We start from the raw sequence: 57,281 nt of genomic DNA, 5'->3' as shown, positions 1-57,281 counted from the left end.
AGGCGGCCGACCTGTGGCAGGCGGTTGGCGCCGATGCCTATCATGCCGCCCCACTGATAATCGATGCGCACATCGGCCAGCTGCGGGAACACCTTGAGCATCTTCGGCCGCATGTAGGCCGCGATGTCTTTAGGGTCGCGGCCGGAATAGTGGCAGGCACCTCCGAACAGCAGGCGGCGGTCTGCCGACAGGCGATAGTAGTCCAGCGCTACGCGTTGGTCGCACACCGCCATGTTCTGCGGCAGCAACTGATGCGCGCGTTCTTCGCTGAGCGGCTCGGTGGCAATGATGTAGCTGCCGGCTGGCAGCACCTTGCCGCCCAGTTCGCGGTTGAGGTCGTTGTGGTAGGCATTGCAACACAGCACCAGAGTCTTGGCGCGCACCCGGCCCTGAGCGGTGTGCACCTGAACTTCGGGGCCGTAGTCGATGCGCGTGACCTCGGACTGCTCGAACAGCTTCACGCCCAGGCGACTGGCGACAGCCGCTTCACCCAAGGCCAGGTTGAGCGGGTGCAAGTGGCCCGAGCCCATGTCGATCAGGCCGCCGACATAGCGATCGGAGCCCACCACGCTGTGCATCTCATCCTTGCCGACCAGGCGCAACGCGTGGCGGTAGCCCAGGCTGCGCAGTTCATCGGCACTCTCGGCAAAACCCTTCAGCTCTTCGGCTTTGTTGGCCAGGTCGCAGTAACCCCAGGTCAGGTCGCAGGCAATGGCGTGACGTTCGACCCGTTCGCGGACGATCTCCACGGCTTCCAGGCCCATCAGCTTCATGCTGCGTACGCCTTCCTCGCCGATCACTGGAAGAAACTGCTCCAGGCCGTGGCCGACGCCGCGGATCAGCTGGCCGCCATTGCGCCCGCTGGCTCCCCAGCCGAGCTTGCGGGCTTCCAGCAGGACCACCGAGAAGCCGCGCTCGGCCAGTTCGATAGCCGTGTTCAGCCCCGAATAGCCGCCACCGACGATACACACATCTGCGCTGTGCTCACCTTGCAGGAAGGAATGGTCCGGGTGGGGCGCGCTGCTGGCGGCGTAATAGGAAGCGGCGTGCTGCGCGCTGTGGATCATGGGCGAAGTCCTGTTGCTGTTCTGAAAGTGGCAGAATAAGCCGAGGCCTGACAGTTGGCCTTATAATTCAGCCTGATTTAAATTTCATGTGTTTCTCCGGCCATGTCCTGCAACCGTCACAAAATCCATTTCCTGCGCGAACTGATCCCTTCATTCGAGTGTGAGCCCGGCTGCCATGACTGCTGCGGCCCGGTCACCACCTCGTCTGAAGAGATGGCTCGCCTGCCGCGCAAGACCCAGGCCGAGCAGGATACCGCGCTGGAGCACCTGAACTGCGTGCACCTGGGCCCCAACGGCTGCACCGTCTATGAAGAACGGCCGATGATCTGCCGCCTGTTCGGCACCACGCCGCGCCTGGCCTGCCCACGCGGCCGTGGCCCGGACCCGATGATCGAGCCCGAAGCCGAGCAGCTGGTTCATCAGTTCATCGCCAGCACGCGTCAGGTGCTGGTCTAGGCTCAGTCCGGGATTGGCAGGCAGAGGCTCTCCTTCACCTCTTCCATGACGATGTAGCTCTTCGATTCGCGCACGTGCGGCAGTTTCAGCAGGATGTCGCCGAGCAGCTTGCGGTACGAGGCCATTTCCGAAATGCGTGCTTTCACCAGGTAGTCGAAGTCCCCCGAGACCAGGTGGCATTCCAGCACATGGGGCAGTTTGAGCACCGCCCGGCGAAACTCCTCGAAGGTATCGCCGGACTTGTAGTCCAGGCTGATTTCCACGAACACCAGCAGGCTGCCCTTGAGGTGCTGCGGATTCAGCCGGGCGTTGTAGCCCATGATGATGCCCTCGCGCTCCAGGCGACGTACGCGCTCGGTGCAAGGGGTGGTGGAAAGCCCAACTTTCTCGCCCAGTTCGGTGAAGGAAATACGCCCGTCATTCTGCAGGATGCGCAGAATGTTACGGTCGATCTTGTCCAGTTCACGCTTGCTCTGGTGCTGGGTTCTCATAGGGGATGCCCCTCCGTGAAAGGCGATTTTGCCGAGAATTCTCGCCAATAATAGGCTTTTATATAGTGAAATGCACTGGGCTTAGATTCTTATACTGCGCGCATCCATGCCATATCAACAAAATAGCGGTGCGCCGCGTGCGAGGGATGAACAATGCGAGTATTGGTACTTGGTAGCGGTGTGATCGGTACCGCCAGTGCCTATTATCTGGCCCGGCAAGGCTTCGAGGTGACCGTGGTCGACCGCCAACCGGCAGTGGCCCTGGAAACCAGCTTCGCCAACGCCGGCCAGATCTCGCCCGGCTATGCCTCGCCTTGGGCCGCCCCAGGCGTACCGCTGAAAGCCATCAAGTGGCTGCTGGAGCGCCATGCGCCCCTGGCCATCAAGCTGACCGGTGATGTCGACCAGTACCTGTGGATGGCGCAGATGCTGCGCAACTGCACCGCCAGCCGCTACGCGGTGAACAAGGAGCGCATGGTGCGCCTGTCCGAGTACAGCCGTGACTGCCTCGACGAGCTGCGTGCCGAAACCGGTATTGCCTACGAGAACCGCAGCCTGGGTACTACCCAGCTGTTCCGCACGCAGGCCCAGGTAGACGCTGCGGCCAAGGACATCGCCGTGCTCGAACAGTCCGGGGTGCCATACGAGTTGCTCGACCGCGACGGCATCGCCCGTGTCGAACCGGCCCTGGCCGGGGTGAAGGACATCCTTGCCGGCGCCCTGCGCCTGCCCAACGATCAGACCGGCGACTGCCAGCTGTTCACCACCAAGCTCGCCGAAATGGCTGTGAAGCTGGGCGTGGAATTCCGCTTCGGTCAGGACATCCAGCGCCTGGACTTCGCCGGTGACCGCATCAACGGCGTATGGATCGACGGCAAACTGGAAACCGCTGACCGCTACGTGCTGGCCCTTGGCAGCTACTCGCCGCAGATGCTCAAGCCACTGGGCATCAAGGCCCCGGTTTATCCGCTCAAGGGGTACTCGCTGACCGTGCCGATCACCGATGCCGACATGGCGCCGACCTCGACCATTCTTGACGAGACCTACAAGGTTGCGATTACCCGTTTCGACAACCGTATCCGCGTGGGCGGCATGGCTGAGATCGCCGGCTTTGACCTGTCGCTGAATCCGCGTCGACGCGAAACGCTGGAGATGATCGTCAACGACCTTTATCCTCGCGGCGGCGACCTCAGCCAGGCCAGTTTCTGGACCGGCCTGCGCCCGGCGACCCCGGATGGTACGCCGATCGTGGGTGCCACTGCGTTCCGCAACCTGTTCCTCAACACCGGCCACGGTACGTTGGGCTGGACCATGGCGTGCGGTTCCGGCCGCCTGCTGGCTGACCTGATTGCGCGCAAGAAACCGCAGATCAGTGCTGAAGGCCTGGACATTTCCCGGTATGGCAACAGCCCGGAAGTCGCCAAGCACGGTCAGACCGCGCCTGCCCACCAGCAGTAAGGTCGCCTGTACCGACCTCTTTGCGGCTAAAGCCGCTCCCACAGCTACCGCATGATCCTGAGTGTCATGCGGCCCCCGTGGGAGCGGCTTCAGCCGCGAAGAACCCAACACCGTTTTCAACCTGTGAATCACCATAAGGCAGCCGCCATGCGTCCCGCCCGCGCTCTGATCGACTTGCAAGCCCTGCGCCACAACTACCGCCTGGCCCGTGAACTGTCCGGTGCCAAGGCCCTTGCCGTGGTCAAGGCCGACGCCTACGGCCACGGCGCCGTGCGTTGCGCCCTGGCCCTGGAGCCAGAGGCCGACGGCTTTGCTGTGGCCTGCATCGAAGAAGCGCTGGAGTTGCGCGCTGCCGGCATCAAGGCGCCGGTGCTGCTGCTCGAAGGCTTTTTCGAAGCCAGCGAACTGGCGCTGATCGCCGAGCACGGCCTGTGGTGTGTGGTGCATTCGCTGTGGCAGCTCGAAGCCATCGAGCAGACCCAGATGCACAAGCCACTGACGATCTGGCTCAAGCTCGATAGCGGCATGCACCGCGTCGGCCTCCACCCCAAGGATTACCACGACGCCTACCAGCGCCTGCTGGCCAGTGGCAAGGTTTCGCGCATCGTGTTGATGAGCCACTTCGCTCGTGCCGACGAGCCGGAGGCCGATGCCACCGAGCAGCAGATCGCCGTGTTCAACGCCGCCCGCGAAGGCCTGGCTGCCGAATGCAGCCTGCGCAATTCGCCCGGTGTGCTGGCCTGGCCGCAAGCCCCGAGCGACTGGGTACGCCCAGGCATCATGCTGTATGGCGCCAGCCCCTTCGAAGCCGACCAGCCCCAGGCCGCACGCCTGCAGCCGGTGATGACCCTGCAATCGCGCGTCATCAGCGTGCGCGAGCTGCCTGCCGGGGAACCAGTGGGTTACGGCGCCAGGTTCGTCAGCCCGCGGCCAACCCGCGTTGGCGTGGTTGCCATGGGCTACGCCGACGGCTACCCGCGCCACGCACCCACCGGCACGCCGGTGGTGGTCGCCGGCAAGCGCAGCCAACTGATTGGCCGCGTGTCGATGGACATGCTCTGCATCGACCTGACCGACGTGCCCGAAGCCACCGTCGGCAGCCCGGTCGAGCTGTGGGGCAAGCAGGTGCTGGCCAGTGATGTGGCCATGCAGGCTGGTACCATTCCCTACCAGATCTTCTGCAACCTGAGGCGTGTGCCGCTGGACTATCACGGCGAATAAGGCGCCGAAGCGGACAGCTTGAGGGGCGGTGTGTTGTAAATACTGAACGGCATTGCCATGATATCGTTCACATTCACCCCGCCATCTCACCGTTTCAGGAGGCGCAAGCTTTGGACGTCGGCGAACGACTGCAAGCCATCCGCAAGCTCAAGGGCCTTTCCCAGCGGGAACTCGCCAAGCGCGCAGGGGTGACCAACAGCACCATCTCGATGATCGAGAAGAACAGCGTGAGCCCCTCGATCAGCTCGCTGCGCAAGGTGCTCAGCGGCATTCCCATGTCGATGGTCGAATTCTTTTCGGTCGAACTCGAGGCCGAGAGCCCCGCGCAGATCGTCTACAAGGCCCACGAGCTGATCGACATCTCCGACGGCGCGGTGACCATGAAGCTGGTGGGCAAGTCGCATCCCAACCGTGCCATCGCCTTCCTCACCGAGGTCTACCCGCCGGGTGCCGACACCGGTGCCGAAATGCTCACCCACGATGGCGAAGAAACCGGCATCCTGCTCGAAGGCAAGCTCGAACTGGTGGTGGGCAACGAGATCTTCATCCTCGAAGCGGGCGACAGCTATTACTTCGAAAGTACCCGCCCGCACCGTTTTCGCAACCCGTTCGACGCGCCTGCGCGGCTGATCAGCGCGGCTACCCCTTCGAACTTTTGATCCAGCGCAGTGCATTGCTTCGGCAATACCCCTTTCCAGAGTAGGGTCGTTCCACGGTATCCGGGTTCCCGCTATACTTTTCAACGCTCGCATTACCGTGGCCGCGGGCGTGATTAGCCACCATGAGGGTGTTCGCGTGAACCAAATCAAGAAGATGCTGGCCATACCAGCAGCCGTATTCGCCCTTTGGGCAATGAGCGCTACCGCAGCGACCAACGACGAGCTTGCCAAACGCCTTGAGCCGGTCGGCCAGGTGTGTGTGCAGGGCCAGGAATGCAAGGGTATGGAAGTGGCAGCCGCAGCAGGCGGTGGTGGTGGCGCCAAGACCCCGGATGAGGTGATTGCCAAGCACTGCAACGCCTGCCACGGGTCAGGCTTGCTGGGGGCACCGAAGATTGGCGATACCGCCGCATGGAAAGAGCGCGCGGACCATCAGGGCGGCCTGGACGGGATTCTGGCCAAGGCCATTACAGGCATCAACGCCATGCCGCCCAAAGGCACCTGCGCGGACTGCTCGGATGATGACCTGAAAGGGGCCATCAAGAAGATGTCCGGGCTGTAAGCCACAGATGAATTCACAAGGCCCGCCATTTCTGGCGGGCTTTGTATTTGTGCTGCCTGTGCCGGCCTCTTCGCGGCTAAAGCCGCTCCCACTGGTACTGTGCAGGGGCCAAGGGCTGTGCGATCCCTGTGGGAGCGGCTTTAGCCGCGAAAGGGCCGGCACAGGCAACCAACCCGTTTGAGCCCATGTCCAACCCCTGACCCCATGGATGATTCAGGAGGCCACGATGCACCTTTGCTCCATCGACCAGGCCGTCGAGCAAGTCCTTTCCCAATTGCCAGCCCACATCCACATGGGTCTGCCGCTGGGCCTGGGCAAGCCCAACGCCTTCGTCAATGCCTTGTACACCCGGGTCCGCGACCTGCCTGAGCGCCAGCTGACCATCTACACTGCGCTGTCGCTGGGGCGCCCAGCTCTTGGTGATGGCTTGCAAAAGCGCTTCCTCGAGCCGTTCGTCGAGCGGGTGTTCGCCGACTACGAAGAACTCACCTACCTCGCCGACCTGCGCAACGACAGCCTGCCGCCGAACATCCGCGTCGAGCAGTTCTTCATGCAACCCGGCAGCCTGCTGCACAGCGAAACCGCCCAGCAGGACTACATCAGCAGCAACTACAGCCACGCCGCGCGTGACATCAACGCCAAAGGCCTGAACCTGATCGCCCAACTGGTCGCTGCCACGCCCGAGAAGCCCGTCCACCTGAGCCTGGCCTGCAACCCCGACATCACCCTCGACCTGCAGCCGATGATCGCCAAGCGGCGTGCGGCAGGGGAAACCATCCTCATGCTCGGCCAGGTTCACAGCGAGCTACCGTACATGCCGGGCGATGCCGAACTGCCGATCGATGCGTTCGACCTGCTGATCGACGAGGCGGAGCAGCGCCGACTGTTTTCTACCCCCAACATGCCAGTCACCACGCAGGATCATTGCATTGGTTTGCACGCAAGCTCACTGGTGCGTGACGGTGGCACGCTGCAAATCGGCATCGGCGCCATGGGCGATGCACTGGCGGCGGCATTGCTGGCGCGCCAGGGCGACAACGCGGGCTACCGCGCCTTGCTCGACGAACTGGATATCGGCCCCTGGCAGACGTTGATCGAGCGCGAAGGGGGCCTGGAGGCCTTCACCCAAGGTCTTTACGGTTGCAGCGAGATGTTCGTCAACGGTCTGCTGGCGCTGGTCGAGGCGGGCGTGGTGCGCCGCCCGGCGGATGAGCAGGGTGCGCTGGTGCATGGCGGTTTCTTCCTCGGCCCGCAGGCGTTCTACCAGCGCTTGCGCGAGATGACGCTGGAGCAGCGTGCCCGGTTCAGCATGACCCGCATCAGTTTCATCAACGAATTGTACGGGCAGGAAGACCTCAAGCGCCGCCAGCGCCGCGATGCGCGCTTCGTCAACACGGTGTTCGGCATGACCCTGCTCGGCGCCGGCGTGGCCGACCAGCTGGAGGACGGGCGGGTGCTGAGCGGGGTGGGCGGGCAGTACAACTTCGTCGCCCAGGGCCATGCACTGGAGGGCGGGCGTTCGGTCCTGCTGCTGCGCAGCTGGCGCGAGTCGGGGGGGGAGGTGAGCTCCAACCTGTTCTGGAGCTATGGCCACTGCACCATTCCCCGGCACCTGCGCGATATCGTGGTGACCGAATACGGCATCGCCGACCTGCGCGGGCACACCGATAGCGAGGTGATTGCGCGGTTGCTGGCGGTGAGCGATTCGCGGTTCCAGGGGGCGTTGATGGAACAGGCCAAGCGCGCCGGCAAGCTGGCGAGCGATTTTCAGCTGGATGCGCGGTTTAGCGACAATACGCCTGAGCGTCTGGAAGCAATCAAGGCGCGTCATGGCCGGTTGTTCCCGGAGTATCCGCTCGGTACGGATTTCACGGCCGAGGAGCGGGATTTGTTGCGCGCGCTGAACTGGTTGAAAAGCAAATTCAAACTGAGTGAGGTGCTGGAGCTGGGCAAGGCGGCACTGGAAGCGCCAGGGCCAGAGGGGTTTGAGGCGCACCTGGCGCGGATGCAGCTGGATCGGCCGCAGGGGTTGAAGGAAGAGCTGTATCAGCGGTTGCTGCTGGCGGGGTTGGCGGCGACCAGATAGAAAGGGTTGCTGCCATTCGCGGGCAAGCCCGCTCCCACAGGTACCGCACAGCTTTTAAAACCTGTGCATACCTGTGGGAGCGGGCTTGCCCGCGAAGCAGGCGACGCGGTTACTCGATGAACGAAACCACACCACCTTCCAGCGACTTCACCCGGGCCAGCGATTCGACGCGGTAGCCCTGGCTGTCCAGCTCGGCACGGCCGCCCTGGAACGACTTCTCGATGACGATGCCCAGGCCGGCAACGGTGGCTCCGGCCTGCTTGATGATCGAGATCAGCGCTTGCGATGCCTTGCCGTTGGCCAGGAAGTCGTCGATCACCAGCACGCGGTCGCTGCTGTTGAGGTGGCGCGGCGAGATGGCCACGGTGTTCTCGGTCTGCTTGGTGAAGGAATACACCGAGGCGGTCAGCAGGTTCTCGGTCAGGGTCAGCGACTGGTGCTTGCGCGCGAAGATCACCGGTACGCCCAGCTTCAGGCCGGTCATCACCGCCGGGGCAATGCCCGAGGCTTCGATGGTGACGATCTTGGTCACGCCGGCATCGGCGAACAGGCGGGCGAACTCGTCACCGATCAGCTGCATCAGCGCCGGGTCGATCTGGTGGTTGAGAAACGCGTCGACTTTGAGAACCTGATCGGAAAGCACGATGCCTTCTTCGCGAATCTTCTGATGCAGTGCTTCCACTGTGTATTCCTCGATGTAACAAAGGTGGCCGCTGGAAGCGGCAGATTTAAAGGATAAGGGTTGATCAGCGTTTGAGCATTGCCCGGATGTCGGCAAGGGCATTGTTGCCGCGTGCGGCCTTGACCTCGACCGGTGCATCGTCCAGGCCTTCCCAGGCCAGGTCGTCGGGCGGTAGTTCGTCGAGGAACCGGCTGGGTGTGCAGTCGATGATTTCGCCGTACTGCTTGCGCTTTGCGGCGAAGGTGAAGGCCAGGGTCTGGCGCGCGCGGGTGATGCCCACGTAGGCCAGGCGGCGTTCCTCTTCGATGGTGTCGGCCTCGATGCTGGAGCGGTGGGGAAGGATCTCTTCCTCCATGCCCATGATGAACACGTAAGGGAACTCCAGACCCTTGGAAGCATGCAGGGTCATCATCTGTACACCTTCGGCGTTTTCTTCCTCTTCCTGCTGGCGCTCGAGCATGTCGCGCAGCACCAGCTTGCCGATGGCGTCCTCGATGGTCATGTCACCCTCTTCGTCCTTCTCGAGGGTGTTCTTCAGCGCTTCGACCAGGAACCAGACATTGCTGATGCGGAACTCCGCTGCCTTGTCGCTGGCGGTCTGCTGGCGAATCCAGTTCTCGTAGTCGATGTCGCGGATCATCTCGTGCAGCGCGGCGATCGGGTCTTCCAGGGCGACCTTGTGGCGCACCCCGTCGAGCCAGTGCTTGAAGCGTTGCAGGCGCTCGGTGTAGCGCGCATCCAGGTGCTCACCCAGGCCCAGCTCCTCGCTGGCAGCGTACATCGAAATGCCGCGCTCGGTGGCGTAGTTGCCGAGCTTTTCCAGGGTGGTCGAGCCGATTTCCCGGCGCGGTACGTTGATCACCCGCAGGTAGGCGTTGTCGTCATCCGGGTTCACCAGCAGGCGCAGGTAGGCCATGAGGTCCTTGACCTCCTGGCGGCCGAAGAAGCTGTTGCCGCCCGACAGGCGATACGGCACCTGGTGGTGCTGCAACTTCAGTTCGATCAGTTTGGCCTGGTAGTTACCGCGGTAGAGGATCGCGAAGTCGCTGTACGGGCGGTTGGTGCGCAGGTGCAGGGTGAGGATCTCCATGGCCACGCGCTCGGCCTCGGCTTCCTCATTCTTGCAGCGGATCACACGGATCTCGTCGCCTACGCCCATCTCGCTCCACAGCTGCTTTTCGAAAGCATGCGGGTTGTTGGCGATCAGCACGTTGGCACAGCGCAGGATGCGGCTGGTGGAGCGGTAGTTCTGTTCGAGCATGACGATCTTCAAGGAGGGGTAGTCCTCCTTGAGCAGCATCAGATTTTCTGGGCGGGCGCCACGCCAGGCATAGATCGACTGGTCATCATCGCCCACCACGGTGAACTGGTTGCGCATGCCGATCAGCATCTTCACCAGCAGGTACTGGCTGGCGTTGGTGTCCTGGTATTCGTCCACCAGCAGGTAGCGCACGCGGTTCTGCCAGCGTTCGAGCACGTCGGGGTGCTCCTGGAACAGCTTGACCGGCAGCAGGATCAGGTCGTCGAAGTCCACCGCGTTGAACGCCTTGAGCGTGCGCTGGTAGTGGGTGTAGACGATGGCGGCGGTCTGCTCGCGCGGGTTGCGCGCCTTCTCAAGGGCTTCGGCGGGCAGGATCAGGTCGTTTTTCCAGGCACCGATCATGTTCTTGATCTCGTCGATGCCGTCGTCGCCGGAGTATTCCTTCTGCATGATGTCCGACAGCAGCGCCTTGATGTCGGATTCATCGAAGATCGAGAAGCCCGGCTTGTAGCCCAGGCGCTCGTGCTCCTTGCGGATGATGTTCAGGCCCAGGTTGTGGAAGGTACACACCGTCAGGCCCCGGCCTTCCCCCGGACGCAGCAGGGTGGCGACCCGCTCCTTCATCTCGCGGGCGGCCTTGTTGGTGAAGGTCATCGCCACGATGTACTGGGCACGGATGCCGCAGTTCTGGATGAGATGGGCAATCTTGCGCGTGATCACGCTGGTCTTGCCCGAGCCAGCACCGGCGAGCACCAATAGAGGGCCGCCGACGTAGTCACGGGCTTCCTGTTGCCGGGGATTGAGTCGGGACATGCTAGAAACCGGGGGTCGCCAGAAAATAGCCGCGCATTCTAACAGGCATGGGCCACTTGTGGCGCGACCGTCTGACGTTTGAGTCAGACTTTTGTTCGGGGATAAGCATTAGTGAAACTAATGCTATTCACCGGAAAAATCGTAATTGCCGGTTTGCCGACTTTCGCGCAGGATGCACGTCAAAATGCGACGGGAGGCACTGTGGGCAAAGGATATGTCTAAAAGTGAAAATCATTTTCATTTATGCAGTAGCATGTCCGATATCCAACGCTACACCTTTCGAGTCTTAAGGAGCCCGCTTGTCCACGCCTGTCGAACCTTTGCGTTTGCTGCTGTTGGCTGATGAGCCGGAATGGGCCGCCTTGTTACGCGAATGCCTGCTGCCGCTGGACGGAAGCGCAGTACTGCTGACTGCGCCGAACTGGGCGGCAGTCGATACCCTTTTCAGCGCAGACCGCCAGGCCGTGGTGCTGGCCACGCCGGCGTTGCAGCCTGCACCCGGGCGTTGCGAACTGCCGACCATCCTGTTGCTCGACCACGAACCAGACACATCGCCAACGGGTGTCAGCGACTGGCTGGTACGTGACCAGCTGAACGTCGATGCCCTGCGCCGCTCGCTGCGCCATGTGCGCGAGCGCGGTGTGCTGGTGGCGACGTTGCAGCGCCTGGCCGAGCAGGACCCGCTGACCGGCATCGCCAACCGCCAGGGTTTCCAGGCCCTGCTGACCACGCGCCTGGCGGAGAACGAAGGCCGCGGCGTGGCCCTCGGCCACCTGGACCTGGACAACTTCCGCCATGTCAACGACGCCCTTGGCCATCAGTGCGGCGACCGTCTGATACTGCAGGTGGTCGCGCGCCTCAAGCAGCAACTGGAGGCCGGCGACCAGCTGGCGCGCCTGGGCAGCGATGAATTTGCCCTGCTGATCGACACGCGCCGCGATGCCAACCGCGCCGAATGGATCGCCGAGCGTATCGTCGAGGCGCTGGCCGAACCCTACTGGATCGACGGCGAAAGCCTGCTGCTTGGCTGCAGCCTGGGCCTGGCCCACGCCCGCGCCCAGGGCGGCCCTGACCCGCTGATGTGGCATGCGCACATCGCCATGCGCCAGGCCAAAAGTAGCCAGGGCTGCACCTTCCACGTATTCAATGAACGCATCAACCGCAATGCGCGCAGCCTGGCCGACCTGGAAAGCGAGCTGCGCCGGGCGCTGCGTCGCGACGAACTGGAGCTGCACTACCAGCCGCGGCTGAACCTGGCCGATGGCCGCATCGTCGGCCTGGAGGCCCTGGTGCGCTGGCGCCATGCCGAGCGCGGCCTGCTGCCGCCGAGCGAGTTCGTGCCGCTGGCCGAGCAGAGCGGGTTGATCGTGCCGTTGGGCTACTGGGTGATTTCCCGTGCCCTGCGCGATATGCAGGCGCTGCGCGAACAGGGGCTTGCGCCGCTGCACATGGCGGTGAACCTGAGCTTCCGCCAGTTCCAGGACAGCCAGTTGCTGGCCACCCTGAGCCGGTTGATCATCGAGCACAGTGTGGATGCGCGCTGGCTGGAGTTCGAACTGACCGAAACGGCAGTGATGCGCCGCAACGAGCTGGTGCGCCAGACCATGGATGCCCTGGGTCGCCTGGGTGTGCGCTTCTCGCTGGATGACTTTGGTACCGGCTTCTCGTCCTTCGTGCACCTGAACAGCCTGCCGATCACCTTGCTCAAGGTCGACCGCAGCTTCGTTGCCGAGATGGAGATGCGCGAAGAGAACCGCAAGCTGGTGCATGCCATGATCAACCTGGCGCACAACCTCAACCTGGAGGTGGTAGCCGAAGGCGTGGAAAGCCCGGAACAGATGGCCTTGCTGCGCGGGTTTGGCTGTGACCAGGTGCAAGGGTTCCTGGTCAGCAAGCCGCTGCCGGTAGGCGAGTTGATCGATTATCTGCAGGAAAGTGCTCGGCCGCAGTTGGTGTGCCTATAAGACCGCAGGGGAGGGCTTTGCCCTCCTTTCGCGACACAAGGCCGCTCCTACAGGGAATCGCGTTCTTCTGTAGGAGCGGCCTCGTGTCGCGAAAGGGCTGCAAAGCAGCCCCGGCAGTCACGCAGATACTGCAGCTTTTTCAGGATGAGCTTTTTTCCCCAGCAACCGCTTCATCCGCCACTCAAAGCCAATGGTCAGCGCCACCGCCGCGCAGGCCAGCCCCAACGCCAGCCCCCACCATACCCCTACGGCCCCGCCGCCCAGGGTGAAGGTGAGCAGCCAGGCGCTCGGCGCCCCCACCAGCCAGTAGCAGCACAGCCCGATCAGGAAGGTGGTCTTGGCGTCCTTCAAGCCACGTATCGAGCCCATGGCTATGGTCTGCATACCATCGAACAGCTCAAACCATGCCGCCACCATCAGCAACTGCACCGCCAGCTGATAGATCGCGGCGAAGCCGGGGTCGCTGCGGTCGATGAACAGCCCCACCAATGCCTCCGGCATCAGCAGGAACAACGCTGCAAAGGCAAACATGATGGTTGCGCCGAAGCCGATCCCCACCCGCCCGGCGCTGCGTGCGGCCAACAGATTGCCGGCGCCGTAGTACAGGCCCACGCGCATGGTTACCGCATAGGACAGCCCGGTCGGCACCATGAACGCCGTGGAGACGATCTGCAGGGCAATCTGGTGTGCCGCCAGTTGCGTGCTGCCTAGCACGCCCATGCACAGTGCGGCGAAGGCGAACAGCCCGACTTCCACCATGTAGGTGCCGCCAATCGGCAGGCCCAGCCGCCACAGCTCGCGCAGGGCCGGCAGCGAAGGGCGCGACAGCCCTTTGCGCAGCGGATAGGCGGCATAGGCTGGGTGCCAGCGGATGTACAGCGCCAGCGCGATGGCCATGCCCATCGACACCACGGCCGTGACCAGGCCGATACCCATCAGGCCCAGCTTCGGCAGGCCGAACATGCCTTCGATCAGGGCGATGTTGAACAGGTAGTTGAGCACCGTGCCGACCAGGCTGATGACCATTACCGGGGTCGAGCGCCCAAGCGCGCTGGTGAAGCCGCGCAGGGCCATGAAGGTCAGGTAGCCGGGCAGGGCCAGTGGCAGCAGGGTGAGGAACTCGGCTGCCGAATTTACGTTCTCCGGCTGCTGGCCGAACAGCAGCAATACCGGTTTCAGGTTCCACAACACCAGCGCTGCCACCAGTGCCAGGCCCCAGGCGAGCCATAGGCCGTTCTGCGCCAGGCGCGTGGCGCCCTCGATGTCGTTGGCACCCTTGCGAATCGCCACCAGGGTGCCGACTGCGGCGATCACGCCCAGGCAGAAGATCGACACGAACGAATAGCTCGCCGCGCCCAGCCCGCCACCGGCCAGGGCCTGCGGGCTGATGCGAGCCATCATCAAGGTGTCGGTGAGCACCATCAGCATGTGCGCCAACTGCGAGGCGATCAGCGGCCCGGCCAGGCGCAGCAAAGCCTTGAGTTCTGTGGTGGGCGCGACGTACATGGGTGAGGTCCTTGTGCCTGATGCTGTGGGCGAGGGACGATTCTGAGGCTTCGGTCAACTTTGCACAAAAGGATAAATGCGATGGTTGGCATGAGTTGAACTCATGCATATATGATTCAGTGCATTCCATTCCCGCCCCCGTATGACAGGTGCCCCATGTCCCGCCAGCTACCTCCCCTGTATGCACTGCGCGCATTCGAAGCGGCTGCGCGGCTGAGCTCGTTCACCCGTGCCGGTGAAGAGCTTTCGATTACCCAGAGCGCGGTGAGCCGGCATATTCGCACCCTCGAAGAGCATTTCGCCTGTCGGCTGTTCGTGCGCAATGGTCGCAGCCTGCAACTGACCGAGGCGGCCCGGGTGCTGCTGCCCGGCGTGCGTGAAGGCTTTGCTGCGCTGGAGCGGGCCTGCGATACCTTGCGTGGGGAAGACGACATCCTGCGCATGAAGGCGCCGTCGACCCTGACCATGCGCTGGCTGCTGGCGCGGCTGAGCCGCTTCCGGCACCTGCAACCTGGCAACGAGGTGCAACTGACCAGCGCCTGGATGGATGTCGACCATGTCGACTTCAACCAGGAACCGTTCGATTGCGCGGTGCTGCTCAGCGACGGCATGTTCCCGGCGGATTGGGAGGTGCGTCGGTTGTTCTCCGAACTGTTGATCCCGGTGGGTGCGCCGGACCTGTTGAAGGAGGGGCGGTGGGACGAGCGGCGCTTGGCGAGCATTGAGTTGCTGCACCCGACGCCCGACAAGCGTGACTGGCGCGAATGGCTGGAGCGCATGGGCCTCAGCGACAAGGTGTCGCTCAAGGGCGGGCAAGTGTTCGACACCCTGGAGCTGGGCATGATCGCGGCGGCGCGGGGTTACGGTATTTCGATGGGCGACTTGCTGATGGTCGCCGAGGATGTGGCTCAGGGGCGCCTGAGCTTGCCTTGGCCGACGGCGGTGCCCAGTGGCATGGACTACTACCTCGTGTGGCCGCGGACCCGGCCGGGTGGGGAGCGGTTGCGGCGGTTGAGCGTGTTTTTGCAGGAAGAGGCGGCGGCGGTCGACCTGCCTGCGGTAGAAATCCTGCCAGCTATTTGACTGCCTGTCCGGCCTCTTCGCGGGCACGCCCGCTCCCACAGGATCCCCACTGATCTCGAACCCGGTGGAATACCTGTGGGAGCGGGCGTGCCCGCGAAGAGGCCGGTACAGGCAAAAGGTAAACGTTTGCGAATACCCCGGTCCGACACTCAAGTATTCAGGTGCGACGCCGATTCAATGGCACCAGCGTCCCGGAAGAGGGCGCGATTTCCCGACTAAAACAAGCGGGTGGTCAGCGTGATCAGGATGATCCCGGCCTCTTGTCAGGAGCTTCATCATGTCTCAACCGCGTGCCCGAATTGCTTCGCAGCTCGGTGTCGCCCTCGCCATCGTGCTGGCGTTGGTGATTTCCGGCAGTACCCTGTTCGCCCTGCGTGCGCTGGATGACGCCAACCTCGCCACCCGCCAGGCCCACCTGGCCAGCGAGGCGCGACTGCTGGCCGACCAGCTCGATACCTTCCACGGGTCGCTCAAGGACAACACCCAGCGCCTGAGTGGCCTGTTCGAGCGCCGTTTCGCCTCGGGCCTGTCGCTGCACCCTGGCGAAACGGTACAAGTCGCCGGTCAAAGCACGCCCGCCCTGTACCTGGGCGACCAGCTGCTGAACAACGACTTCCAGGTGGTCGACGAATTCCAGCAGATGACTGCCGGCATCGCGACCCTGTTCGTGCGCAGCGGTGATGACTTCGTGCGCATCAGCACCAACCTGAAGAAACAGGACGGCACCCGCGCCATCGGTACCCAGCTCGACCGACAGCACCCCGCCTACAGCAAGCTGCTGGCCGGGCAGATGTACGTCGGCCGCGCCGTGCTGTTCGAGCGCAACTACATGACCCGCTACGTACCCGTCAGCGACAGCAGCGGCCGGGTGATTGCGGTGCTGTTCGTCGGCTTCGACTACACCGACGCACAGAACGCCCAGTTCGCCAACCTCAAGCGCTTCCGCATCGGGACAACCGGTTCGTTGGCCATTCGCGATGACCAGGGCCAATGGCTGGTGCCGCCGGCCAACGCCGACCAGGACCTGTTCAGTGCCAGCGCGCCGTTCGCCGAGGGCCCCTGGACCGTGGTGGCGAGCATGCCCAAGGCGGAAATCCGCGAGGTGACCTGGAGCGTTGGCCTGCGTCTTGCCATCGGCAGCCTGCTGGCGATGCTGCTGGCCGTGGCCGCCACCCTTTGGCTGCTGCGCCGCAAGCTGCGCCCGCTGGATGACCTGGTGCGTCAGGCCGAGGCACTGGGTGCCGGCGACCTGAATGCGCGCCTGAGTGTGACCAGCCATGACGAGATCGGCCAGCTGGCCCGCAGCTTCAACCAGATGGGCGAGGCGCTGGCGACCATGGTCGAGCACATTCGCAGTGCTTCCGAGCAGGTCAGCAGCCGTGCGCGTTCGCTGTCCGGGTTGTCTACCGGTGCCTGTGAAGGCATGGACCAGCAGTCCGGCGAGATCACCAGCATGGCCGGTGCGGTGGAGGAATTCAGCGCGACGTCGATGAACATCGCCGACAACATGGCGGGTACCGAGCGTATGGCCCGTGACAACGCCCAGCAGACCCGCATCGGCCGCAGTGCCATGGACGAAGCGTCGAGTTCGCTGCGCCAGATTGCCGAAGCGCTGGGTGGCACCGCCACTGTCATGAACAGCCTGGGCGCTCGTTCGCAGGAGATCGGCGGTATCATAAGCGTGATCACCGCGATTGCCGAACAGACCAATCTGCTGGCTTTGAACGCCGCCATCGAGGCTGCCCGTGCCGGTGAACAGGGCCGTGGATTTGCCGTGGTCGCGGATGAGGTGCGTGGGCTGGCCGCGCGCACGCGTCAGGCAACCGATGAGATTTCCGGGATGATCACCAGCATCCAGCAGCAGACCGGGCACGCCATCCATACCCTGGAGCAGGGTAACCTGCTGATGCAGGAAGGGCTGGCGCGCAACGACAAGGTCGCCGAAGCGCTGGCGCGGATCGATGAGCAGAGCCGTACCGCGGGTGAGCAGTTTGCCGTGATCAGCACGGCGACTCAGGAGCAGAGCAGCACGGCCACCGTGCTTAGCCGCAACCTGCAGAGCATTGCCCAGGCCAACAGCGAGCAGCGCGATGTGGCCAATGAGCTGGCCTTGACCGCGCGCGAGCTGGAAGGGTTGGCGGCGCAACTGCGTCAGGAAGTGGACCGCTTCCGCTGAACCGCAGGGGGCCGCTGTGCGGCCCTTTCGCGACACAAGGCCGCTCCTACAGGAACGCGCGTTGCTTTTGTAGGAGCGGCCTTGTGTCGCGAAAGGGGCGCAAAGCGCCCCCGGCAAGCCTGAGGCTTACAGTGAACCCAGGTTCAGCGCTTGGGCGCAGGCCTGCAGCGAGCGCCTCTCGCTCTGCGCATACAGCGCCAGTTCATCCTGCACCTGCAGCCCCAGCGCCGCTTCGAAAGCCTCGCGATTGGCATTGCTGCCATACTCGGCCTGGCCCTCATCCCCCAGGTTCGACTGGAAGATCCCCGCCGCACTCACCGGCAGGAAGTCCTCGTACACCAGTGCCTCGTAGTGGACATGGCCGGCCGCGATCAGACCTTCCAGGGTGGTCGGGCGATCCGCCTGCTCCCGCGCGGCCAGGCCCTGCTCGGTCGCAAAGTAGCGGAAATAAGCCAGCCCCTGCTCACGCATCTGCGCCAGGTCATCCGGGAATGCAGCGAAGCTTTCCTGCAACAGCGCCATGTAGCGCTCGGCATTGGCCTCGGCTGGCGCTCCTCCCAAGGCGGCGCGGGTGGCATCGAGCAGCGTGTCGTACAGCTGGCGGCCCTTCGGCGTCAGTGCCGCGCCGCGCTGTTCGATTTCGCCGAAACGTGCGGTGTGGCTACCCTGGTGGTCGCTGAATGCAACCTTCTCCTGCAGCGCCTTGAAGCTGGTCTGGCGCAGCAGGATCGGGTGGCGGCGAGTGGGTGGCCCTTCGACCACGGCTTTCGGCGGGATGCCCTTGGCCGGCATGCCGGCCTGGATCGCGTCGATGTCCAGGGTGCGTGGGGTCAGGTGGTTGATGTGCGGGCCTTTGAAGGCCACCACGTCGGCAATCAGGCGGTGCTGGTCATGCAACTGCTGATACTGCGCGGCCGTGACCGTGGCGTCCTGGTGCCAGCGGAAGGTGTGCAAGGCTTCACGAACGAACTCGCCGGCATCGGTCTCGTTCAGGCCGCCATCGCGCTCGCATCGGGCAATCAGTTCCAGTACCCGGGGGGTGAATATCTGACGCTTGGCCAGGATGCCCTGAGCCAGTTCGCGCAGCGGCAGGTTGTCGATCAGCTCCAGGCGCAGCAGCGAGGTGAACACGCGGAACGGGCTGACATGCAGCGACTGCTCATGCACAGCGCGGAACGCGGTGGAGTGCACCGGCACGCCAGCTGAGCTGAGGTCGTAATAGCCGACCGGCGCCATGCCCATCACTGCGAACAGCCGGGCGATGGTGGCCAGCTCTTCGGCGGTTCCGACGCGGATGGCGCCGTGGCGCTCATGGTCCAGGCGTTCGATCTCGCCGGTCCAGCGCAAGGCCTCGGCCAGCTTGGGCCGCTCGGCCAAGACCCGCTGGTTGATTTCGCTCACCAGCTCCAGCAGCGTGCCGTACAGCGGCACTTCCTGTTTGTACATGAGTGACATGGCGGCAGAGAACTGCGCGCGGATGCTGTCGGGGCTGACGAAATCGTGGGCGGGCATCGCTAGCTTCCTGGTTAGGTTCGGACGCTTACATGAAAGCTGGGAATGCACTTGGCTCACAAGCGAAAAAAAGTGAGTCAGTCATTCCATTAGCGATCGATCTTAGTGCCATGGGGCTGCTTTGCAGCCCTTTCGCGACACAAGGCCGCTCCTACAGGGATCGCGTCGCTTTTGTAGGAGCGGCCTTGTGTCGCGAAAGGGCCGCAAAGCGGCCCCGGCAATCTCAAGCCTGGAGCTGCTCGCGAATCCATTCCACCAAGGCCCGCACCTTCGGCACTTCAGCCGCATGCTCGGCATAGGCCAGGTAATGCTTGCCGGCACTGCGCATCGCATGATTCCACGGAATGACCAAGCTCCCCTCAGCCAGCTCTTTGGCCACCAGGTATTGCGGCACCAACGCTACCCCGCACCCGGCCTGCGCCGCACTCAGCGCCATATAGAACGTATCGAAGCGCGGCCCGTGGTAGGCGCTGACGCTGTGCAACCCCAGCTCCAGGAACCATTCATGCCAGGCCTCGGGCCGCGACGTACTCTGCAACAGCACCAGGTCGGCCAGTTCACCGGCATCGCTCAATGCACGGCCGCCCAGCAGCTCCGGCGCGCACACCGGCACCACCTGTTCACCGAACAGCTCCACGCAAGTGGCCCCCGGCCAAGTGCCCTGGCCATAGAAGAACACCACATCCGCCGAGCCCTGCAGCAAGGCAAACGGTTCCATCTCGTTGCGGATGTCGAGGTGGATGTTCGCGTGCCGTTTGCCGAAGCCTTTGAGGTGCGGGATCAGCCAGCGCACGCCAAAACTGGGTTGAGTGGCTACTTTCAATATCTCGGTCTGCTCGCCGTAGGTGAGCACGTAGCGGCTGGACATGTCGACCTGGGTAAGGATCTTGTTGACCTCGGCCAGGTACAGGCTGCCCGCAGGCGTGAGTTGCAGGCGCCTGCGGATACGCAGGAACAAGTGGTGGCGCAGCATCTCTTCGAGCTGCGCCACCTGCTTGCTGACCGCGCTCTGGGTCAGGTGCAGCTCTTCGGCGGCGCGGGTAAAGCTCAGGTGACGGGCTGCAGCTTCGAAGCACTGCAGGGCGGTCATGGAGGGCACCAGGCGTTTGGACATAGCGTTCTCTGCGGCTCAAATCATTACCTGGCGGAATGATATGCGGAATAAAGGTCGTTTGTTGCACCGGTGTGATCGGATTAATACTGATCCACATCATTTTTCCACCCCATCACCCGATGTAGGAGAAGCACAAATGGTTGCTGGATTGCTCGAGCGCCTCGGCGTTGCCGCCGAGGCTTACACCCAGGGCGACTACCCTGTTCACACGCCGATCGACGGCAGCCAGATCGCCTCGGTGAAACTGCTTGGCAAGGCCGAGACCGTCGCCCGCATCGATCAGGCCCAGAGCGCCTTCGAAGCCTGGCGCAGCGTGCCGGCCCCTCGGCGTGGCGAGTTGGTGCGCCTGTTCGGCGAAGTGCTGCGTGAGCACAAGGCCGACCTCGGCGAGCTGGTCTCGATCGAAGCCGGCAAGATCACCCAGGAAGGCCTGGGCGAAGTGCAGGAAATGATCGATATCTGCGACTTCGCCGTCGGCCTGTCGCGCCAGCTGTACGGCCTGACCATTGCTTCCGAGCGCCCAGGCCACCACATGCGTGAAACCTGGCACCCGCTGGGCGTGGTTGGCGTGATCAGCGCTTTCAACTTCCCGGTTGCGGTATGGGCCTGGAACACCGCGCTGGCCCTGGTGGCTGGTAACTCGGTGGTGTGGAAGCCGTCCGAGAAGACCCCGCTGACCGCACTGGCTTGCCAGGCGTTGTTCGACAAAGCCCTGAAAGCCTTCGGTGATGCCCCGGCTGGCCTGGCGCAGCTGGTGATCGGTGGCCGCGAAGCTGGCGAAGCCATGGTCGACGACCCCCGTGTACCGCTGGTCAGCGCCACCGGCAGCACCCGCATGGGCCGGGAAGTCGGCCCACGTGTTGCCGCCCGCTTCGGTCGCAGCATCCTCGAGCTGGGTGGCAACAACGCCATGATCCTGGCCCCGAGCGCCGACCTCGACCTGGCCGTGCGCGGCATACTGTTCTCCGCTGTCGGCACCGCCGGCCAGCGCTGCACGACCCTGCGTCGCCTGATCGTGCACCGCTCGATCAAGGACGAAGTGGTAGCCCGCGTCAAAGCTGCCTACGGCAAAGTGCGCATCGGCGACCCACGCAAGGACAACCTGGTTGGCCCGCTGATCGACAAGCAGTCGTTCGACGCCATGCAGGGCGCACTGGCCAAGGCCCGTGACGAAGGTGGGCAGGTGTTCGGCGGCGAGCGTCAGCTGGCCGAGCAGTACCCGAATGCCTACTACGTGTCGCCGGCCATTGCTGAAATGCCGGCCCAGAGCGACGTGGTGCGCCATGAAACCTTCGCGCCGATCCTCTATGTGCTGGCCTACGACGACTTCGAAGAGGCCCTGCGCCTGAACAACGAAGTGCCACAAGGCCTGTCGTCGTGCATTTTCACCACTGACATTCGCGAAGCCGAGCGCTTCCAGAGTGCTTCGGGCAGTGACTGCGGCATCGCCAACGTCAACATCGGCACCAGCGGCGCCGAGATCGGCGGCGCGTTCGGTGGCGAGAAGGAAACTGGCGGTGGTCGTGAGTCTGGTTCCGATGCGTGGAAAGGCTACATGCGCCGCCAGACCAACACCGTGAACTACTCGCGCGAGCTGCCGCTGGCACAGGGTATCGTGTTCGACTGATGGATTGATGCTGCATGGCCGGGGGCTTCGCCCCCGGTTCGCGGGCTCGCCCGCTCCCACAGGGACCTCACAGCTGTCGGAATCTGTGAGGTACCTGTGGGAGCGGGCGAGCCCGCGAATGGGCTGCAAAGCAGCCCCAAACAAGAACAAATTGCTGGAGCCGGGCCATGTCCGAACTGCGTCAACAATGCTTGTGGGAACACGTCAGCCAACCGACCGTCGCCAGCCAGGCCCTGGCCGGCGAGCACAAGGCCGATGTCTGCGTGATCGGCGGCGGCATCACCGGCCTGTCGGCGGCCATCCACCTGCTCGAACAGGGCAAGTCGGTGATCCTGCTGGAGGCCTGGAAGATCGGCCACGGCGGCTCTGGCCGCAACGTCGGCCTGGTCAACGCCGGCACCTGGATCCGCCCGGACGACGTCGAGGCAACCCTCGGCCAGAAGCAGGGCAGTCGCCTGAACAAGGTGCTAGGTGAGGCTCCGGCTGAAGTGTTCGCCATGATCGAACGCTTCGGCATCGACTGCCAGGCCCGGCACAAAGGCACGCTGCACATGGCCCACAACGCTACCGGCATCGCTGACCTTGAGGCCCGCCACGAGCAATGGCGCCGCCGTGGTGCCGACGTCGAGCTGCTGACCGGCGCCCAGTGCCAGGAATACTGTGGTACCGACAAGATTTCCGCCGCGCTGCTCGACCATCGCGCCGGCACCATCAACCCGATGGGCTACACCCAGGGCCTGGCCGCCGCCGTGGCGCGCCTGGGCGGCAAGCTGTTCCAGCAGTCCTCGGTCGAAGGCCTCGAGCGCGATGGCGATGCCTGGCGGGTGAAGACCGCACGCGGCTCGGTACGCGCCGATAAAGTGGTGATTTCCACGGGCGCCTACACCGAAGGCGACTGGAGCAACCTGCAGAAGCAGTTCTTCCGTGGCTACTACTACCAGGTGGCGTCCAAGCCGCTGCACGGTGCGGCAGCTGACAAGGTGCTGCCGCACGGCCAGGGCTCCTGGGACACCCGCACCGTGCTCAGCAGCATCCGCCGTGACGATCAGGGCCGCCTGTTACTGGGCAGCCTCGGCCGGGTCGACAACAAGCCGGCCTGGTTCGTGCGCAGCTGGGCCGACCGGATCCAGAGCCATTACTACCCGGAACTGGGCAAGGTCGAGTGGGAAATGCACTGGACCGGCTGCATCGACTTCACCCCGGATCACCTGATGCGGTTGTTCGAGCCGGCGCCGGGGCTGGTGGCGGTGACGGGCTATAACGGCCGCGGCAACACCACCGGGACCGTGATTGGCCGGGCGTTTGCCGAATTTCTGCTGAAGGGGGAGGCGGACAGCTTGCCGATTCCGTTCTCGCCAATGACCGGGGTGAGCGCGCCTTCGCTGCGCACCGCGTTCTATGAGTCCGGCTTCTCGCTGTACCACGCGGGGCAATGCCTGAGAGTGGTGTTGTAAGCACTGGCCTCTTCGCGGGCATGCCCGCTCCCACAGGTACTGCACAGGATTCAGACCTTGCGCGATCCCTGTGGGAGCGGGCGAGCCCGCGAAAGGGCCGGCACAGGCTTACTTGTGCAACCAGCTCAAGAAGCCACCCTTCTTGATCGAAACCGGCTTCTGCAGCAGCAGCGACTCCCGGCTCTGGCGCCGGAACCGTTGCAACTTGCTCAGCGCCGTCTGTACTTCCCCGCGCTGCACAAGGCAGCTCTTCACCTGTTCCTTCTCGATCCGATACAGCACGCAACTGGTCAGGGTTCGGAACTCGGCAAACGATTTATCTTCATCGATGATTCCCTCGATCCCCAACACCTCACCTGGCCCCATGCGGCCGGCCTCCAGCAGCTTGTCACCATCGCGCACCGACGCTGAAACCACGCCGCTGCCAATTACCAGCAAATGATCGGACTGCTCGCCCACCTCCAGGATCACTTGGTCAGCCAGGTACTCCACAGCGGTCATGCGCTGGCTCAGGGCATCCCGCTCTTCGTCAGTCAGCGAGCGGAACACCCGCACCTCGTCCAGCACCTCGCGCTGGCGGCTGCGCGGAGGCATCGCCAGGTCGACGTTCCACATCACCCCGCTGGCTTCCAGATGGCGGTGCGCAAGGTCGAACAGCTGGTTACGGGCATCGGTCTTGCCGGCCATGTCGGCTATGAAACCACTGGCCTCGTACTCCACCGACTCCAAGGTCGAGGCCTTCACCGTGACCTTGGGCTTGGGTGAGGCGAGGATTGCGCTGGTGCCCTGCAGGGCTTTTTCCAGCGCATCGAAAACCCGCTTGGGGCGTACCTTGGCCGGCACCACCACACAGATCGACACCCCGTTCACATCGGCCGGGCGGCTATGGTTGAGCAGCCGCGCCTTGGCCGCCACCGAGTTGGGGATCACCGCCAGGCTGCCACTGCCGGTGAGCAAGCGCGTGGCGCGCCAGTCGATATCCAGCACCTTGCCCTCGGTGCCGTCGATGGAGATCGAATCGCCAATCTGATAGGGCCGCGTGGTGTTCAGCACGATGCCGCTGAACACGTCGGCCAGAGTGCTTTGCAGCGCCAGGCCGATGACGATGGCCATCACCCCGGAAGTGGCCAGCAGGCCCTTCACCGGCAGTTGCAGCACATAGCCCGCCGCCGCGACCACGGCCGCGAGGAAGATCAGCGCCCCCAGCACATCCTGCAGCAGGCGCCCGCCGTGGCTGCCACGGGCGACCAGCAGCAAGCCGAACACTACCGTCACCGTGCGTGCGCCAAACAGCCACCAGCCGATGGCCAGTACCGTGGCGATGAGGTTGCGCGAGACGTCGTCGGGCCACGGCGGCGGTTGCAGCGGGCTCATGCCAGCGGCCACCAGCACCGCGCTGAACAGCAGGAAGATCACTAGACGCGTACCGATGCGCCAGGCCCGGCGCTGGATCGGGATCAACTGCCAGAGCACGAGGTCGAGCAGAATCAGGGCGGTGCCGAGCAACAACGGGGACGACTGGATGAACGCCAGCATGGAGGTCTCGGAGGGTGGGAAAAGGGCTGTGCGTAGTAATAGAGCAGCTTGGTCGGGCAAGCAATGAGGCCAGCAAAGCCACTGCCACTTGATCGTTCTTTAAATGGAACGCTAAAGCCAAAAAACACTATCTACCGCGTCAAAGGTGTTGGTTTTAATCTTCTCCCATCAACGCGAAACACCCAACTTACTGAACATCAAAACCCTTAGGAGCTACCACCATGACCAACTTCAAATACAACCGCCTGAACAAAGACGACGCCGCCGTTCTGCTGGTCGACCACCAGGCTGGCCTGCTGTCCCTGGTCCGCGACATTGAACCGGACGCGTTCAAGAACAACGTCCTGGCCCTGGCCGACCTGGCCAAGTTCTTCAACCTGCCGACCATCCTCACCACCAGCTTCGAGCAAGGCCCCAACGGCCCGCTGGTGCCGGAGCTGAAAGCACTGTTCCCGGACGCGCCGTACATCGCCCGCCCAGGCCAGATCAACGCCTGGGACAATGAAGACTTCGTCAAGGCGGTGAAGGCCACTGGCAAGAAACAGCTGATCATTGCCGGCGTGGTGACTGAAGTCTGTGTAGCTTTCCCGGCGCTGGCTGCGCTGGAAGAAGAGTTCGACGTGTTCGTCGTCACCGACGCTTCCGGCACCTTCAACGCCATGACCCGCGATGCCGCCCATGACCGCATGAGCCGGGCCGGTGCGCAACTGATGACCTGGTTCGGCGTGGCCTGTGAGCTGCACCGCGACTGGCGCAACGACATCGAAGGCCTGGCCGCGCTGTGCTCCAACCACATCCCGGACTACCGCAACCTGATGACCAGCTACAACGCCTTCAACGCCAGCAAGTAAGCCGCTTTCCCGGGCACCGCCAGGCGGTGCCCGGCAAGGGCAGCACACCCATCCAATCCTCCGCCCGTCCGCCGTTGCAAAGTGGATGCGGGCAAGCTCATCCCAAGGAACGCCGATGAACACCGCACTCCAAGACAACCGCAACGTGGTGACCCTGGTCATCCAGCACAAGGCCCGTGCCGAGTCGCTGGCGGCCTACGAAGCGTGGCTCAAGCGCACCGTCAGTGCCGCCCGCAGGCAGCCGGGGCATCTGGACGTCAACGTGATCCGCCCTGACGAAGGCGGGCTGCACTTCACTACCGTGGTGCGCTTCGCCGACGCAGGTCTGCTGCAGGCCTGGGTCAACTCGGCCGAACGTCAGGCGCTGGTCAACGAAGTGTTGCCGTTGCTCGACGGCGGTGACCAAACCCAGGTGCACGACGATCCAGAGTTCTGGTTCACCCCGCCGAGCGTCAACGCGGCGCAACCGCCGCGCTGGAAGCAGGCGCTGCTGACTTACCTGGTGATCTGCCCGATGACCATGGTCGTTCCGCAGCTGCTGGCGCCGCTGTTCGCGCGTTTCCCGCAGCTCGGCGGCCCGATCAGCGGCAACCTGATCGGCAACCTGTTCGTCATCCTGCCCGTGGTGTTCTACATCATGCCTTGGGTAACCCGCCGCTGCGCCACCTGGCTGCGCGGTTGAGCCAACGCCTTCATCGACGCTTTCAACTGCAGACTTTCAAGGAGATACCGACATGACCACTCTCGTTACCCGCGACGGCACTTCGATCTATTACAAGGACTGGGGCAGCGGCAAACCGGTGCTGTTCAGCCACGGCTGGCCACTGGACGCCGACATGTGGGACTCGCAGATGGAGTTCCTGGCCAGCCGCGGTTACCGCGCGATCGCTTTCGACCGCCGTGGCTTCGGCCGTTCGAGCCAGCCGTGGACCGGCTACGACTACGACACCTTCGCCGACGACATCGCCCAGCTGATCGAACACCTCGACCTGCGGGAAGTGACCCTGGTGGGCTTCTCGATGGGTGGCGGTGATGTCAGCCGCTACATTGCCCGCCACGGCAGCGAGCGGGTAGCGGGCCTGGTGTTGTTGGGTGCGGTGACGCCGGTGTTCGGCAAGCGTGATGACAATCCGGAAGGCGTCGACCTGTCGGTATTCGAAGGTATCGTTGCTGGCCTGCGTGCTGACCGTGCGCAGTTCATTGCCGATTTTGCCACGCCGTTCTACGGCCTGAACCATGGCCAGCAGGTGTCCCAGGGCGTGCAGACTCAGACGCTGAACATTGCGCTGATGGCTTCGATCAAGGGCACCCTGGATTGCGTGACCGCATTTTCGCAGACCGACTTCCGCCCGGACATGGCCAAGATCGATGTGCCAACCCTGGTGATCCATGGCGATGACGACCAGATCGTGCCGTTCGAAGCCACCGGCAAGCGGGCCGCGGAGCTGATTCGCGGGGCTGAGCTGAAGGTGTATGCCGGTGCGCCGCACGGGTTCGCGGTGACCCATGCCCAGCAACTGAACGAGGACTTGCTGGCGTTCCTGCAGAAGTAATTGTGCAAGGCATTCGCGGGTGAACCCGCTCCCACGGGGAAAGCAGTAACCGGGGGAGCGGCTTCACCCGCGAAGAGGCCGGCCATGGCTGCATAAAACCTGAACAGGGCTAACCTTCTAGCTCACCGCACATCCATCCAAGCCCTGACCCTGTATCAGCCGGCATGCTCTGCAGTTGCGCCTGCCGCCGCCGCACCCAGACGGAGAAGCCCATGTCCCAGGACCGCAACGACAAGACCCGTCGCCAGTTCCTCGCCACCAGCACCGTGCTAGGTGCCGCCGGCGCCCTCTGGTCCGCATTGCCCTTTACCGGCCAAGCCGGTTCCGCCCACGCATCCACCCAAGGAGGTTCCATGACCGCCGACCTGATTCTGTTCAACGGCAAACTGCACACCGTTGATCGCGAAAAGCCCACCGCCACTGCCGTTGCCATCAAGGATGGCCGCTTCATCGCCGTGGGCAACGACGCCGAGGCCATGGCCCACAAGGGCAGCGCCACGCAGATCATCGACCTCAAGCAGCGCACGGTCATCCCCGGCCTTAACGACTCGCACCTGCACCTGATCCGGGGTGGCCTGAACTACAACCTGGAACTGCGCTGGGAAGGCGTGCCGTCGGTGGCCGATGCCTTGCGCATGCTCAAGGACCAGGCCGCGCGCACACCGACGCCGCAATGGGTGCGCGTGGTCGGTGGCTGGAACGAATTCCAGTTCGCCGAAAAACGCATGCCGACGCTGGAAGAAATCAACCAGGCCGCCCCGGACACCCCGGTATTCCTGCTGCACCTGTACGATCGTGCGCTGCTCAACCGCGCCGCGCTCAAGGCTGTCGGTTACGACAAGACCACGCCAAACCCCCCGGGTGGCGAGATCCAGCGCGACAAGTTCGGCAACCCGACCGGCATGCTCATCGCCCGCCCCAACGCGATGATCCTCTACGCTACCCTGGCCAAGGGGCCGAAGCTGCCACTGGAGTACCAGATCAACTCCACCCGCCAGTTCATGCGCGAGCTGAACCGCCTGGGGCTGACCAGTGCGATCGACGCCGGTGGCGGTTATCAGAACTTCCCCGACGACTATTCGGTGATCCAGGAGCTGGCCGACAACAATCAGCTGACCGTTCGCATCGCCTACAACCTGTTCACCCAGAAGCCCAAGGAAGAGCTGGACGACTTCCGCAAATGGACCTCCAGCGTCAAGCTGCACAGCGGCACCGGCTTCCTGCGCCACAACGGCGCGGGCGAGATGCTGGTGTTCTCCGCCGCCGACTTCGAGGACTTCCTCGAGCCGCGCCCGGACCTGCCGCAGACCATGGAAGAAGAGCTGGAACCGGTGGTGCGCCACCTGGTCGAGCAGCGCTGGCCGTTCCGCCTGCACGCGACCTACAACGAATCGATCACGCGCATGCTCGACGTGTTCGAGAAGGTCAATCGTGACATCCCGTTCAACGGCCTGCCGTGGTTCTTCGACCACGCCGAAACCATCACTGCGCAAAACATCGAGCGCGTGCGTGCGCTGGGCGGCGGCATCGCCATCCAGGACCGCATGGCCTTCCAGGGCGAGTACTTCGTCGACCGTTACGGCGCCAAGGCTGCCGAGCAGACCCCGCCGATCAAACGCATGCTCGAGATGGGCGTGCCGGTGGGTGCCGGTACCGACGCCACCCGCGTGTCCAGCTACAACCCGTGGACTTCGCTGTATTGGCTGGTCAGTGGCAAAACGGTTGGCGGTATGGAGTTGTACAAGGAAGGCCTGGACCGCGAAACCGCACTGCAGCTGTTCACCCAGGGCAGTGCCTGGTTCTCCAGCGAGCAGGGCAAGAAGGGCCAGATCAAGGTGGGCCAGCTGGCCGACCTGGCGGCACTGTCGCTGGACTTCTTCAGTGTCGATGAGGAAGCGATCAAGGGCATCGAGTCGGTGCTGACCGTGGTTGATGGCAAGGTGGTGTACGGCGCGGCCGAATTCGACAAGCTCGGCCCGCCGCAGGTGCCGGTGCTGCCAGAATGGTCGCCGGTGACCAAAGTCCCAGGGCACTGGCGTGCAGGCACGCCGTCGCTGGCGGCAGCCGTGCATCAGTGCTCGGGGCCGTGTGGGGTGCATGCGCACAGCCATGACAAGGCGCGTAAGTCGAGTGTGCCAGTAAATGACTTCCAGGGCTTCTGGGGTGCGCTGGGTTGCTCGTGCTTTGCGTTCTAGGCTGATGTGATGTCGAAAGGAAGGGGCCGTTAAGGCCCCTTTTTTTTTGCATCTGCCCAGCCTCAGCAATCAGCGCCGTCTGCTGACCGTCAAGGTCAGAAACTGCCTTTGAGCGGATACTCGATGATCAGGTAGATACGGTCGATGTCATCGCCGGCCTGGGCCTGGTTGGCTCTGTGGCTGACGTGTGAAAACGACAGGCTGAGGTCTTTGGCTGCGCCCGACTGCACCACGTATTTCAGGTCGATGTCGCGTTCCCAGTGCTTGCCGCCCTGGCCGTACTGGTCCACGTAGGCGCCACCTGCAGGTGCATGGCTGCCATCGATGCCACGGCCACTGACGTAGCGGCCCATCAGGCTCAGGCCGGGCATGCCGAGGGTGGCGAAATTGAGGTCGTAGCGCAGTTGCCACGAGCGTTCGCCGGGGCCATTGAAGTCGGCATACTTGATCGAGTTGGCCAGGTAGATGGAATCGCCGCCGACGAAGTCGAACGGGGTCTTTCCCTCGACCTTCTGGTAAGCCACGCCCAGCGCCTGAGCGCCGAAGCTGTATTTAGCCAGCACACTGTACGCGAGGGTGTCGATTGCTCCTGCGCTGGCGTTACCGGTATCGCGGGTCTTATAGATGTTGCCGTCCAGGCGCCAATTGCCTTCGGCCAGGTTCAGGTTGAGGTAGGCCTGGCGCCAGGTGTCTTCCAGCTCGCCGGCGTACAACGCGCCACCGAACGGGCCGTGCGGCGCGAAGGCGGCACCGGCCAGGCTGATGGCCCGATTATCCGTCGTCGCGCCATAGCCAGTGAAATCATCATGCGTCGCGCTATTGTCCTGGTTGTTGAAGGCAGTGAAACGACCTGCCTGCAAACGCCAACCGGGCAGATCTGTGTTCTCCAGCAACCAGCCGGTAGCGTATTCAGGGTGCAGACGTTTGTCGCCTGTGTCGAACACAGGCGTCTCCACCATCATCTCGCCGTAGTGCAGCCGGGTGTTGCCCAGGCGTAGCTTGAGCGCGGCGCCAGCACTGGCGTAGTCGGACTCGGCGCGACCATCGCTGTCCCGGGGCAGCAGGCCGGTGCCGGCGTGGCCGCGGCCGCCGTCGAGCTTGAGGCCGAGGAAACCGTGGGCATCGAGGCCGACGCCGAGCGTGCCCTCGGTGAAACCTGAGCGAACCTCGCCGATGAAACCCTGGGCCCATTCCTCGCGGTAGTTCTGGCCGCTGGCGGAGGGCGAGCGAAAGTCGCTGTGCAGGAAGTAGTTGCGGCTGAGCAGCGACCAGCCGGGTTCATCTGCCTGGGCAATGGCGGGGCAGAGGGCGAGGGTGACGAACAGGGCGCGGCCTGGCCCGGGGTTGGCGCGGATCATGGGGGCTCCGAGGGGGATGATCCGGGACTGTGGCGCAATAGCAGGCCAAGGGTCTTGCACGCGTGTGCTGGCGTTGGGGCTACCTGTTGCAGCCCCTATGCGAAGCGAGCTATTGGCGGAAGGCCTGCGCAATCGCCTCGATCACCACCCGCACCCTTGCCGTATGACGCACATCCTGATGGGTCACCAGCCAGATGTCGTAAGGCCTGCCGTGAGTCCAGACCTGCTGCAAGCCCGCCCGTTGCCCCATCGGCACGGGGAGTTCACCCAGGCCTGTTCCGCAGGTCAGCGCGTGGCACACCATCAGTCCTGAGGTACAGGTCATGGCGATGCGCCCTTGGTCAATCGGCTCACCGGCCAGTGTCACCTCCTTGCCACTGTCCAGATACGGCTGATACACCACCAGTTCGTGCCCGGCGAACGCACTGCCCGGTGTAGGCTCGCCACGCCGCTGCAGATACTCATGCGAAGCGAATAATCCGGTGCGCCAGCGTGCCAAGCGTCGCACGACCAGCTCGGGGTTGTCCGGCTTGAGTGTGCGCACGGCGATATCCGCCTCGCGCTGGCTGAGGTTGAGCATCTGCGTGGATGCGTGCAGTTGCACCTCGATCCCAGGGTGTTCCAAGCGCAACTGCGCCGCCGCCGGGATGATGAATTCCGATGCAAAAGCATCCGTACTGGTGATGCGCACCACGCCGCTGAGGCGTTCATCCAGGCCAAGTATCTGCCGCTGCAGGCCGGCGGCGGCGGCCTCCATCTCCAGCGCAGCTCGCATTGCGACCTCGCCGGCGCTGGTCAGCGAATAACCGCTGGAGGTGCGCAGGAACAGCGTGGCATCCAGCGCGCCTTCCAGCGAAGCGAGTCGGCGGCCGACGGTAGCCTGGTCTACGCCCAGGCTGCGAGCGGCTCCACGCAAGGTTTGCTCGCGGCACAACGCCAGAAACACGCGGGTGTCGTCCCAGTTCATCGAAGCCTTTCCAGGTGATGCAAAAATGCAGCGCAGAGATGAAAACTCGCTGCGTTATTTCTTCGTTCGGCGAATTTATGCTTTTCCCATCACCATCAGCAAGCGCCGAGCAGGGCGCAAGGGAAGATCATGAACGCTTCGATTCAACGTGCGCCCTGGTTGCCGATCTGGGCCGGGCTGTGCGCCAGCCTGGTTGGGATCGGCCTGGCACGATTTGCTTATACGCCACTGATCCCGGCGCTGATCAATGCACACTGGTTTGCCAATGCCGCAGTGGTCTATCTCGGTGCAGCCAATCTGGCCGGCTATCTGGTCGGCGCGCTGATTGGCCGGCCGCTGGCCAAGCGTTGGTCGGGCGCAACGGTGCTGCGCGGCATGATGGTGCTGGTAAGCCTGACATTCCTCGCCTGTGCCTGGCCGTTGTCAGTGGGCTGGTTCTTTGCCTGGCGTATGCTGTCGGGCGTGGCCGGCGGGGTGATCATGGTGCTGGTGGCAAGCGTCATTTTGCCCCATGTCAGCGCCACGCGGCGGGGCCTGGCCAGCGGCGCCATCTTCCTGGGCCTGGGCCTGGGCGTTGCAGCTTCGGCAAGCCTGGTGCCTTGGCTGCTGGAGAAAGGTCTGCAACAGACCTGGCTGGGCCTGGCCGCGTTGGCGCTAATGCTGACCTTCAGCAGCTGGGCCGGCTGGCCCGCCGAGCATGGGCCTCAGCCAGCGGCACCTGCACCACAATCGGTAGTTTCACCTGCGATTCTCGTACTGTTCGGGCAGTACGCCCTGATGGCCACGGCGTTGGTGGCGCCGATGATGTTCCTGGTCGATTACGTGAGCCGGGGCCTGGGCGCAGGCTCTCATGCGGGCGCTGCCATGTGGGGGCTCTATGGCCTGGGCGCGATTGTCGGTCCGGTGTTGTATGGATTATTGGCCGACCACCTGGGGGCACGCGCCGGCATTCGTCTGGTGCTGCTGGCGCAGCTGGCCGCGCTCGGTGCCTTGCTGGGTAGTCACGATCTGCGTGTGTTGGGGGCTGCGGCGCTGCTGATCGGCTCGTTCCCGCCGGGCATCGTGCCGCTGGCGCTGGCGCGAGTGCATCAGCTGGTCGAAGGCCACGCCCGGCAGAGCGCGACCTGGAGCCGGGCGACAGTTTCGTTCGCCAGTTTCCAGGCCATTGCCGGTTACGGTTATTCGGCGCTGTTCGCCGCCACGGATGGCCATTATGGCGCGCTGTTTGGTGTGGCAGCCGGGGCGGTGGTGCTGGCGCTGCTGGTCGACGTACTGCTAAAGGAACGTCAGGCCATGTCGCTGATCGCAAACTCCTCGGCCAGGTGATCGATCAGCGCCCGCACCGATGGCAGCAACCCACGCCGCGACGGGAAGATCGCATGCACGATGCCGCAGCGTGGGTGCCAGTCCGGGATCAGTTCCACCAGTCTTCCTGCCGCCAGGTCCTCGCGCACCGCGACTCGCGGCAAGTGCGCAATGCCCACCCCGGCCACTACGAAGTGGCGCAGGGCGAACAGGTCATCGGTCACCATGCGCGGGGTATGCGGGATGACGATGCTGCGGCTGCTGTCTTCACCCTGGAACAGCTCCCACTGATACTCCCGCTGGGCGCTGCCCCAATGCAGGCTCGGCAGGGTACTGAGCAGCTGCGGGTCGAAGTCCTTGGGCAACTGCTCCAGGTACTGCGGCTGGCCGACCAGGCACTGGGTACTGTTGCTCAGCACCTTCATCACCATGTCGGTGTTCTCCAGCGGCGGGAAGCGCACCCGCAGGGCAATGTCAAAGCCCTCGTGCAGCAGGTCGACGCGGCGGTTGGTGCTCTCGATGAACAGCTCGACCTGCGGGTACTTGAGCATGTAGCGGGTCAGCATCGGCCCGACCCAGGAGTTGAGCAGGGTGGTCGGGCAACTGATGCGCACCAGCCCGCGTGGTTCGCTGCGGTTGCGCTCGATGATCTCTGCTGCACCTTCGGCTTCCACGCGCATTGCCAGGCAGCGGTTGTAGTAGGCCTGGCCGATCTCGGTCAGCGAGCAATGGCGGCTGGTGCGGTGCAGCAGGCGCACGCCGAGGCGGTCTTCGAGGTCGGCGATGCGCCGGCTGAGCTTCGACTTGGGCATGTCCAGCGCCCGCCCGGCCGGGGCGAAGCCACCGTGCTCCACGACTTGGGTGAAGTAGTAGAGGGAATTGAGGTCTTCCAATCATCGTTCTCCAGATGGAACGCTAAGGGCAATTTTCGCAGTCTACCGCTGTAAAGGTGATGATTTTAATCTGTGTCCATCAACGCGAAACACCTCAGATTGCTGAAAAATTCATAAACCTTAGGAGCACAGACCATGAGCAAATTCACCTACAACCGCCTGAACAAAGACGAGGCCGCCGTACTGCTGGTCGATCATCAGGCGGGCCTGCTGTCCCTGGTCCGCGATATCGAGCCGGACAAATTCAAGAACAACGTGCTGGCCCTGGCTGACCTGGCCAAGTTCTTCAACCTGCCGACCATCCTCACCACCAGCTTCGAGCAAGGCCCCAATGGACCGCTGGTGCCGGAACTGAAAGCACTGTTCCCGGATGCCCCCTACATCGCCCGCCCAGGCCAGATCAACGCCTGGGACAACGAAGACTTCGTCAAGGCGGTGAAGGCCACCGGCAAGAAGCAGCTGATCATTGCCGGTGTGGTGACTGAAGTGTGCGTAGCGTTCCCGGCGCTGGCTGCTCTGGAAGAAGAGTTCGACGTGTTCGTGGTGACTGATGCTTCCGGCACCTTCAACGAAATGACCCGCGACGCCGCCCACGACCGTATGAGCCGGGCCGGTGCCCAGCTGATGACCTGGTTCGGCGTGGCTTGTGAGCTGCACCGCGACTGGCGCAACGACATTGAAGGGCTGGCGGCGCTGTGCTCCAACCACATTCCGGATTACCGCAATCTCATGACCAGCTATACCGCGTTGACTGCTGGTAAGTAGTAGAGAGAATTTCTGTTTCAAGAGGCCGACCCCGACTGCGGGGTCGGCCTTTTTCGTTTGGCTGTGTGATGGCTGCGATGGACCCGTCTTGAGGTCGTGTCAGGGCTGACAGGTGCATGCCATTAGTTCTTCAGCGCCTTTGAGATCGAGCGCCGCCCGCGCGGCGCATCGCGGGCAAGCCCGCTCCCACATCTGTTTCAGGCCAGTTACTCCTGTGCCGCCAACAGGGGCCGCCTTGGTGCATGACTGGAGACCGATGATAAGAAGTTGTGTCTGCCTTGGTGCATGACTGGAGACAGGTGGAGCTGAATAAGCGCCCGCCGAGATGTATCGCCATGCCAACAAGGCGGTCCCTGTTGGCTTCACAGGAGATATTGGCCCGAAACAGATGTGGGAGCGGGCTTGCCCGCGATGCGCCGCGCGGGCGGCGCTCGATCTCATAGGCGCCATAACCATCCAGGCATGCACCTGTCAGCCCTGACACTGTTCAGAGGCAGGCACCTGTCCTACCTCCTGAATCCAAACACAGAAAAAGAGGGACTCCCACATCTGTTTCAGGCCAGTTACTCCTGTGCCGCCAACAGGGGCCGCCTTGGTGCATGACTGGAGACCGATGATAAGAAGTTGTGTCTGCCTTGGTGCATGACTGGAGACAGGTGGAGCTGAATAAGCGCCCGCCGAGATGTATCGCCATGCCAACAAGGCGGTCCCTGTTGGCTTCACAGGAGATATTGGCCCGAAACAGATGTGGGAGCGGGCTTGCCCGCGATGCGCCGCGCGGGCGGCGCTCGATCTCATAGGCGCCATAACCATCCAGGCATGCACCTGTCAGCCCTGACACTGTTCAGAGGCAGGCACCTGTCCTACCTCCTGAATCCAAACACAGAAAAAGAGGGACTAAGCCCTCTTCTCATATCACAGCGCCAACCCTCAATCCGCATCCGAATCAAACAACCGCGCCAACTCCACTCGCGCCTCCTTGGCCGTCTGCATCACCTTGGCCCGGTCATCGCGCACGAGACCCTGGGCCTCCAGCACTTCCTCGTCATGCTGGGCAAACCGCTCGATCCGGTCCGCCGCCTGCTCGTCGCTCAAGCCCAGCCCGACCAGCGCCCGACGGGTCATCTCCAGGCTGGAATAGAAGGTCTCGCGGATCGGTTCTGCGCCCACATCCGCCAGCTTGTGCACATGCTGGCGGTTACGCGCCCGGGCCAGCACTTTCAGGTGTGGGTACTGGCGCTTCACCCGTTCAGCGGTGTGGATGGCGGCCTCAGGGTCATCGATGGTGATGATGAAGTACTCCGCCTCACCGACCTTGGCCGCATGCAGCACCTCGGGGCGAAGGGGGTCGCCGTAGAACACCGGCACTTGCTCGAACATGCGCGTCATCTCGATAGCGTCCACCGAGGTTTCCAGGGCAATGAACGGGATCTTCTGCGCCCGCAGGATGCGCGCGACGATCTGGCCCATGCGGCCCATGCCGACGATCACCACCCGCGGTGTGCCAGCGTCGATGGCCTTGTACTGCTCGGGCACTTCACGCGCCGGTTGCGGGCGCTTGAGGGCGCGGGCGCAGCCGAGCATCAGCAGTGGGGTGATGGCCATCGACAGGGTGATGGTCATCAGCAGCAGGTCGTAGGTCTGGGTATCGAACAGGCCCTGGTCCTTGCCCAGCTTGAACACCACGAAAGCGAATTCGCCACCGGCAGCCAGCACCATGCCCAGGCGCAGCGCGCTGGCGCTGTTCAAGCCACCGGCCAGGCGGCCGACGGCGATTAGCAGCACCAACTTCACCGCCACCAGCAGCAGAGTCAGGCCCAGCAGCACCAGCGGCATTTCCAGCAGCAGACTCAGATTGGCGCCCATGCCGACGCTGATGAAGAACAGCCCCAGCAGCAGGCCCTTGAACGGCTCTATCTGCGATTCCAGCTCGTGGCGGTACTCCGAGTCGGCCAGCAGCAGGCCGGCGAGAAAGGCGCCCAGGGCCATGGAAATGCCGGCTTCCTCCATCAGCCAGGCGGTGCCGATCACCACCAGCAGCGCGGTGGCGGTGGACACTTCCGGCAGGCCGGTGCGGGCCACGGTGCGGAACACCGGGCGCAGCAAGTAGCGGCCGCCGATGATGACCACTGCGATACTGGCGAAGACCTTCAGGCCATGTTGCAGGCTGTCGCCGTGGCTGGTGTCCGGGCCGCTGGCCGCCAGCAACGGGACCAGTGCGATCAGCGGGATCGCGGCGATGTCCTGGAACAGCAGTATGGCGAACGCCAGGCGGCCATGGGGCGCATTGAGCTGCTTGGTTTCGGCCAGGCTTTGCAAGCCGAGTGCGGTGGACGACAGCGCCAGGCCCAGGCCGAGCACGACCGCCGCCGGCAGCGACTGGCCGAAACCGAACAGGGCAATGGCGCCGATCACCGCGCCGGTCAGCAGCACCTGTGCGGTGCCGACGCCGAATACCGACTTGCGCATCAGCCACAGGCGCTTGGGCGACAGCTCAAGGCCGATGATGAAAAGCAGCAGGACCACGCCCAGTTCGGAAATGTGCGCGACGCTTTCGGTATCGCGGATCAGGCCCAGGGCCTGAGGCCCGATGGCCACGCCAGCGAGCAGGTAACCGATCACGGCCCCCAGTTGCAGGCGCTTGGCCAGTGGGACGGCGACGACTGCGGCGAGCAGGAAGATCACCGCGGTTTGTAGAAGGCTGCCTTCGTGTGGCATTGGCTCGTACTCCATGAGCTGCCGGGGCAGCGTTTGAACAGTTTGACGGACAATTCTGGAGGCTGGGGAAAGGCAAGACAATAAGCCTTGACGGAGAAACATTGTCCCTGAAAAAGAGACAGTAGCTGCTCCTACAAGCAGCCAAACTGCGCCCGATACTGCGCCGGGGTCATGCCGATCCGCTCGCAGAACACCTTGCGCATATGCCGGTCACTGCCAAACCCGCATCGGGTCGCCACCACCTTCAACGGCAGATCGCCGCATTCGAGCAGCTTGCGCGCCTGGTCGATCCGCGCATTCTGCAGGTACTGCAGCGGCGTGATCCCGATCTCGCGTTGAAAGGTCCGGGCAAAGTTGCGCCCGCTCATGGCCACCAGGTCGGCCATCTTCTGCACGGTGAACGCCTGGTCGATGTGGTCGACGATATAGGCCTGCACCCGGGCAATCGGCGAATCATCCCGCGGTACGGCGGCCAGCAGCGGCCCGTAAGGCGTCTGCCCGCCCTGGCGATGGCGGGCAACCAGCAGCACCTTGGCGACCTCCAGGGCCAGCGCCTTGCCGTGGTCCTCGGCCACCACCGCCAGCGCCAGGTCGATCCCTGCAGTGATCCCTCCCGAAGTGATCAGGCAGCGGTCGATCACGTAGATCTGGTCAGACTCGACCTTGGCCTCGGGAAACGCCTGGGCCAGGCGCTCCACGTAGTTCCAGTGGGTAGTGCAGCGATAGCCGTCGAGCAACCCGGAACGCCCGAGCACGAACGCCCCGGTGCAGATCGCGCCGAAGCGCCGTGCCCTGTTAACGGCGGCAGGCAGCCAACGCTCGATCGCCGGCAGCGCGACGTGGTAGGCCCCCGGCCCACCCGGTACCAGCAGCAGGTCGATGCGGGCTGGCAATTGCTCCAGGCGCAGGTCGGCCATTACCTTCAGGCCGCAAGAACCGCGGATGGTCCCCTGGCCTTCGGCCACGGTCACCAACCGATAATGCTGGTCTTCAGGCAGGAACCGGTTGGCAATGGCAAAGGCATCCATCGGCCCGGTCACATCCAGCATCAGCACATCATCGAACAGCACCATGGCCACGGTGCGTTGGGTGTGGTTTTCCTGCATACCTCTTTCGCCTTGAATGCTGACCGCTTGTGGCGGCATGAAGCTGAGTAAGAAACGCATCTTAAGGTATCGGCCAAAAGGCCAGGGCCAGCAGCGCACAATTAACAACAATTCAGGTTTGCCTCAGGACTTTGTCATGCCCCGGCGGCGAGACTTTCTTCATTGAACAGGAGAGTCGCCATGCACCCTGGGACGCCCCAAGCGCTTCTGCACACTCCCGGCGCGCTGACACCCGCGCGGCTGCGTCAGGCCAAGGAATTGATGTTGCACAGCTCGCTGTCGATCATCGAAATCGCCGCTGTATGCAACCTCACCCGCAGCCATTTTTCCCGTGCCTTCAAGGTCAATACCGGCCTCTCGCCCCAGGCCTGGCGCCTGTTGGCGCGCATGGAAAAGGCCAAGCGCCTGCTTGTCACCGAGGCGCCGATCACCCACGTGAGCCTGGAGTGCGGCTTCTGCGACCAGGCCCACTTCACCCGTGCCTTCAGCCGCCTGGTCGGCCAACCGCCCAAGGCCTGGCGCCTGGCACAGGCATTTTCTTAAGCCGGCGCTATCCGCCGGTATAAGCCCTTGGGACAAGCCACCCGGTAAGTCCCGCTCCGTTTTCCCAACCCAAGGAGTCACCCCATGAGCCAACCTGATTACAAGCGCCTGAACAAGGACGATGCCGTGGTCCTGCTGGTCGACCACCAGACTGGCCTGATTTCGCTGGTGCAGGACTTTTCGCCCAACGAGTTCAAGAACAACGTGCTGGCCCTTGGCGACCTGGCCAAGTTCTTCGGTCTGCCGACCATTCTCACCACTAGCTTCGAGCAAGGCCCCAATGGCCCGTTGGTGCCGGAGTTGAAAGAGATGTTCCCGGACGCGCCGTACATCGCTCGCCCAGGCCAGATCAATGCCTGGGACAACCAAGACTTCGTCAAGGCGATCAAGGCCACTGGCCGCAAGCAGCTGATCATCGCGGGTGTGGTGACCGATGTATGCGTGGCGTTCCCGACGTTGTCGGCGCTGGCCGAGGGCTTTGAAGTGTTCGTGGTGACCGATGCTTCGGGCTCCTTCAACGAGACCGTGCAGCAGGCGGCGTGGGTGCGCATGACCCAGGCAGGCGCACAGATGATGAACTGGTTCTCGGTGGCCTGTGAGCTGCACCGCGACTGGCGCAACGACATCGAAGGGCTGGGCAACCTGTTGTCGCAGCGGATCCCCAACTACCGCAACCTGATGAACAGCTATGCGGCGTTGAGCTCGCGTTGAGCTGAACCTGTACCTGCCCTTTCGCGGGCACGCCCGCGAAAGGGCAGGTACAGGTCAAGAAGAACTCACAGGCAGCGTGAAGCGGATCCGGCACCCGCCGAACTCTGAGACCAACGCCTGCAACTGCCCGCCATGGGCCTGCACCACCGAACTGCAGATCGCCAACCCCATCCCCAGCCCTGCTTGCTTGGTGGTATGGAATGGGTCAAACACCCGTGCCCGCTCCTCTGCAGCAATGCCAGGCCCGTTGTCATCGACGCAGATCTCGATCCCATCGCCGGTAACGACAGACGCAATCCGCAGCACACCATCACTGCGATAGCCCGCCAGCGCCTCCAGCGCGTTGGTGATCAGGTTGAACACCAACTGCTGCAACTGCACCGGGTCGGCCATCACGCTCACCCCAGCCTGTAGTTGTGTCTGCACGTCGACCGTGTACTTGGCAGCGTCCGCCGAGGTCAGGCGCAGCACCTCGCGGATCAGCTCGTCGACCTTGACCACCTTGAGCTGCATCGGTGCCTGCTTGGCCAGCGAGCGCAGTGCGCGGACGATGTTGGCGGCGCGCTCGCTGTCGTTACGGATATCTTCCAGGCCAGCCATCGCCTCTTCCAGGTTGGGTTCGGCGCGCTTGAGCCAACGCAGGCTGGCAGCAGCGTTGGAGGCTATCCCCAGCAGCGGTTGGCTGATCTCGTGGGCAATGGACGCCGAAAGCTCGTTCATCACCTGCAGATGGGCGCTGCGCGCAAGTTCGGCGCGTGATCGGCGCAGTTCTTCTTCCATTTGCGCACGGACCTGGTTGTCCTCGGCCAGGCGGGTATACAACTTGGCAGTCTGCAGCGACACCGCCGCCTGCGAGGCGAGGATCTCCAGCATGGCCAGGCGCTGGCTGCCGAACAGGTTAGGCACCAGGCGGTTCTCCAGGTACACCAGGCCGATCAGGACCCCCTGGATCACCAGCGGCAGGCACAACACCGAGCGGGCGTTGCGCGTGTGCAGCTCCTGGCGGAAGGCCTCGGGGCAATCGCTCTGGGCGTCGTTGAGTACCAGCGGCTTCTTGGTGCGCATGGTGGCGTTGATGATCGACCGTGGCGCCTGGGTCATGAACTTCTGGCAATTGTCCATATTCACGTGCAAGCCGGCATCGTCGATATAGGCGAGGGCGGCCATCTGGAACTCAGCGCCACTGACGATCAGCAGTGCACCGTGATCGGCGCCGGAATGCTGGGTGAGGTGACTCATCAGCGTTTCGATCAGGCCTTCGAGCAGCACTTCTTCAGACAACGCCCGCGCCGCTTCGATGCCGGCCTCCAGGTCCAGCTTGGCCTGCTGGGTGGCGCGGTGGGTCTCCTGAACGGGCTGGGTGCGCAGGAACGGGTGAAGGGCCTCCAGCTGGTGCACCTTGCCGGTCGCGCCCCAGATATGGAAGCAATCGCGGGCGATGCGCAGGTGCAGGTTGGCGCCGGAGATCAATCCGCTGGGGATGCAGACCTCGGCCAGCTGTTCATGGGCCAGCGCCTGTTCGTGGATGAAACCGGCAGCGGTCGCGGCGATTTGCGCCTGGTCGAAGCAGCGGATGGCCGTCAGGCCGTCGCCTTCGAGCTTGGCGATCACCCCTTCGATCAGCAGCAGCTTGTTGCGAAAGGTCACAGGGTTGAAACAGGCCCAGCGGCTGAAGCGCTCGCGCAGGGATTGCAGTACGGCCAGCTTGTCGGCAAGGCGGCCGGGGGCTTCCGGGCTGCCCAAGGCCAGGCCGCGGAACAGGTGATAGTCTGCCAGGTTGATGTGCGCAGGTGCCGCCCAGGCGCTGTCGCCCGCTGCGCTCAGGCTGCGCATGGCTTGCGCGATATCACCCAGGTAGAACGCTGACATACCGTTGAACAGGTGCTGGAAGAACAGCGTGGTGGGTGACTGGGCATGCAGGGGCGAGGCCGTGCCGGGCATTCCGCTCAGGCTGGCGACGAACCCCTGTTGGGCGTGCAGGATCTGTTCGATATCGCTGTAGCCGAAACTGCGCACAGTGGCCAGACCCTGTACCACTTCCTCGGCGACCTGTGGCAGGTAGCGGCCCATGAACAGTGAGTCGGAAACCAGATGGTTGCAGGCATGGCAGGTCATCGCCAGGTCGCCGCTAAAGCGGGTCGAATCAATTGCCTCCAGCGCCGTGCGGCGGGCGAACTCCATGGGTGAGGTCCAGGCGCTGACCCGGTCCAAGGCCAGCAGGGCGCTGGTGAGATCAGCTTCGAAACCGTGTCGCTCGATCAGCTTCAGCGCTGCCAGGCAGCAGGCGTGGCCGTCGTGGTAGTTGCCGAAGCGATCGGCGATCATCACCCCGTACCAGGCCAGACCGTAGGTGCTGCCCGGGGCGACCCCCTGCAGCAACGACAGCTCCATGAGCTTGGTCAGGTGCAGGAAGCGGATATCGTCCTGCACGAAAAACGACGACGACAGGGTGGCCAGCAGGCCGATGGCAACGGCCACTTCCTCCGAGTCGGTGCGCGGTAGCGAGGCCAGGCAATGACGCCCTTTCTGTTCGATCAGGGCCTCTACCTGCGCATGGCTGGCCTCCACCTGCTGTGGGGCGACACCGCGAGCCAGGCTGATGCCCAAAAGCTCGAGGCCGGCGACGGCGGTGGTGATGGCGGCCTGGTAGTCGCCGCGCAAGGTGTGCAGGCGTGCCTGCAGCTTGCATACCCGCGCCCGGTCCAGCGGCGAGCATGCGCGCTGAAGGCATTCGATGAGTCGCCCCTGGGCAGCGGCCATGCGCGACAGTTGCAAGTCACACTCCGCCGCCATGCAGGCGATAGCAAAGGCATGGGGGGCGTGGCTTTGCGGCGTTGCGCCGTGGATCAGCAACTGCTCGCAAACCTGCAGATGAGCTGCCGATTGTTCACACGCACCGCTGTCGCGCGAACGCAGCGCCGCTTCACGCAAAAGCTGCAGGAACACATCGCGCTCATCCGCTGCAAACCCGCAGGGGCTGGCGCGTTGCAGCTGACTGGCGATCTCGAAAACCACCTCCTGCAAGTCGTTGTGCCAAACCTGGAGCATGGCTTGGGCTATGCGTGCATGCAGTTGAGCCCGATCACACGTGGGTGTGAGTTGATAGGCGGCCTCCATCACCCGGTCATGGGCAAAGCTCAGGCCTTTCTGGCCCGGCAGCAGGAAGCCCATGTCAATCAAGGCTTTCAGCGGTTTATCCGGCGGCGGTACAAGCAGCAGGTGCAGCAGGCGCTCATTGCAGCGGCTGCCTGCCGCGCTGGCGACCCGCAGCACATCGCGCTGGGGGGCCGGCAGGCGTGCCAGGCGGTGGATCATCAGGTCGGCGACGTTTTCGGCGTAACGTTGCCGGGCCACGGCCTGCAGGCACCATGACCAGCGCATGGCCTGGGTGTCGAAAGTGAACAACCGGTCCTCGACCATGGCCTTGAGGATCTGGTTGATAAAGAACGGGTTGCCGGCGGTCTTGTCGTGCACCAGTCCGGCAACCTGCAACGCCTCGTCTGGGCTGACGTGGTAGCGCTCACTGATCAGTTCGGTGACTGCACCGACGTCCAGTGGGCGCAGGTTCAGTGTCGTGGAGCGCAGCGCTACGGGAACTGCCAGCGGCACGCCAGCAGTGGGCGTATCGTTGCGCCGGGTGACGATCAGCAGCAGGTTGTCCGGCGCCTGGGCAAGCAACTGTGCCAGTAGCTGCCGTGTGCCATCGTCAGCCCCTTGCAAGCCATCGAAACACAGCACCAGCGGGTGGCCTGGGTAGCTGAATACCTGCAGGAACTCAACGATCGCCCGCTGTTCTTTGTGCAGTGCCAGGCGCGTGGGCTTTTCTGGCAACTCGGGCAGTGGACCCAGAATCAATTGCAGGTCCGGTGCCAGTTTGCCGAGCAGCCGACCGTGGCCTTCGATGCGCTGCAGGATCTCGCGGCGCAGGGTGTCGAGGTCCTGGCTGTTCTTGGCCAACAGCTGGGTGGTCAGTGAGCCGAGGATCTCTACCCAGGGGGCATAGGGCACGGCCTGGTCCGGACTGTTGCACTTGCCGACAGCCCAGTAGCCTTCGGCATGCGCTTTGAGTGTGGCCTCGACCAGGCTGGATTTGCCCAGACCCGCAGCGCCGTTGATGAACAGCACCTGGGGCTTGCTGTCGCGACGCTGATTATCGAGCATCAGGGCGATCAGCTTCTGTTCGGCAGTGCGGCCATACAAGCGCTCGCGACTGGGCGAAACCGGGTCGGCGCAGCCGGGCTCGAAGGGGGCGATGGTTTTGCTTGCGGTCCACTGCCGTTGGCAATGGGCCAGGTCTACGGCCAGAGCCCGGGCGCTCTGGTAGCGGGCGTCAGGCTCCTTTGCCAGGGCCTTGGCCAGGATCCGGCTCAGTGGCAGTGGTACCTGGCTGTCGACCTCACAAGCCGAGCGTGGCTGAACGCCGGCGTGCAGCTGGCGCCAGTGCTGGGCATCCCGCCCGGCCAGCGGCAGCTCGCCCAGCAGCAGCTGGTAGAGAATCGCACCCAGGGCGTAGATGTCGCTGCGCCGGTCGCTGCTGCTGCCGTGGGGGCAGATCTGCTCCGGCGCCAGGTAGGCCCAGTTGCCGAGCGCGTTGCCCTGTTCGCTGATCAGCTCTGGTGTGTCGGCACGAAAACAGCCCAGCCGCACCCGCTGGTTCGCCTGCAGGCAAACATGTTCGGGCTGCAACGCACCGTGCAGCACATTGCGCTCGTGGGCCTGAGCCAGGGCGTCGGCGGCATTTACCGCGATATCGAAGAACAGGGGCAGGTCAACCGGGCCTTCACTGATCAGGTCGGCGATGGAGCGGCCGGTCGGGTACACCAGCAACGGGCCTTCGGCGCAGCGGACGAACGCTGAGGGGATGACCGCCCACTGCGGGTCCAGCTGCAGGCGGTAGTCACGCTCCAGGCGCTGGCAGGCTGCGGGAGCTTCGAGCGGGGCGCGCACGGCAATCCAGGCCTGGCGAGAGACGGGGTCATGCAAGCGGAAATAGCTGAGCTCACCGTCCTGGCCCAGCTGCGTGATGTTGCAGCGATTCAGCCAGCCGTCGTCGATCGACTGGTCGAAATCGATAGGCCTGTTGGCGAGGCGTTCATCAAGCATAAAGCACCCCCTGCTAGCGACATCCTGGCGCACGAGTATACGCAGCCGCCCGCTCAACAATGGGCGCTGCGGGCGGCTTGGCAGGAACGGGCACGCTGTTGTCCGTTATCAATACCTGGCGGCTGGAGGGCGCTTGTATAGTGAAAAGGCCACCTATCCCTCGGGATAATTGTCTGAATGCGTGTGCTCGCCTAGGCTGCCCGAGGCTGCGCAGACGCCCATGCCCGCGAGAGGAAACCATGATCCGAATAGGCAACGCCCAGGTGTCGCTCGAGCGACGAGAAGCCTTTCTCGATGGCAAGCCGATCCTGTTGGGCGGGCGGGCATTCGAGGTGCTGGCCACGCTGATCAAGGCCAAAGGCCGGGTGGTTGGCAAGGATGAGCTGTTCAGCCAGGTGTGGGCCGGCACGGTGGTCGAAGACAACAACCTGCAGGTGCAGGTGTCGCTGTTGCGCAAGGCCTTCGGTGACCGCGGGCTGATTCAGACCGTGCCGCGGCGGGGATACCGCCTGGCCGCCCAGGTGAGCTTCGATGTCCCTTGCCTGGCGCTGGGCCAGTCACCGTTGTGCGCCAAGGCCGAAACCAGCGAACCGTGCTACGACGTTGCCAATGTGCCTGTGCTGGTTGTGGATGACGACCCTTCTGTGCGCAAGGCGCTCGGTCGCCTGCTGGGTTCGCGGGATATTCCACACCGGTTGTTCGCCAGTGCCGAAGCGTTGTTCGACGCTCGCCTGGAAAGCCCCTGCGCCTGCCTGCTGCTGGATATGCATCTGGCCGAAACCACCGGCCTTGAGGTTCAGGCTACGTTGCGCCGGCTGGCGCTACCCTGGCCAATCATGTTCATGACCGGCTTCGGCACCATCCCCATGACGGTCCAGGCCATGCGCGCCGGGGCCGTCGAGTTCCTGACCAAGCCCTTCGACGAAGACCAGTTGCTGGTGCTGCTTGATTCGGTACGCGCACGCGCGGTGATCGAGGGGCGCAAATGGCAGCATGCGCGACAGGTCGAGGAAAAGTACCAGCACCTCACCCAGCGCGAACGCCAGGTGTTCTCGCTGGTGGTCGGCGGCTTGTCGCACAAGCAGATCGCCAGGGAAATCGGCACCAGTGAAGTGACCACCAAGGTGCACAAGAAGAACATCATGAACAAGATGCAATCCCGCTCGCTACTGGAGCTGGTAGCCATGCACAACGTCATCGACGCCCGGCCCGGCGCATGAACAGAGCGGTGTGCATCGTTGATGATGATGCTTCGGTGCGCAAAAGCCTGGGTAACCTGCTGCGCTCAGTGGGGTTCGAGTGCCTGGCGTTCGCGACGGGGGAGGTGTTCCTGGCCTCGAACCAGGTGCGCGAGGCAGGCTGCGTGCTGCTCGACCTGAAAATGCAGGGGATGAACGGGCTGGACGTGCAGCAGGAACTGGTGCGGCGGGGTTGGCTTTTGCCAGTCATCTGCATGTCGGCGCACTGGGACGAGCGGGCGCTGCAGGCGGCGCTGCGCAATGGCGCACGGGGTTGTCTGGGCAAGCCGTTTTCCGAAGAGGTGCTGCTCAAGCTGGTCGAAGAGGCGTTGGCAGGTGAATGAGCACACCTGAACAATCAATCGCCGAGCAGGCGGGCGATGCTCGCTGGCTTGATAGAAGCCCGAGACCTTTGCCATGCCACGCCTCAAGCCCTTCCTCGAGCCGCAATCGGCGGCCCCGACTGCCAGCGGCCTGCTGTTCATGCGGGTGATGGCTGCTGTGCTGCTGTTTTCCATCCACGGGTTGCCCAAGCTACTGGACTGGAGCGGGGAATTGCAGCGCATCGAAGATCCATTTGGCCTGGGTGCGCCGCTGACCCTGGGCCTGGCGGTGCTTGCCGAGGTGGTTTGCCCGGTGTTGCTGGTGCTGGGCGTGGTGGCGCGGCTGGCCTGCCTGCCGGTGCTGGCAGTGTTGCTGGTGGCGCTGGTGGTGGTGCATCCAGAGTGGTCACTGGAGCAAGGGCAGTTTGCCTGGTTGCTGGTGGCCCTGTATGGCGGGCTGGCATTGACCGGGCCTGGGTTGTACTCGGTGTCTGGATTGATCGGTCGAAACAGATTGTCCTGACCTTGTGGCGGCAAGGCAGCCCCAAAGCGCTAGCTGCTCCCCGGCCGGTACTGCAACGCCTCGGCCAGATGCCCCCGGCGGATCGCCTGGCTACCTTCCAGATCCGCCAATGTACGTGCAACCTTCAACAGCCGGTGCGCTGCGCGCAAAGAAAGCGTTAGCCGCTCGCAGGCACTTTCCAGCCAAGCCTGGTCTGCCGCTGCCAGCTGACAATGGCTGCGCAACCCGTCGAGGTCCAGAAACGCATTGGCACAGCCTTGCCGTCGCTGCTGCACTTCGCGGGCCTGGGCTACCTTGGCGGCCACGTCGGCACTGGTTTCCCCGCTTGGCTGGTGGCTGAGCGTGGTGGTCTCGCGGGCCACGGTCAGGTGCAAGTCGATGCGGTCCAGCAACGGCCCCGACAGCTTGTTGCGATACCGTGCAATCTGCTCGGTGCTGCAGCGGCAGCGGCCAGTCGGGTCACCCAGGTAGCCGCAAGGGCAGGGGTTCATCGCCGCCACCAGCTGGAAGCGCGCCGGAAAACGCACCTTGTCGCGCGCCCGGGCAATCACGATCTCGCCCGATTCCAGCGGTTCGCGCAGTACTTCCAGCACGCGCCTTTCAAACTCTGGCAGTTCGTCGAGAAACAGCACGCCATGGTGCGCCAAGGTGATTTCGCCTGGCTGCGGCCGGCTGCCGCCGCTGTAAAACACATCGTAAAATGAGAAAATACGGCTAGCTTCTAGAGATCAATGAGAATGAAGAAAGCTCTGCCCACTTTGCCGGTCCGCAGCATCGGCGTTAGCGGCCGCAGCGTCACAGGCATCGTGCCGCTAATGGGACGGTTCGAATCGACCCTTGAGCGCGATCTAATGGAGCTTGTCCGCTTCGATCGCCGCGTCACCAGCTTCCTGCCTCAGCCCGTTAAGATCGAATATAAGGGCGAGGCCGGTGAAGACCGGTCGTACACCCCCGACGGCCTCATCACCTTCCAGGAATCGGCCTCATCACCGCAGCCAATCCTCTATGAGGTCAAATACCGAGCAAATTTTCGCGAGCAGTGGCGAAATCTGCTGCCCAAGTTTCGTGCGGCAAAATCGTACTGCGCTGAGCGCGGGTGGCGTTTTGAGGTCTACACGGAGCGGGAAATCCGTACGCCGTATTTGGATAACGTCAAATTTCTGTGGCCGTTTCGAAGCCGAGAGCCTGGCCCCCTCCGGCGCGCCCAAGTCGTGGGTGTATTTGAGAGCTACAGCTTGATCAGTGTGAGCAACCTCCTTGGAATGCTTGCCCCTGATCCCAAACAGCGCGGTGAGCTTATCCCCGTCTTGTGGCACCTGATCGCCAATGGGGTCGTTTGTTGCGACCTGAATGTCCCGTTAAGCATGACGAGTGTGCTCTCGATCGGGGAGGTAGTGAAATGAAAACCATCAGACCAGGTCAATTGGTCTACTGGAGAGATTCGGCCTCGATAGTTGTTGAACTCAAAGGTCTGATTGAGGCTGTAATCCGAAGAATTGAGGACTCCTCGATCGAGGTGGTGCGATGTGTGGACCTCAAGTCCAGTCCAGAAGTCGGCCCGACGAGGGACTCGTCCCACTTAACCCAAGATCGAGCAGCTTGGGATGAGACTCTTGAGCGTTTTGCAATCATCAAACCGCTATTGCAGGGGCGTCGGAGTGTGGAAGATGTCAAGGATGCTGCGGAGCGCTCAGGTAAGAGTGTTCCCACCATCTATAGATGGCTGAAACGATATGAAAAAACAAATCTTGTATCTTCTCTGTCCAAGTCTCCTCGCTTCGACAAAGGTCTGGGGCGCTTACCCAAAGAGGTCCAAGACGTAATAGATGAGCAAATAGAGGCGTACTATCTAAAAAAAGAACGGCGAAAAGTCACTCAGCTGTACACACGTATTCGGGAAGTTTGTAAATCTCGCGGCTTGCCCGAGCCGCATCTGAATACTATTTACGGGCGAGTTAGTAATATTGAGGCCGGTGTCAAGGTCAGGAGACGTCATGGGTCCAAAGCCTACCGTGATAATATACTGCCCACCTTGGGTGAGTTCCCTGGCGGCGACTATCCAAACGAGGTTGTACAAATTGACCATACGCCGGTAGATGTCATCATCGTTGATGAGCAACACCGCCTACCCATAGGCAGGCCATATCTTACCATTGCTATTGATGTTGCTACAAAGATGGTCACTGGATTTTGCCTGACGCTGGATCCGCCCAGCGCGCTTTCGGCCGGTCTATGTATCGCGCATGCGGTGCAAGAGAAATCTAATTGGCTAGCTAAGAGGGATATTCTCGCTGAATGGCCGATTCATGGGAAAATGGCAAAAATCCATGTCGATAATGCTAAAGAATTCCGGGGCACGATGTTGCAAAGAGCCTGTGCGCTGCATGACATTGTCTTAGAGTACAGACCTAGGCATCAGCCGAACTATGGCCCACATGTGGAACGTGCTTTTCGAACCTTTATGACTGAATGTCATACGTTGGAAGGGACGACCTTTTCAAACGTCAAAGCCAAGGCCGATTACAATTCGGAACAAAAAGCGTGCTTAACCTTGGATGAGTTGGAGCTTTGGTTCACAACTTTCTTCGTTTACTCCTACCATAATGCTAAGCATTCAGGTAATGGTGGCATTCCGCCTATTAAGAAATTCGCTCAGCTTGTGTATGGCTCGGATACACAGCTTGGGGTTGGGCTACCAGCTAGGGTCGAGGATGAGGAGACGTTTCGCCTGGATTTTACGCCATACCTCGAAAGAACCATACAGCAGACTGGCGCGTTGGTTAACTACATCCATTATTATTCGCCGGTTTTGCGTAAGTGGATCAAGGCGATAGATCAGAATACGAACAAAGCAAAAAAATTCATCTTTGCATACGATCCGAGAGATATAAGTGTTGTTTACTTCTTGGACCCAGACACAAAAACCTACGTTCCGATCCCATACCTGAATAGTGCTCGGCCGGCGATCAGTTATTGGGAGCTCAAGGCCGCGCTTAAGCGAATAAAGAATGACCCTAATAACGAGCCCGATGAGGACAAGATTTTTCACGGGGTTACGCTGATGCGGAAAATTGAGGAAAATGCTATTGAAAGTACGCGGTTAGCGAAGGCTCAACGGACCAGAGAAAAGAGGAGTCTGCGGAATGCTCAACGGCGCAGGCAGTCTCTGGGTGTGCATCAGATATCTAAGGTTGATTCCCATGTCGAAGTTCCGGAGGACTTAGATCCGTTTGAAGAAGTAATCACGCCGTTTGACGACATAGAATTGGGGTGATCCATGACCAGCTATCAATATCTACACCCTGAAGCCCTCAAACTCGTTGAGCAGGATGCGGAGGCGCGAAGCCTATGGATTGCCAACCGACGATGGATCGGGTATCCACAAGCTAATGCTATCCTCAAAAAGCTCGATCGTTTGCTCGTCCATCCGCGGCAAACACGCATGCCTAACATGCTCATTGTAGGTAACACTAATAACGGTAAATCAAACTTGGTTGATAAGTTCGTAGGGCGCAATCTTCCCGACGAAAATCCGAGTGGTGAGCACATCGTGTGTCCAGTGCTTAAAATAGAAACCCCTCCGAGCCCGACGGAGGCAAGTATCTATTCGGAAATACTTGGGAGGCTTTTTGAGAAGGATCCTGCATCATCTACCAATGCTAAGCGCATGCGGGTTATAAAGGTTTTGAGGGAAATTCAACTAAAGGTTCTCGTTATTGATGATCTTCACAACATGCTCGCGGGTACGTCCGTAAGGCAGCAGCAATCTCTGAACATGTTGAAATATCTGGGTAACGAACTTCAAATTTCCATAGTAGGTTGCGGCACTGGCGATCTGCTCCGTGCAGTCAGCATCGATCCGCAGATCCAGAACCGGTTTCCTCCCGAGTTTCTACCAAAGTGGGAAATGAACAAGGAATTCCTACAGCTCTTGATGTCCTTTGAGCGATTGCTGCCATTGCGGCAGAAGTCGGCATTACATGAGCGGCCGTTGGCAGCTAAGGCTTTGGCCATGTGTGAAGGTTACATAGGGGAGCTGTCGCTGTTGCTCAACGCCGCGGCCGAGTACGCAATTGAGTCTGGTGAGGAAAGGATCACAGCCGAGGTAATGAACGAGTGTGGGTATCTCTCACCCAGTGATAGGACGCAAATGGCATCGAGGATCTAGCATATGCTCCCAATCCATCCACAGCCGTTGTCGGATGAGCTTCTGACCTCTTGGATGGTGCGGCTGGCTTTTGCTAATGGTTTTGCCTTGCACACCTTTTACTCCAATCTGCTGGGGTACAGGGCGCCTATCTGGAATCGCGATTCTGATCGCCATCCTCCGTCAGCTCTGCTCGACTGCTTATCCACCGCGACGGGGCGGCCGGTCGAGGAGCTAAGAGGTCTGACCTTGGGCTGCTACGAGGGATTCATTTTTGAACATTTTGTAGTTAGTGGAGATGTCCCATTTCTGCTCCCCACCGGTCTTTATCACCGCACCCGTCGCAGAGCGGGCATACAGTTCTGTCCCATCTGCCTGAAGCTCGATCCGGCACCGTATTATCGGCGCTACTGGCGTTTAGCACTCTCTACTATGTGCACAGCGCACGATTGCTTTCTGGAGCAGATGTGCCCCTCCTGTGGGTCGCCGGTAGTCTTCCACCAGCACGGGATAGGTCGTTCAAAACTAATCGCCGGAAGTGCGTTGAGCATCTGTAGCAAATGCGATTTTAGATTAGGCGATACCCAGCCCAGGCTCACGGGCTGCGCAAACAATGCGGCCGGTCGGATGCTCCTCAACATCACCCGTGCGGTTCAGCTTGGAGACTGGAACGGCTTTTTCCAACGGCTGCCGCTGAGTCTGTCATTTTTTACAGGCCTGCGAGTACTTCTAGGCCTGATATGCGGAAGACACGGCCGACGATTACGCGCCGTGTTGAGCGGAATAATCGGGATGGAAGTCGCCCCGGTGGCCCATCTAGATTTTGAGTATCAGTCACTGGAGGTGCGATACGCTTTGCTACGCGCTGCAGCGGCGCTTTTGGTCCATTGGCCAGCGCTCTTCTATGATACTTGCCGCCAGGCGAAGCTCACTCGCTCACGTCTCACGGACTCATTCTCGACAATGCCGTACTGGTTGCGCATTGAGGTCGACCAATATCTTGATACCCGGTCGTACCTACCCCCCGCTGAGGAGGTCGAATCTGCAGCTTGCTATCTGCAGGGTGCTGGGATGGCCGTCTCCGGCTCATCTCTCGGTGTTTTGCTAGGCTTGAAGAGGGATGTCGCTCGCAGGGCATTTGTACAGTGGAAAGAATGTCAGCCAGAAGCACCAGGCGCTTGTCTGGGGCCACGGCCCCCATGTCATGCTCCCCGCTATCCCAGTAGTTTCCGTCAGGAGAAGTGATGATGCCAAGCGCAGGCAGACCCTACGTCAAGCGTACGACGGTTAAATACCAAGACCCGAAAGACGGCACCGGCGACCATATCATCGATATCCCTGACGAAATGCTCCAGGCAATCGGTGCTGTTGTAGGCGACGAGCTCAGTATTGAAGTGGTCGACGGCATGATTCTGTTGAGACCGCTCAGTAGTGCCACTCCAGGGCCAGGAGTGTAACGCGAGGCAACAGCCTCACCTGGCCCCGTACAGCCAGTCGTTCCTACTACCTGGATATTTCGGCTGGGAGATCTCGCGCGTAGCCTTCGATCAGCTCGATCAGTTCAACATGCTTGGGGAACTCTGTTTTCAGCCAACCGCTTGGCACAAAATGACGATCCAGGTGCACCGCAGTGCTCTGTCCATCGCCGCAGGCACACAGCATCACATTTATCTCGGTTTCATCTCCAGCCATCGCCGCGGGGACGAACACGACTCCCATGTCACTCACCCCAAATGAGCGTCTCCATTCGGGATAGCGCTTTCCATCGGGGTTGGACACTGCATACCACTGAATACTGTTCATTGGTCTCTCTCAAAGGGAATTAATGTCGGGTGCGGTAGATCTTCGCCGTCGATCGCCGCCAACACCTGTTCCAGCACTGAGGCCGGGGCATCCAGCTCGCCGAGGATGACGTACAACTCAGAGAGCAGTTCTGTTTCGGCTTTCCGACGGCGGTCTGTGCTGCCGTCTTCTGCCTCTCCATCATCGAATGCGCTATTCACGGCTTGCTTGGCGACGAGATAGCGTGCATTGCAGTCACAGGAGAAAGGGTGATCGCCGTTGTGGAACCGGTCTTGGGCTTCCCAGCCACTAAGCCGGGGGGCAATAGGTTTGCCGCATTGGGGGCAATAAACAGGTTGGCCGTCGATGAGGTAGTGCATGGCTGGGTTCCTTTCGCCTGTGCGATGTGAAGTCGCTGTCATGCCGCGCCGGTCACTGGCGAGGCGCGGCATTGTCATGAACGCCGTATGCCGCTGTCCACCAAAGGTACAAATGTTCAAAGTTCCAGTACGTGAGGCCCCACGGTACAGAGCGGGATCGGACGCTCAAAATTGCCGGATCTATGCGAATCACTAACGCATAAAAGCGTAACGGTTTCTGCCTAATGCGCTACACTCTCGCGCAATTCCGAAACAGTTTACCCCGTGAGCGAATCATTCCGTGGAATACCTCTCTGAAATCTTGAAGATCCTAGATGGGGCCCTCAAGGCGAATGCCAGCATGGCTTCGAACTATGCCGGCCTTCTGGCCGACAAGCTTGAAAGCGATGGCGACAAGCGCCAGGCGCGCATGATTAGAGAGCGACTGGCACGTGCACCCACTGCGCTTGCAACCGCCCAGGATGCCGCCAATGGTTTCAGCTTCTCCAACTTGCCCACCGATGGCGAAAGTCATATGCACACGGTGGATGTGAGTCGCCCCGCGCTGGACAAGGAGTCGCTGCTGCTTTCGAGCGCTGTGGCGAGCCGAGTGGATGAGTTTCTGGCCAATATTCGCCGGTTTGACGATTTGGCGCGTGTGGGAGCTGCCACGGCCAGCCGCCTTCTGACTTATGGCCCACCTGGCACCGGAAAAACCAGGCTTGCACGTTATGTCGCTGCGCACTTGGAGCTGCCTTTGCTGACCGTGCGTTGTGACACCTTGGTGAGCAGCCTCCTTGGCCAGACCAGCCGAAATCTGCGGCGGGTGTTCGAATATTCGCAGCAGCAGCCATGCGTCCTCTTCCTGGATGAGTTCGATGCGTTGGCCGGTGCCCGCGGCAATGAGAGGGATGTCGGTGAGCTGCAGCGTGTGGTGATCTCGTTGTTGCAAAACATCGATGCGGTCCCGGAGAGCACCATCATCGTGGCGGCTACCAACCATGACCAGCTACTCGATCCTGCTATCTGGCGTCGCTTCAGCTTCCGCATTCCCATGGCTGAGCCGGATGGGGACCTGCGCAAATTGCTTTGGAAGCAATACTTGGAGCCGTTCAGTTCGGAAACTCTGGATCTGGACAACCTAGCCAAGGTCTCGAAGGGGATAACCGGGGCTAATATTGAGCAGGTATGCCTCGACACCAAGCGAGCGGTCGTTCTTTCGAATCAGTCAGCCATTGACGAGGACGAACTTCTTCGGCGCCTGGGTTTGAATCTTGCTTTAGGTGCTGGCCGAGTGCTATCTACTGTCGAGTCAGAAATTCGGTGGCTTAATGGATGGGCGCCCAGGTACTTCTCTCTGAGGACGCTTGGAAGATTGTACGACCTGTCGACTAGGCAAATAAGAAAGATCCTCAAGGAGGAGATCGGCAGTGGCTCGCAAGAATGTACCCGCTCGGGAGTCGTTGAATGCGAGGGTTGAGAACCCTTTCATACACATTCCGTTTCAGGCAAAAGACCTCGCTTCGATTGAGCGGACTGGTGGAGGCGGCGGCAAAGAGCTCGTAGTCGTCGATGACGCATACCGCGCGGCTCTTTCGAAAGCGCTGATTCAAGCCTCCACTGCACTTTCTCACGAGCAGACGCTTCATCCCCAAGCACTCTCGCATCTGGTTCTCAAGCTCCGAGATACTGGCATCGCCAAAAGCCACCGGCCTGTTCAGCTTGCCCAAGAGGCTGAACTGGAACCGGCTGGTCATGCCAGGATCGATGAGATGCTAGTCGGTGCTTCTGCCAACAGCTTGACCCAGTTCAATCGAGTGATTCTCAAGCGGAATACCCAGGCCATCCGCTGCAATCTAAGCGCGATTGAGTCGATCGAACCCTGGGATCGTAAGCGTCGAAACCCTGAAGGTAGCCAGCAGTTGCTTGAACACGGCCGAGCTGTCATGAGGCTGTTTCAGTATCAGCACGACAGCCTGAACGAGCTCAACTATCAGTCCATTTTGGCCGTGCTGAAGTCGCTTTCACTTCCGTTTATCGAGATCGCTCAAGGCCGCGGCCTACCCATCATTGGCGTTCAGGACCTGGATGGTGTTGGCGACAGCGGGCTTGATGTGCTGCTTGACTTGCCGGGCATTCGTACCATTTACGCCGAGCCGTTCTATCATCCGCGGAACACGGTCGTTGTCCCCCAAAGCGGTAGAAGTGCTACTCAAGCTTCTGCTCAGGAAGTAGCGTTGCCGACCGTGGCGGTGTTCGACACTGGCGTCAGCAAAGACCGATCTCCGATTGCGTCGTTCGTGAAATCACGCGACACGTACGTCCTCCCGCCAGACACCAACTACGAGCATGGCACTGCGGTGGCTTCGCTGATCGCTGCGGGCTCTTTCTATAACGACAAACATTCATGGATTCCGACGACGCCGGCTTTCATACATGACGTCTGCGCGCTTGAGGCAACTGGCTCCCACATGAGTGATCTGGAGCTGCGCCTGCAGGAGGCCGTGCGACGAAAACCGGAGGTGAAGATCTGGAACCTGTCCGTGGGCGGAGACCCATGCGACGAGAGCAACTTCAGCGACCTGTCGATGACGCTTGATGAGTTAAGCGACAAGTACCAGGTGCTTTTCGTCGTGGCGGCGGGAAATTACAACGACCTCCCGCGTCGTAACTGGCCGACACCAGCGGCGCTCAAAGACAGGATCTCCACCCCTGGCGAGTCTGTGCGGTCGCTGACAGTGGCTTCGGTAGCGCACATTGACGCTACCGATGGCCTCGCCGCAGCGGGTCACCCTGCACCCTATTCACGCTGTGGGCCGGGTCCTGTGTTCACGCCAAAACCGGACATTACCCATGTTGGCGGAGGCGTCCATGCTCCATGGGCCGCAGGTACGTCCAGCCTCAAAGTATTGGCCCCGCAGGGCCACTTGTACCCATCGTTCGGCACAAGCTATGCGGCCCCACTTGCCTCATGCATGGCTGCACATGCCTGGCAGGCTCTGGCAGGTCGTCCCAACCCGAGCCCCTCGCCGTCGTTGGTCAAAGCGCTCATTATCCATTCGGCGCAACTGGCGTCACCTGATTATGACTCGTACCAGCGTCGCTACTTGGGTGCTGGCCGCCCTGATGACGTGTTGAGGGCGCTCTACGATTCAGATGATTGCTTCACCCTGGTTTTCCAAGCGAATTTGGTTCCTGGCAACATGCGCTGGAGAAAGTCGCCCTACCCGATGCCCGATGTACTGATCAAGGACGGTAAATTCCGAGGCGAAATCATCATGACAGCCGTTTATGCTCCCCCCCTGGATCCTAACGCCGGCAGCGAGTACGTAAGGGCAAACGTGGAGTTGAGCTTCGGGACAATCGAAGGCGACAACATCACCGGCAGAGTGCCGATGGAAAGCGAAGAAGGTCAAAGCGGCTACGAAAGCGCGCAGATCTCCAGCGGGAGCAAATGGTCTCCGGTGAAGGTTCATCGCAAAGCCTTCCCGCGTGGTGTAGCCGGAAATGTTTGGGGGCTTCAGGCGTCTGCGCTTTTGCGTGCCTACGAACCCGCGCTTACCGAAGCGTTACCGGTGCACATCATCGTCACCGTGCGCTCGCTGGATGGCGACCTGCGCGTGCGGGCTGCAGGTATGCGCGCGCTCGCCCAGAGGAACTGGGTCAATACGCCCCTGCCTCTGCGAGTCCCTGTAAACGTAATCAACCGCTAAAATCAAAAAGCCCCGTGCTCTGTTCGTCGCGAGCGTTTGTAGAGTCTTGGGGCTTCCGATAGCGTAGGTGGTCACTGAAAAAACGCTCTCACCGAGATCCCGTTATGTCCTCTGCCACTGAACAATGCACTGCTGTGCCGGAGCCCTTCGCGCGCACCGCAGACAATACGGCTCTTTACGCAGCTCTTACGAAAGCCGAAGGGGTACTTGAGATCAGTGAGCAGGCGGGCTGTGCTGAACCTGGGTATCGGTTGATCCGTATTGATGATCGGCTCAAATCGGTTGGCGGCATCGAGATCGCCCTGGTGGATGATGCCCAATCATCAGTAGCTTATTACGATAAGGTCACGCTTGTGAGCATGCCGGAAACCGGCAGTCGGCCTGTAGCGCGTAATCAAGT

At 62.2% G+C, this 57,281-nt stretch carries 47 protein-coding genes and 1 pseudogene (2 of these 48 running past the window's edge); 31 read left to right on the top strand and 17 right to left on the bottom strand.

What is annotated here, in order from left to right; translation table 11 throughout:
- Positions 1-1,067 carry the 5' portion of an NAD(P)/FAD-dependent oxidoreductase gene (locus tag ACTORR_RS13280; RefSeq protein ID WP_262109955.1) on the bottom strand. The gene continues 226 nt to the left of window position 1, outside the view, so 1,067 of the gene's 1,293 nt are visible here — the first part of the coding sequence; its start codon is at positions 1,065-1,067; its stop codon lies off the left edge, out of view.
- A 102-nt stretch (positions 1,068-1,169) separates the two neighbouring features.
- On the opposite strand from ACTORR_RS13280, the gene ACTORR_RS13275 reads away from it, so the two are divergent.
- Positions 1,170-1,523: a YkgJ family cysteine cluster protein gene (locus tag ACTORR_RS13275; protein WP_313365199.1), complete on the top strand. Its 354-nt coding sequence runs from the start codon at positions 1,170-1,172 to the stop codon at positions 1,521-1,523.
- A 2-nt stretch (positions 1,524-1,525) separates the two neighbouring features.
- On the opposite strand, the gene dadR is transcribed toward ACTORR_RS13275, so the two are convergent.
- Entirely contained in the window at positions 1,526-2,014 is a 489-nt protein-coding gene (gene dadR / locus ACTORR_RS13270; protein ID WP_003258963.1) for a transcriptional regulator DadR, read from the bottom strand.
- A gap of 153 nt (positions 2,015-2,167) precedes the next feature.
- Here dadR and dadA point away from each other — a divergent pair, with 153 nt between their 5' ends.
- The 5 genes from dadA to ACTORR_RS13245 all read left to right on the top strand — a co-directional run bounded on the left by dadA (position 2,168) and on the right by ACTORR_RS13245 (position 8,000).
- Positions 2,168-3,472, top strand: a complete 1,305-nt coding sequence (gene dadA / locus ACTORR_RS13265) for a D-amino acid dehydrogenase (RefSeq protein ID WP_054886752.1) — start codon at positions 2,168-2,170, stop codon at positions 3,470-3,472.
- Positions 3,473-3,619: 147 nt separating this feature from the next.
- Positions 3,620-4,693 carry an alanine racemase gene (gene alr / locus ACTORR_RS13260; RefSeq protein ID WP_054886751.1) on the top strand — a complete coding sequence of 358 codons (1,074 nt, stop codon included), beginning with the start codon at positions 3,620-3,622 and terminating at the stop codon, positions 4,691-4,693.
- A gap of 110 nt (positions 4,694-4,803) precedes the next feature.
- A complete protein-coding gene (locus tag ACTORR_RS13255) occupies positions 4,804-5,352 on the top strand; it encodes a cupin domain-containing protein (RefSeq protein WP_027917004.1) in 549 nt (182 codons plus the stop codon).
- A 136-nt stretch (positions 5,353-5,488) separates the two neighbouring features.
- A complete protein-coding gene (locus tag ACTORR_RS13250) occupies positions 5,489-5,914 on the top strand; it encodes a c-type cytochrome (RefSeq protein ID WP_177332429.1) in 426 nt (141 codons plus the stop codon).
- A gap of 226 nt (positions 5,915-6,140) precedes the next feature.
- Positions 6,141-8,000: an acetyl-CoA hydrolase/transferase C-terminal domain-containing protein gene (locus ACTORR_RS13245; protein ID WP_313365198.1), complete on the top strand. Its 1,860-nt coding sequence runs from the start codon at positions 6,141-6,143 to the stop codon at positions 7,998-8,000.
- A gap of 109 nt (positions 8,001-8,109) precedes the next feature.
- On the opposite strand, the gene ACTORR_RS13240 is transcribed toward ACTORR_RS13245, so the two are convergent.
- Together ACTORR_RS13240 and rep are read right to left on the bottom strand one after the other, a co-directional pair.
- The gene (locus ACTORR_RS13240; RefSeq protein ID WP_003253535.1) at positions 8,110-8,682 is read right to left on the bottom strand and encodes a xanthine phosphoribosyltransferase; all 573 of its coding nucleotides are present in this window, start codon (positions 8,680-8,682) and stop codon (positions 8,110-8,112) included.
- Positions 8,683-8,746: 64 nt separating this feature from the next.
- A complete protein-coding gene (gene rep, locus ACTORR_RS13235) occupies positions 8,747-10,756 on the bottom strand; it encodes a DNA helicase Rep (RefSeq protein WP_054886748.1) in 2,010 nt (669 codons plus the stop codon).
- Positions 10,757-11,055: 299 nt separating this feature from the next.
- Between rep and ACTORR_RS13230 the strand changes: the two genes are divergently transcribed.
- Positions 11,056-12,720: a putative bifunctional diguanylate cyclase/phosphodiesterase gene (locus ACTORR_RS13230; RefSeq protein WP_054886747.1), complete on the top strand. Its 1,665-nt coding sequence runs from the start codon at positions 11,056-11,058 to the stop codon at positions 12,718-12,720.
- 117 nt (positions 12,721-12,837) lie between these two features.
- Here the strand turns inward: ACTORR_RS13230 and ACTORR_RS13225 are convergent, their stop codons facing one another.
- Positions 12,838-14,226 (bottom strand): NorM family multidrug efflux MATE transporter, encoded by a 1,389-nt coding sequence (locus tag ACTORR_RS13225; protein WP_054886746.1) that lies wholly within the window; start codon positions 14,224-14,226, stop codon positions 12,838-12,840.
- 156 nt (positions 14,227-14,382) lie between these two features.
- Between ACTORR_RS13225 and ACTORR_RS13220 the strand changes: the two genes are divergently transcribed.
- The 3 genes and pseudogenes from ACTORR_RS13220 (at position 14,383) to ACTORR_RS13210 (ending at position 17,485) form a co-directional block, all read left to right on the top strand.
- On the top strand, positions 14,383-15,309 hold the full coding sequence (locus ACTORR_RS13220) for a LysR substrate-binding domain-containing protein (RefSeq protein ID WP_262109959.1): 927 nt from the start codon (positions 14,383-14,385) through the stop codon (positions 15,307-15,309).
- 277 nt (positions 15,310-15,586) lie between these two features.
- Positions 15,587-16,627 (top strand): annotated as a pseudogene (locus ACTORR_RS13215) (Cache 3/Cache 2 fusion domain-containing protein); the annotation flags it as partial.
- Positions 16,625-17,485: a methyl-accepting chemotaxis protein gene (locus ACTORR_RS13210; RefSeq protein WP_409521050.1), complete on the top strand. Its 861-nt coding sequence runs from the start codon at positions 16,625-16,627 to the stop codon at positions 17,483-17,485. The pseudogene ACTORR_RS13215 and the gene ACTORR_RS13210, both read left to right, overlap by 3 nt.
- A gap of 126 nt (positions 17,486-17,611) precedes the next feature.
- Here the strand turns inward: ACTORR_RS13210 and hglS are convergent, their stop codons facing one another.
- A complete protein-coding gene (gene hglS, locus ACTORR_RS13205; RefSeq protein ID WP_054887127.1) occupies positions 17,612-18,997 on the bottom strand; it encodes a 2-oxoadipate dioxygenase/decarboxylase HglS in 1,386 nt (461 codons plus the stop codon).
- Positions 18,998-19,220: 223 nt separating this feature from the next.
- Complete coding sequence (locus ACTORR_RS13200; RefSeq protein ID WP_054887126.1) at positions 19,221-20,111, bottom strand: LysR family transcriptional regulator; 891 nt, start codon at positions 20,109-20,111, stop codon at positions 19,221-19,223.
- 136 nt (positions 20,112-20,247) lie between these two features.
- On the opposite strand from ACTORR_RS13200, the gene amaB reads away from it, so the two are divergent.
- Both amaB and amaA read left to right on the top strand, forming a co-directional pair.
- Positions 20,248-21,738, top strand: a complete 1,491-nt coding sequence (gene amaB, locus ACTORR_RS13195) for an L-piperidine-6-carboxylate dehydrogenase (protein ID WP_054887125.1) — start codon at positions 20,248-20,250, stop codon at positions 21,736-21,738.
- Positions 21,739-21,905: 167 nt separating this feature from the next.
- Complete coding sequence (gene amaA / locus ACTORR_RS13190; RefSeq protein ID WP_054887124.1) at positions 21,906-23,192, top strand: L-pipecolate oxidase; 1,287 nt, start codon at positions 21,906-21,908, stop codon at positions 23,190-23,192.
- A 108-nt stretch (positions 23,193-23,300) separates the two neighbouring features.
- Here the strand turns inward: amaA and ACTORR_RS13185 are convergent, their stop codons facing one another.
- Positions 23,301-24,728, bottom strand: a complete 1,428-nt coding sequence (locus ACTORR_RS13185; protein WP_054887123.1) for a mechanosensitive ion channel family protein — start codon at positions 24,726-24,728, stop codon at positions 23,301-23,303.
- A 221-nt stretch (positions 24,729-24,949) separates the two neighbouring features.
- Here ACTORR_RS13185 and ycaC (ACTORR_RS13180) point away from each other — a divergent pair, with 221 nt between their 5' ends.
- From ycaC (ACTORR_RS13180) to ACTORR_RS13165, 4 genes are all read left to right on the top strand, one after another.
- A complete protein-coding gene (gene ycaC / locus ACTORR_RS13180; RefSeq protein ID WP_054887122.1) occupies positions 24,950-25,579 on the top strand; it encodes an isochorismate family cysteine hydrolase YcaC in 630 nt (209 codons plus the stop codon).
- A gap of 115 nt (positions 25,580-25,694) precedes the next feature.
- Positions 25,695-26,261, top strand: coding sequence for an antibiotic biosynthesis monooxygenase (locus ACTORR_RS13175; RefSeq protein ID WP_082433678.1), 567 nt, complete (start codon positions 25,695-25,697; stop codon positions 26,259-26,261).
- A 52-nt stretch (positions 26,262-26,313) separates the two neighbouring features.
- On the top strand, positions 26,314-27,132 hold the full coding sequence (locus tag ACTORR_RS13170) for an alpha/beta fold hydrolase (protein WP_054887120.1): 819 nt from the start codon (positions 26,314-26,316) through the stop codon (positions 27,130-27,132).
- A 353-nt stretch (positions 27,133-27,485) separates the two neighbouring features.
- Positions 27,486-29,327 carry an amidohydrolase gene (locus tag ACTORR_RS13165; RefSeq protein ID WP_313365655.1) on the top strand — a complete coding sequence of 614 codons (1,842 nt, stop codon included), beginning with the start codon at positions 27,486-27,488 and terminating at the stop codon, positions 29,325-29,327.
- Positions 29,328-29,422: 95 nt separating this feature from the next.
- Here the strand turns inward: ACTORR_RS13165 and ACTORR_RS13160 are convergent, their stop codons facing one another.
- Together ACTORR_RS13160 and ACTORR_RS13155 are read right to left on the bottom strand one after the other, a co-directional pair.
- Positions 29,423-30,685, bottom strand: a complete 1,263-nt coding sequence (locus ACTORR_RS13160; RefSeq protein ID WP_313365653.1) for an OprD family porin — start codon at positions 30,683-30,685, stop codon at positions 29,423-29,425.
- Positions 30,686-30,794: 109 nt separating this feature from the next.
- A complete protein-coding gene (locus ACTORR_RS13155; RefSeq protein WP_054887117.1) occupies positions 30,795-31,652 on the bottom strand; it encodes a LysR family transcriptional regulator in 858 nt (285 codons plus the stop codon).
- A gap of 129 nt (positions 31,653-31,781) precedes the next feature.
- On the opposite strand from ACTORR_RS13155, the gene ACTORR_RS13150 reads away from it, so the two are divergent.
- The gene (locus tag ACTORR_RS13150) at positions 31,782-32,978 is read left to right on the top strand and encodes a YbfB/YjiJ family MFS transporter (protein ID WP_054887116.1); all 1,197 of its coding nucleotides are present in this window, start codon (positions 31,782-31,784) and stop codon (positions 32,976-32,978) included.
- Here the strand turns inward: ACTORR_RS13150 and ACTORR_RS13145 are convergent.
- Complete coding sequence (locus ACTORR_RS13145) at positions 32,939-33,850, bottom strand: LysR substrate-binding domain-containing protein (RefSeq protein WP_054887115.1); 912 nt, start codon at positions 33,848-33,850, stop codon at positions 32,939-32,941. The genes ACTORR_RS13150 and ACTORR_RS13145 overlap by 40 nt on opposite strands.
- Positions 33,851-33,985: 135 nt before the next feature.
- On the opposite strand from ACTORR_RS13145, the gene ycaC (ACTORR_RS13140) reads away from it, so the two are divergent.
- Entirely contained in the window at positions 33,986-34,615 is a 630-nt protein-coding gene (gene ycaC, locus ACTORR_RS13140; protein ID WP_313365654.1) for an isochorismate family cysteine hydrolase YcaC, read from the top strand.
- A gap of 930 nt (positions 34,616-35,545) precedes the next feature.
- On the opposite strand, the gene ACTORR_RS13135 is transcribed toward ycaC (ACTORR_RS13140), so the two are convergent.
- Entirely contained in the window at positions 35,546-37,333 is a 1,788-nt protein-coding gene (locus tag ACTORR_RS13135) for a monovalent cation:proton antiporter-2 (CPA2) family protein (RefSeq protein WP_054886477.1), read from the bottom strand.
- A 131-nt stretch (positions 37,334-37,464) separates the two neighbouring features.
- A complete protein-coding gene (locus ACTORR_RS13130) occupies positions 37,465-38,439 on the bottom strand; it encodes a GlxA family transcriptional regulator (protein WP_313364716.1) in 975 nt (324 codons plus the stop codon).
- Between the two features lie 180 nt (positions 38,440-38,619).
- Between ACTORR_RS13130 and ACTORR_RS13125 the strand changes: the two genes are divergently transcribed.
- Together ACTORR_RS13125 and ycaC (ACTORR_RS13120) are read left to right on the top strand one after the other, a co-directional pair.
- Entirely contained in the window at positions 38,620-38,982 is a 363-nt protein-coding gene (locus tag ACTORR_RS13125; RefSeq protein ID WP_054886475.1) for a helix-turn-helix domain-containing protein, read from the top strand.
- Positions 38,983-39,066: 84 nt separating this feature from the next.
- On the top strand, positions 39,067-39,693 hold the full coding sequence (gene ycaC / locus ACTORR_RS13120) for an isochorismate family cysteine hydrolase YcaC (protein WP_313364717.1): 627 nt from the start codon (positions 39,067-39,069) through the stop codon (positions 39,691-39,693).
- Positions 39,694-39,747: 54 nt separating this feature from the next.
- On the opposite strand, the gene ACTORR_RS13115 is transcribed toward ycaC (ACTORR_RS13120), so the two are convergent.
- On the bottom strand, positions 39,748-44,796 hold the full coding sequence (locus tag ACTORR_RS13115) for a trifunctional serine/threonine-protein kinase/ATP-binding protein/sensor histidine kinase (protein WP_441343672.1): 5,049 nt from the start codon (positions 44,794-44,796) through the stop codon (positions 39,748-39,750).
- Positions 44,797-45,035: 239 nt separating this feature from the next.
- On the opposite strand from ACTORR_RS13115, the gene ACTORR_RS13110 reads away from it, so the two are divergent.
- The 3 genes from ACTORR_RS13110 to ACTORR_RS13100 all read left to right on the top strand — a co-directional run bounded on the left by ACTORR_RS13110 (position 45,036) and on the right by ACTORR_RS13100 (position 46,880).
- Entirely contained in the window at positions 45,036-46,016 is a 981-nt protein-coding gene (locus tag ACTORR_RS13110) for a response regulator (protein ID WP_262109926.1), read from the top strand.
- A complete protein-coding gene (locus ACTORR_RS13105; protein ID WP_313364719.1) occupies positions 46,013-46,378 on the top strand; it encodes a response regulator transcription factor in 366 nt (121 codons plus the stop codon). Before ACTORR_RS13110 ends, ACTORR_RS13105 begins: the two co-directional genes overlap by 4 nt.
- Positions 46,379-46,451: 73 nt before the next feature.
- Positions 46,452-46,880: a DoxX family protein gene (locus tag ACTORR_RS13100; protein WP_313364720.1), complete on the top strand. Its 429-nt coding sequence runs from the start codon at positions 46,452-46,454 to the stop codon at positions 46,878-46,880.
- A 29-nt stretch (positions 46,881-46,909) separates the two neighbouring features.
- Here ACTORR_RS13100 and ACTORR_RS13095 read toward each other — a convergent pair whose 3' ends face one another.
- A complete protein-coding gene (locus tag ACTORR_RS13095) occupies positions 46,910-47,590 on the bottom strand; it encodes an ATP-binding protein (RefSeq protein WP_441344121.1) in 681 nt (226 codons plus the stop codon).
- A 27-nt stretch (positions 47,591-47,617) separates the two neighbouring features.
- On the opposite strand from ACTORR_RS13095, the gene ACTORR_RS13090 reads away from it, so the two are divergent.
- The 5 genes from ACTORR_RS13090 to ACTORR_RS13070 are packed head-to-tail and all read left to right on the top strand — an operon-like array spanning position 47,618 to position 52,484.
- On the top strand, positions 47,618-48,283 hold the full coding sequence (locus ACTORR_RS13090) for a heteromeric transposase endonuclease subunit TnsA (RefSeq protein ID WP_441343670.1): 666 nt from the start codon (positions 47,618-47,620) through the stop codon (positions 48,281-48,283).
- On the top strand, positions 48,280-50,154 hold the full coding sequence (locus tag ACTORR_RS13085) for a Mu transposase C-terminal domain-containing protein (RefSeq protein ID WP_441343669.1): 1,875 nt from the start codon (positions 48,280-48,282) through the stop codon (positions 50,152-50,154). Before ACTORR_RS13090 ends, ACTORR_RS13085 begins: the two co-directional genes overlap by 4 nt.
- A 3-nt stretch (positions 50,155-50,157) precedes the next feature.
- On the top strand, positions 50,158-51,048 hold the full coding sequence (locus ACTORR_RS13080) for a TniB family NTP-binding protein (protein ID WP_441343668.1): 891 nt from the start codon (positions 50,158-50,160) through the stop codon (positions 51,046-51,048).
- A 3-nt stretch (positions 51,049-51,051) separates the two neighbouring features.
- Positions 51,052-52,272, top strand: a complete 1,221-nt coding sequence (locus ACTORR_RS13075) for a TniQ family protein (RefSeq protein ID WP_441343667.1) — start codon at positions 51,052-51,054, stop codon at positions 52,270-52,272.
- A complete protein-coding gene (locus tag ACTORR_RS13070) occupies positions 52,272-52,484 on the top strand; it encodes an AbrB/MazE/SpoVT family DNA-binding domain-containing protein (RefSeq protein WP_441343666.1) in 213 nt (70 codons plus the stop codon). The genes ACTORR_RS13075 and ACTORR_RS13070 overlap by 1 nt, the downstream gene beginning before the upstream one ends.
- Before the next feature lie 46 nt (positions 52,485-52,530).
- Here ACTORR_RS13070 and ACTORR_RS13065 read toward each other — a convergent pair whose 3' ends face one another.
- Both ACTORR_RS13065 and ACTORR_RS13060 read right to left on the bottom strand, forming a co-directional pair.
- Positions 52,531-52,830, bottom strand: a complete 300-nt coding sequence (locus tag ACTORR_RS13065) for a hypothetical protein (RefSeq protein WP_258595459.1) — start codon at positions 52,828-52,830, stop codon at positions 52,531-52,533.
- The gene (locus ACTORR_RS13060; protein ID WP_441343665.1) at positions 52,827-53,189 is read right to left on the bottom strand and encodes a hypothetical protein; all 363 of its coding nucleotides are present in this window, start codon (positions 53,187-53,189) and stop codon (positions 52,827-52,829) included. Before ACTORR_RS13060 ends, ACTORR_RS13065 begins: the two co-directional genes overlap by 4 nt.
- Before the next feature lie 280 nt (positions 53,190-53,469).
- Between ACTORR_RS13060 and iteA the strand changes: the two genes are divergently transcribed.
- The 3 genes from iteA to ACTORR_RS13045 all read left to right on the top strand — a co-directional run.
- The gene (iteA, locus tag ACTORR_RS13055; RefSeq protein WP_441343664.1) at positions 53,470-54,648 is read left to right on the top strand and encodes an anti-phage ATPase IteA; all 1,179 of its coding nucleotides are present in this window, start codon (positions 53,470-53,472) and stop codon (positions 54,646-54,648) included.
- Positions 54,599-56,881, top strand: a complete 2,283-nt coding sequence (iteS, locus tag ACTORR_RS13050) for a S8 family anti-phage peptidase IteS (protein WP_441343663.1) — start codon at positions 54,599-54,601, stop codon at positions 56,879-56,881. The genes iteA and iteS overlap by 50 nt, the downstream gene beginning before the upstream one ends.
- Positions 56,882-56,985: 104 nt before the next feature.
- Positions 56,986-57,281 carry the start of a hypothetical protein gene (locus ACTORR_RS13045; protein ID WP_441343662.1) on the top strand. The gene runs 322 nt beyond the window's last position, so 296 of the gene's 618 nt are visible here — the first part of the coding sequence; its start codon is at positions 56,986-56,988; the stop codon falls past the right edge of the window.

The sequence above is a fragment of the Pseudomonas sp. SAR267 genome, from assembly GCF_052077595.1.
GTDB classification, from domain to species: Bacteria; Pseudomonadota; Gammaproteobacteria; order Pseudomonadales; family Pseudomonadaceae; genus Aquipseudomonas; species Aquipseudomonas vlassakiae.
The sequence above is the reverse complement of the archived record's forward strand: the minus strand, read 5'-3'. Positions and strand labels throughout refer to the sequence as shown.

Excerpts from the sequence above, each read along its gene's own strand:
- ACTORR_RS13275 (WP_313365199.1), top strand. The coding sequence starts at position 1,170 with ATGTCCTGCAACCGTCACAAAATCCATTTCCTGCGCGAACTGATCCCT.
- dadR (WP_003258963.1), bottom strand. The coding sequence starts at position 2,014 with ATGAGAACCCAGCACCAGAGCAAGCGTGAACTGGACAAGATCGACCGT.
- dadA (WP_054886752.1), top strand. The coding sequence starts at position 2,168 with ATGCGAGTATTGGTACTTGGTAGCGGTGTGATCGGTACCGCCAGTGCC.
- alr (WP_054886751.1), top strand. The coding sequence starts at position 3,620 with ATGCGTCCCGCCCGCGCTCTGATCGACTTGCAAGCCCTGCGCCACAAC.
- ACTORR_RS13245 (WP_313365198.1), top strand. The coding sequence starts at position 6,141 with ATGCACCTTTGCTCCATCGACCAGGCCGTCGAGCAAGTCCTTTCCCAA.
- rep (WP_054886748.1), bottom strand. The coding sequence starts at position 10,756 with ATGTCCCGACTCAATCCCCGGCAACAGGAAGCCCGTGACTACGTCGGC.
- ACTORR_RS13225 (WP_054886746.1), bottom strand. The coding sequence starts at position 14,226 with ATGTACGTCGCGCCCACCACAGAACTCAAGGCTTTGCTGCGCCTGGCC.
- ACTORR_RS13220 (WP_262109959.1), top strand. The coding sequence starts at position 14,383 with ATGTCCCGCCAGCTACCTCCCCTGTATGCACTGCGCGCATTCGAAGCG.
- ACTORR_RS13210 (WP_409521050.1), top strand. The coding sequence starts at position 16,625 with ATGGGCGAGGCGCTGGCGACCATGGTCGAGCACATTCGCAGTGCTTCC.
- hglS (WP_054887127.1), bottom strand. The coding sequence starts at position 18,997 with ATGCCCGCCCACGATTTCGTCAGCCCCGACAGCATCCGCGCGCAGTTC.
- ACTORR_RS13200 (WP_054887126.1), bottom strand. The coding sequence starts at position 20,111 with ATGTCCAAACGCCTGGTGCCCTCCATGACCGCCCTGCAGTGCTTCGAA.
- amaB (WP_054887125.1), top strand. The coding sequence starts at position 20,248 with ATGGTTGCTGGATTGCTCGAGCGCCTCGGCGTTGCCGCCGAGGCTTAC.
- amaA (WP_054887124.1), top strand. The coding sequence starts at position 21,906 with ATGTCCGAACTGCGTCAACAATGCTTGTGGGAACACGTCAGCCAACCG.
- ACTORR_RS13185 (WP_054887123.1), bottom strand. The coding sequence starts at position 24,728 with ATGCTGGCGTTCATCCAGTCGTCCCCGTTGTTGCTCGGCACCGCCCTG.
- ycaC (WP_054887122.1), top strand. The coding sequence starts at position 24,950 with ATGACCAACTTCAAATACAACCGCCTGAACAAAGACGACGCCGCCGTT.
- ACTORR_RS13175 (WP_082433678.1), top strand. The coding sequence starts at position 25,695 with ATGAACACCGCACTCCAAGACAACCGCAACGTGGTGACCCTGGTCATC.
- ACTORR_RS13170 (WP_054887120.1), top strand. The coding sequence starts at position 26,314 with ATGACCACTCTCGTTACCCGCGACGGCACTTCGATCTATTACAAGGAC.
- ACTORR_RS13165 (WP_313365655.1), top strand. The coding sequence starts at position 27,486 with ATGACCGCCGACCTGATTCTGTTCAACGGCAAACTGCACACCGTTGAT.
- ACTORR_RS13160 (WP_313365653.1), bottom strand. The coding sequence starts at position 30,685 with ATGATCCGCGCCAACCCCGGGCCAGGCCGCGCCCTGTTCGTCACCCTC.
- ACTORR_RS13155 (WP_054887117.1), bottom strand. The coding sequence starts at position 31,652 with ATGAACTGGGACGACACCCGCGTGTTTCTGGCGTTGTGCCGCGAGCAA.
- ACTORR_RS13150 (WP_054887116.1), top strand. The coding sequence starts at position 31,782 with ATGAACGCTTCGATTCAACGTGCGCCCTGGTTGCCGATCTGGGCCGGG.
- ycaC (WP_313365654.1), top strand. The coding sequence starts at position 33,986 with ATGAGCAAATTCACCTACAACCGCCTGAACAAAGACGAGGCCGCCGTA.
- ACTORR_RS13135 (WP_054886477.1), bottom strand. The coding sequence starts at position 37,333 with ATGCCACACGAAGGCAGCCTTCTACAAACCGCGGTGATCTTCCTGCTC.
- ACTORR_RS13130 (WP_313364716.1), bottom strand. The coding sequence starts at position 38,439 with ATGCAGGAAAACCACACCCAACGCACCGTGGCCATGGTGCTGTTCGAT.
- ACTORR_RS13125 (WP_054886475.1), top strand. The coding sequence starts at position 38,620 with ATGCACCCTGGGACGCCCCAAGCGCTTCTGCACACTCCCGGCGCGCTG.
- ycaC (WP_313364717.1), top strand. The coding sequence starts at position 39,067 with ATGAGCCAACCTGATTACAAGCGCCTGAACAAGGACGATGCCGTGGTC.
- ACTORR_RS13115 (WP_441343672.1), bottom strand. The coding sequence starts at position 44,796 with ATGCTTGATGAACGCCTCGCCAACAGGCCTATCGATTTCGACCAGTCG.
- ACTORR_RS13110 (WP_262109926.1), top strand. The coding sequence starts at position 45,036 with ATGATCCGAATAGGCAACGCCCAGGTGTCGCTCGAGCGACGAGAAGCC.
- ACTORR_RS13105 (WP_313364719.1), top strand. The coding sequence starts at position 46,013 with ATGAACAGAGCGGTGTGCATCGTTGATGATGATGCTTCGGTGCGCAAA.
- ACTORR_RS13100 (WP_313364720.1), top strand. The coding sequence starts at position 46,452 with ATGCCACGCCTCAAGCCCTTCCTCGAGCCGCAATCGGCGGCCCCGACT.
- ACTORR_RS13090 (WP_441343670.1), top strand. The coding sequence starts at position 47,618 with ATGAAGAAAGCTCTGCCCACTTTGCCGGTCCGCAGCATCGGCGTTAGC.
- ACTORR_RS13085 (WP_441343669.1), top strand. The coding sequence starts at position 48,280 with ATGAAAACCATCAGACCAGGTCAATTGGTCTACTGGAGAGATTCGGCC.
- ACTORR_RS13080 (WP_441343668.1), top strand. The coding sequence starts at position 50,158 with ATGACCAGCTATCAATATCTACACCCTGAAGCCCTCAAACTCGTTGAG.
- ACTORR_RS13075 (WP_441343667.1), top strand. The coding sequence starts at position 51,052 with ATGCTCCCAATCCATCCACAGCCGTTGTCGGATGAGCTTCTGACCTCT.
- ACTORR_RS13070 (WP_441343666.1), top strand. The coding sequence starts at position 52,272 with ATGATGCCAAGCGCAGGCAGACCCTACGTCAAGCGTACGACGGTTAAA.
- ACTORR_RS13065 (WP_258595459.1), bottom strand. The coding sequence starts at position 52,830 with ATGAACAGTATTCAGTGGTATGCAGTGTCCAACCCCGATGGAAAGCGC.
- ACTORR_RS13060 (WP_441343665.1), bottom strand. The coding sequence starts at position 53,189 with ATGCACTACCTCATCGACGGCCAACCTGTTTATTGCCCCCAATGCGGC.